Genomic DNA, 54,446 nt, shown 5'->3' with positions numbered 1-54,446 from the left:
AGCCCTTGCCCTTCTCGGCCCAGAACAGTTCGTTCATGACGGGATTGTAGGTCACGCCGGCCACGATCTCGGATGAGCCGTCAGGCGCCTTGCGCTCCAGGCCCACCGTGATGGCGAAGTGGGGCATGGCGTGCATGAAGTTGGTCGTGCCGTCGATCGGATCGACGATCCAGGTGTGGGTCTTGTCGGTGCCCTCCACCATGCCGCGCTCTTCGCCCAGGAAGCTGTAGCCGGGGCGAGCCTTGTTCAGCAGCTCGAACAGGGTCTGCTCGGCCTTGATGTCGGCGGCGGTGACGAAGTCGCCGGGACCTTTGCGCGACACCTGAAGCTGAGAGACCTCGCCGAAGTCGCGCAGCATCGGGCGGCCGGTCTTGCGAACGGCGTCCATCATGACTTGAAGCAGGGCGGAGGCGAGGGCCATGGGGATCTCCTGGTCCGCCTGTCCTTCACAAGGCCAAATGGCCCGGACAGGCGGAGAAGTTCAGATGCTCGCCCCGAAGGGCAGGGATTGGATCAGTCCGCGCGGCGGACGTATTCGCCGGTCGTGGTGTCGACGATGATGCGCTCGCCGGCCGACATGTACGGCGGGATCATGATGCGCACGCCGTTGTTGGCGATGGCGGGCTTGTAGGACGACGACGCCGTCTGGCCCTTTACGGTGGGCTCGGTCTCGGCCACTTCCAGCGTGACCTGTTCCGGCAGCGACAGACCGATCGGACGCTCTTCATGCATCTCGATGACGACCTTCATGCCTTCCTGCAGGTAGGGGATGCGCTCTTCGCCGACCCAGTCCTTTTGCAGTTCGATCTGCTCGTAGGTGCCGTCGTCCATGAACACGAGGCTGTCGCCGTTGTCGAACAGGTAGGAGAAGTCCTTCTGCTCGAGCGTCACGCGCTCGACCTTGTCTTCAGACCGGAAGCGCTCGTTCAGCTTATTGCCGGTCTCGAGGTTCTTGGCCTCGACGTTGGCGAAAGCGCCGCCCTTGCCCGGCTTGACGTGGCTGGCCTTGGTCACGACCCAGAGGCCGCCGTTGTGCTGGAGCACCATGCCCGGCTTGATGGTGTTGCCGTTGATCTTCATCGGAGCGGTTCGCTGCTGGAGAATTGCGGGAGGGCGCGCCGGCGTCGCGGCGCGCAAATCGGGCGCGATCCCTAGAGGAAGCCGGGCGTCAGGGCAATGGCGGCAAACCTGCTCAATGCAGGGTGTCGGCCGCTTCCTTGTCGGCGCGATTGGCCAGTTTGACGCCCGCGCCGGTGGGCGAGGCGAGAGAGCCCGCAGTCTCGTCCAGCTTGCGCGCCTCGTGAGCGAAGGCGGCGGCGAGGCCGGCGCTGCTCATGGCCGCCATTACCTGGAGACCGCGAGACGCCGGCCGCACCGCCAGCCAAACAGCGTTGATCGCCTGGGCCGCCATCCACAGCCCCATGGCGTTGCGTCGCTCGGGCCGATTGGGGGCGTTCCAGACCCGGACGGCCGAAAGCGTCGTCGCCGAGAAAACGGCCGGCAGAATGAGGCTCAGCGGGCCGCGCGGCCGCTCGTTTACTGCGGCCTGCTTATCGCGGGCTTGCGACAGCGAACGCTTGTGCGGTGGAATGGTCCGGGTAGCCAGGATGGTGGCGGCCAGCGCGAAGCCGGCCGTCAGGGCGACGCCCATGGCGACGTGGCTCGCTGAGCGGCCCTCGCTGTTCAGAAGCTCCACGGCGCGGTCGCGCACCTCGTCCACGGCGGTGTCGATCGATGTCACGGGCAGATCCTCCTTCTCACGCAAGCGTGGGTGGAATGACCGCCGCGCCGTGGAGTTCCGATCAGTTGCCGGTGGCGCTCTTGTCGGGCTGGATTTCGGTCATGGCAGACTGCAGATAGTTCTGCGCGCCCAGCAGCTCGATCAGCTTCTGCTGGTTTTCCAGGAAGTCGATGTGCTCTTCCGTGTCGGCCAGAATGCGCATCAGCAGGTCGCGGCTGACGTAGTCATGCGCGGCCTCGCACTGGGTCACCGCCTCCTTGGTGGTGGTGCGGCTGTTGTATTCCAGCTGTAGATCGGCCCCGAGGCATTCGATCGGCTCTTCCCCGACCTTGAGCTTGTGCAGGTCTTGCAGATTGGGCAGGCCGTCCAGGAACAGGATGCGCTTGATCAGCATGTCGGCGTGTTTCATCTCGCCGATCGATTCGTCGTAGATGATCTGGCCGAGATGGCGCAGGCCCCAGCTTTCGAACATGCGGGCGTGCAGGAAGTACTGGTTGACCGCAGTCAGCTCGTTGGTCAGCACCGCGTTCAGCGTGCGGATGATCGCCTGATCGCCCTTCATGGCCCGTCTCCTGAGGCGAGGCGCGTCGCCGGATGGCGCCGTCACGACCTCGCGTGGCGCCGGTCATAACACCGATTCAGGCGATGTGTTCAGTTGCGAATGTTTTTCACCGCATTGAAAATGCGAGTGATTTTTGCGCGCAGTCTATTCGGCCGCCATGGCGTATGACTCGGTCGCGTCCTGGATCATCCGACGCATGTCGCAGACGCACTTGGCGCACTGGGCCTGGCACTGGTGACTGGCGAAGATGTCGCGCGGACGGATGGCTCCCGCCTCGATCGAGCGGGCCACATCACGCTGGCGGAGACCGTTGCAGTTGCAGATGTACACGGCGAGACACTCTGAACCCGACTGATAATCATTCTCTATCGCGACGTGTGAGTGAATGCAAGGCGTTCGCAAAAAGGCGACGACCTGCCGCAGGTTCGCGCCGAGTCGGCGGCCGGGCTTGCTGGGCTGATGGAGCGACGTATTGACCGCAAACCGTTCCGGCGTCACTGCGCAGCCATGGTCAAAGCTTCTTCCGCCCCGCCGCGCCCGCCGTGTCGGCTGTATCTGATCACCCCGCCGGTGATCGAAAACCTCAATGCGTTCGCCGGGGCTCTGGAGACTGCGCTCGACGCAGGCGACGTTGCCGCGCTTCAAATCCGGTTGAAATCGGCTGATCCCCAGATGATCCGTGACGCCGTCGCCCGACTGCTGCCCATCGCGCAATCGCGCGGCGTCGCCGTGATCCTCAACGACGATCCGGAGCAGGCGCGCGCCACAGGCTGCGACGGCGTCCATGTAGGGCAGAGCGATACGGACTTGGCCCAGGCACGGCGGATCATGGGACCCGACGCCATGATCGGGGTGACGTGTCACGACAGCCGGCACCTAGCCATGGAAGCTGCCGAAGGGGGGGCGGACTACGTCGCTTTCGGAGCCTTCTATCCGACCCAGACGAAGGCGACCGAATACAGGGCCGATCCGGAACTGCTTACGATCTGGCAGGAAACCATGGAGACGCCCTGCGTCGCCATCGGCGGCGTGACGCCTGCAACCGCTAGCGCCCTGGCCCAGGCCGGCGCGGATTTCGTCGCCGTGTCGGGCGCGGTCTGGAACCACCCCGAAGGTCCCGCCGCAGCCGTCAGAGCGTTCAATTATGCCCTGACCGAAGTCTGACCTGGCTTTCAGGGGATATTAGGAAGCTGGAGACGAGATTGGCGGCGGTTCCAGTCCGCCAAGGCGCTTTTTCATGCCCGTGAGCCGCGCGCTCGATCAGTCGATTTCGTCCTCGCCGTCCGTTCGGGTGCGGACCGAGGATCGTGGCCGCGCCCCCGCGAGAGACGCGGCGGGCATCGGCCACCCCGCCGTCCTGGTCTTCACCGCTGTCGGCGTGGTGATGCTGGTCGTCCTGTCGCTGCAGTTCAGTCGATCGGTCGGCGTCGTCGCCGCACTGTGGGGCGCCAGCGGCCTAGCGGTCGGCGTGTGGCTGAGATCGCAACGCAGCCTGGCCTTCGACACGGCGTTCGGCGCCTTGATGGCCGCAGCCTTCCTGATGGGCAATTTGCTGGCGGGCAATCGGCTGGATCTTTCGGTGATGTTCATGGCCGCCAACATGCTGGATGTCGTGGTGGCCGTGCTTCTGGCCCGCCGGTTCGCGCCCAGCCCCATGCTGCGCAATGTCGAGGAAGCGGGGCGATTCCTGCTCTCAGCAGCCGTGGCGGCGCCCTTGCCGGCAGCCGTCTTCGCCGGCGTCATGCTGAACCAGATGCACGGTAATTCCTTCTGGCCCACGTTCCAGACGTGGTGGTTCGGTCATGCCCTTAGCGTGGCGGTGGTAGGCTGTTTCGTCCTGTCGGTGCGCCGCCGCGCGCTGGTGCGCCTCCGAAGCCCGGCGCGCATCGCCGAGACCGCAGGCCTGTTCCTGCTGCTGATCGCGGCGTGCGCCGCCGTCTTCACGACCTTCAACCTGCCCCTTGGGTTCGCCATCCTGCCGATCATCCTGCTCATCGCCGTCCGAGCGCGCATGATTGGCGTGACGACGGCCCTGGTCGTGGTCACTCTCTTCGCCATAGGCGGCAGCATGGCGGGGCAGGGGCCCTATGCCCGGTTTGATGGGCCGGAACGGGCGCTGATGGGCCAGTTGCTGGTCCTGTTTGGCTACATGCCTGTCGTTCTCGTGGCGGCCTTGCTGGAGGAACGCGATCGGCTTGCCGCGCGGGCCGAAGCGGGCATGATCAGGGCCGAACGGGCGTCCGCCGCCAAGTCGCGCCTGCTGGCCAATGTTGCGCACGAGATCAAAAGCCCCATAGGCGGCGTCATCGGCATCGGCGATCTTTGGCGAACGGGCCAACTCGGGCCCGCCAACTCAACGCAGGTCGAGATGGCGGAGATGCTGGTGAAGACCGCGCGTCAGGTCGAGACTCTAGCGCACGATCTGCTGGACGTGGCGCGCGCCGAATCCGGCGAGGTCAAGGTCGAGCTTCGGCCAGTGAATGTCGGCGGACTTCTGCAGGACGCTCGCCGCGCGGCCCAACTGCGTCCCGAGGCGCAAAGCGTGCGGATAGAGGTCGAGATCGAGGACATGGACGCGGTCGTCCTCGCCGATTCCCAGCGTCTGAGCCAGGTCATAGGCAATTTGACGTCCAACGCGCTGAAATACGGGGCGTCGGGGGGCGTGGTGCGTCTCGTGGCGCGGGCGGATGGAGATTGCGTGAGGCTGGAGGTGGTCGATCGCGGGCCCGGCCTGTCGGTCGAAAAACAGGCGCAGCTGTTCGAACCTTTCAACCGACTGGGGCTCGAGCGTTCGGCGATAGAAGGCCATGGCGTCGGTCTCGCCTTGGCCAAGCGGTTGACGGAGCTCCAACACGGGGAAATCGGCGTGGACTCGACCCCGAGTCAGGGCGCGAGCTTCTGGATCAGGCTGCCCCGCCCCTGAATTTCATCACGTGACGAAATACTGCGACGCGGGCTCTGGACAAGCCGCCGCCATGAGCGCATAGCCCCAACATCCTTAGGGTCTTTCCGGGGGCATCCGTGGACTTCGACGCGCTGCTGCTATCGCGGCTTCAGTTCGCCTTCACCGTCTCGTTTCACATCATCTTTCCGGCCTTTACCATCGGCCTGGCGGCCTATCTCGCGGTGCTGGAAGGCTTGTGGCTGGCCACAAAGCGCGAGGCGTTCAAGACGCTGTATCTGTTTTGGGTGAAGATCTTCGCCCTCAGTTTCGGGATGGGCGTCGTGTCCGGCGTGGTGCTGAGCTATCAGTTCGGCACCAACTGGTCGGAGTTCATCCGCCTGACTGGCGGGGTCATCGGGCCGCTGCTGGCCTATGAGGTTCTGACGGCTTTTTTCCTGGAGGCCTCCTTCCTGGGCGTCATGCTGTTCGGCTGGAAGAAGGTGGGGCCGCGGCTTCATTTCCTGGCGACGGTGCTGGTCGCGATCGGCACCACCATCTCCGCCTTCTGGATCCTGTCGGCCAACAGCTGGATGCAGACACCTCAGGGCTATGAAATCATGGCCGACGGGCGGTTCCAGGCGACCGACTGGATGCAGGTCATCTTCAATCCCAGCTTCCCGTCGCGGCTGACCCATATGCTGCTGGCGGCGTTTCTGACCACGGCCCTGGTGGTCGGCGCCGTGTCGGCCTTCCACGTGCTGCGTGACCGCGCCCGCAAGGTCCGGCTGGAGGGCTGGGGCGAGAGCCGCATCGCGCTGGCCATGGCGGTCGGCATGATCGCGGTGACGGCCCCGCTGCAACTGGCGGCCGGCCACTGGTCGGGCGAGGTGGCGCACAAGCTGCAGCCGTCCAAGACCGCGGCCATCGAGGGCTACTGGACCAGCCAGGCTGACCAGCCGCTGCACCTGTTCGGCATCCCCGACCGCGAGGCTCAGAAGAACCATTTCGAGGTCTCCATTCCCGGCATCGGCAATCTGGTCCAGAACGTGCCCAAGGATGAGGTCATCCTGGGCCTGGACGCCTGGCCGCGCGAGGATCAGCCGCCGGTCGCCATTCCCTTTTTCGCCTTCCGCATCATGGTGGGACTGGGCCTGCTGATGATCGGCCTGGGCGCCTGGGGCGTGGTGCTCATGGTCAGGAAGCGGCTGTTTCAGACCGGATGGTTCCTGCGGTTCTGCGTTCTGATGGGGCCGAGCGGCTTCATCGCGGTTTTGGCGGGATGGATGGTGACGGAGGTCGGGCGTCAGCCCTGGGTGGTCTACGGCGTGCTGCGAACGCGCGACGCCGTTTCGCCGGTCATCGCCAGCCAGGTGGCGACCAGCCTTCTGGCCTATGTGATCGTCTATTCCATCGTCTTCACGGCCGGCGCCCTGTTCATTCTGCGGCTGATGGTCGAGGGGCCAGTAGCGGATTCGCATGAGCCGCAGCCCAGGCCGGATCGTGCGCCCGGCACCCCGATGGGCCAGGCGCCCGACAAGGGCGACATTCAGGACGGAGGGCGCTGAGATGGACCTGGACCTTCCCTTGATCTGGGCGGGCCTGATCGCGGTCGCGGTTCTGCTCTACGTTCTGCTGGACGGGTTCGACCTGGGGATCGGAATCCTGTTCCCTTTCGCCAGCTCGCCCGGCGAGCGCGACGTGATGATGAACACGGTCGCCCCCGTCTGGGACGGCAACGAAACCTGGTTGGTGCTGGGCGGGGGCGGGCTGCTGGCGGCATTCCCCTTGGCCTATTCGGTGCTGATGCCGGCCTTCTATCTGCCCGTGCTGCTCATGCTGGCCGGTCTGATCGTGCGGGGAGTGGCCTTCGAATTCCGATTTAGGGCGAGGGATCGCGGGCGCCGCTTCTGGACGCAGATGTTCGCGGGCGGCTCGATACTGACCACATGGGCGCAGGGCCTGATTCTGGGGGGCTTCATCCAGGGCGTGGTCGTGCGGGACGAAAGATTCGCGGGCGGGCAGTTCGACTGGTTCACGCCCTATACGCTGCTGGTCTCGCTGGGGCTCTTGGCCGGCTATGCATTGCTGGGCGCAACCTGGCTGATGATGAAGACCAAGGACAATCTGCACGGCGACGCCAAGCACTGGAGCCTGATCAGCGGTGCGGCCACGGCGGTTTTGCTGGCGGCCGTCAGCCTGGCGACCCTAGTGATCCATCCGCGCGTGGCGGCGCGTTGGGGAGTAGATCTGGGCGGTGATGTCGTCATCGACTGGGCCGTTCTGGCGCCGCTTCTGGTCGTCCCGCTGCTGGGTCTCGCCGGACTGGCGATTATTTTCCTGACCGCGCGCCGAGGATCGCACCGCTGGCCGTTCGTGGGGGCCTTGCTGGTTTTCCTGTCAGGCTATGTCGGCCTGGCGGTCGGCTTTGCGCCCTACGTGGTTCCCTATGCCCTGAGCTTCCGCCAGGCCGCGGCGCCCGACAACGCCCTAGGTCTGATGCTGGTGGGCACAGTGGTCATCCTGCCTATGATCCTGGCCTACACCGCCTGGGTCTACTGGGTGTTCCGGGGCAAGATCGATGAGGATGCCGGCTATCATCATTAGACCCGTACCCCCGCCCGAGCCCGATGAACCGCCGCCGCCCCTCTGGCGCCGGCTGATGTGGTTCGTCCTGCTGGCCGTGATGGCGGCCGGCGCCACCGGCGTTGTCGCCTATACGCTCAGGGCCTTGCCGTTCCGCTGAGGACGGAGGATGGTCGCGGCCATGATCGCATCTGTCCTCGTATCGCTTTCCATCCTGACACAGGCCGCTGCTCCGCAGAGCCGGCCGCCGGCCGAGCGGCCCGGCTCCGACCTGACCCGGTCGCTGAACAGCGGTCCGTCCTCAAGCGTGCTAGGAACGGCGCCGGCGGCATCCGCACCTGGGCGCTCAGCCGCCGCGCCAAGCCCCGCCATCGAATCCGAAGAGACGCCGGAACAGGACGTGGAGGAGGCGGTCGAGGCCGAGGTCGAAAACGAAGATCGTCCGGCGCCGCCTGCGGCTCAAGCCCTGGACGCTACGGCCATCGCCGCCTTGCCGTTCCGCATCGACGTGCCGCGCGGTTTCAGCCTGACGGCGCAGCGGCCGGCGCCGGGCGTCGGCATCTATTCGATCAAGCGCGGTGATCGCACCTTCGTCATGGTCTACGCCGGTCCGGCGTCGCAATTCCCGATCTATAGCGGCGAGGCGCGGACGGCCGCCGGCCGAACGTCCATCGTCGCCGCCAACGGCGAGGCCAGAACGGCCATGGAACATCTGTTCCAGCGCCAGACCGCCCCTGCGGAAATCCACGTCTGGCTGTCCAGCCTGGACGGCGCAGACCTGGCCCTGGCCGAGCGCATCGGCAATTCGGTGGAGCCGAAGTAGCGTCTAGTCCAGGCGTTGGATTTTCGACGCCATGTCAGGCCGAGGCCGCTCAAGCGCGGGCTCGGCCATGGATCCCAGGTGGATGAAGCCGGCGATCCGCTCGCCCGGCTGAATTCCGAATAGCGCGACGGCTTCGGGGCGGTAACTATACCAGTCGGTGATCCAGCTTGCGGCGTATCCAAGGGCACCGGCCGCATGTTCCAGGTTCATGCAGACCGCGCCGGCCGAGAGCTCTTGCTCCCAGACCGGGATCTTGTCGCTGGGGACGGGCGAGGACACCACCATGATGGTGACCGGCGGCGCGGTCAGCTTGACGAGAACCTTGGCGGCCTTGTCGGGGCCCGGTTGGCGGGCAGCAAGCGGCCTGAGGGCTTCGGCCGCCTCGGCGCGAAAGCGCGGCCCCAGCACCACGAAGCGCCAGGGAAACAGCTTGCCATGATCGGGCGTGCGCGCCGCCAGCGTTAGGATACGGTCCAGCTCCACTACCGACGGACCCGGTGCGATCAGGGCCTGGGCGGGGGCGGAGCGGCGCGAGGCCAGCCGAGCCTCCCATTCGGGCGAGGCGACGGGCGGGGGCAGGGCGGCGGACAGTTCAGCGTCTGACATGCTCGCTAGCTAGGCGTTCGCAGGCGCAGGCGCCATATCCCCGGAATGAGACGCACAGACGCCGAACCTTCGCCTTTCGACGACGACAGACCGGCTCCCGCCTGGCAGGGCGACGACCTGCCCACGCCCTGGACGGCGGACGGAGAAGGCGAGGTCGTGTTCGAGAACCCTTGGCTGAGGGTGACGCGCGACGCCGCGACGGCGCCGACGGGCGCGGCGGCGGACTATGTCGTGGCGCGGTTCCGCAATCTGGCGGTCGGCGTCCTGCCTCTGCACGACGACGGCACGGTGATCCTCGTGGGCCAGCAGCGCTTTCCGCTGAAGAATTACGTCTGGGAGATGCCCGAGGGCGGCGCGCCGTTCGACGAAGATCCGTTCGAGGGCGTGAAGCGCGAGCTGGCCGAAGAGGCGGGCCTTCAGGCCGAGCACTGGCGTGAGGCCGTGCGGCTGGAGCTGTCGAACTCGGTGTCTGACGAGCGCGCCATCGGCTGGGTGGCCTGGGGTCTGACGGCGGCGGTCGGACAGGCTGACGACACTGAAGAACTCCGCGTCGCGCGGGTGCCTTTCGCCAACCTGATCCACGAAATCGAGCGCGGCGCGGTTCGCGACGCCTTCACCGTGGCGACGGCCTATCGCGCCCTGCGTATGGCCCAGACGGGCGGCCTTCCGCCGAAACTGGCGCGGAACCTGCTGGCTGGGCTATCATTGGAGCCGTCATGAGCCAGTCGACCCCGCGCCTTGAAGTCGTCGCACCCGCCTCGGAGGTATGGTCGCTGCTGCGCGCCTCGGCGGAGGCCGCCGCGCTGGAGGAGCCGCGCCTGGCCAGCCAGGTCAACGCCGTGATCCTGGCCCACCACGACTTGGCTGGGGCGTTGAGCTTTCAGATCGCCCGCAAGCTCGGCGACGCCGAACTGGGGGCCATGACGCTGCGTGAAGTCTGCCTGGAGGCCTATCGCGCTGATCCGGCCATGGTGTCAGCGGCCGAGGCTGATTTGCAGGCAGTGGCCGAGCGTGACCCGGCGATCCGGTCGCTGCTGCAGCCCTTCCTCTACTTCAAGGGGTTTCAGGCGCTTCAAGCCTGGCGGGTCTCGCACTGGCTGTGGATGCAGGGGCGCGAAACCCTCGCCTTCCATTTCCAGAGCCGGATATCGGAGCTGTTTCAGCTGGACATCCACCCGGCAGCGCAGATGGGTTCTGGGGTCTTCCTCGACCACGGCACAGGCATAGTGATCGGCGAGACGGCCGTGGTCGGCGACGAGGTGTCTATGCTGCACGGCGTGACGTTGGGCGGGACCGGAGCGGAGCGCGGCGACCGCCATCCGAAAATCGGGCGCGGGGTCCTGCTGGGTGCGGGCGCCAACGTGCTGGGCAACATCGTGGTGGGCGACTACGCCAAGGTGGCTTCGGGCTCGGTAGTGCTGAAGCCGGTCCCGGCCGGCTGCACCGTGGCAGGCGTTCCGGCGCGCCTGGTCAACTGCCCGACCGAAGCCACGCCGGCGCGGACGATGGATCATACGCTGGCGGACGTGGTCTACGACTTCGTCATCTGAGCCGCGACGGGGTTTCAATGCCGGGGCGGCTTCTCTAGGGTCCGCCGCCAACACGAACACCGAGGCTGAGCCGTGAAAGACACCGATCTCAAGAACGTCGAAACCCACCTGAAGCGCACGTTCAATCACGGCGGCATCAAGGTGAAGGCTCGCAAGGTGGCCGACTCGGCCGAGGTCTATGTCGATGACGAGTTCATCGGCGTGATCTACGAGGACGAGGACGAGGCCGGCTCCTTCATGTTTGAAATGGCCATCCTGGCCGAGGATCTGCCGCAAGGCTGATCGGCAGGCGCGGGCGGGGGATGACGGCGTGAGCGACGAAGCGAAACCGCGCTGGTCCCTGATCGGTCCCGGCATTGTCGTCGCGGCGACCGGCGTGGGGGCCGGCGATCTGGTCGCCACCCTGATCGCCGGCTCCCGCTTCGGCTATGCGCTGCTGTGGGCGGCCGTCATCGGCACGATACTCAAGATCGCCCTGGCCGAGGCTGTTGGCCGGTGGACGCTGGCCAGCGAGCGCACCATCTTCGACGGCTGGTCGTCGCTGGGTCGAGGCGTTCGGGTGGGGCGTCGCGGCGGCGCGCTGAACTGGGCGGGCCTTTATTTCGGCATTTACGTCGTGATCTGGGGCTTCGTTTACGGGGCTGCGGGGATGACCGCCGCCGCCCTGCCGCTGGCGGCTCTGTTCCCGATCTTGGACCTTAAGGCCTGGGCCATGTTGTCGGGCGTGGCGGGGCTGCTGTTCGTCTGGTTCGGCCATTACGGCCTGTTCGAAAAGGTCATGACCGCCTGCGTGGGGGTGATGTTCGTCACCGTCATGAGCCTGGCGGTGCTGGTCACGCCTGATCTGCCGGCGCTGGCGACAGGCCTGATGCCGACCCTGCCGCCCGGCGCGGCCTTCTACACCTTGGGTCTGATCGGCGGCGTAGGCGGCACCATCACCATGGCGGCCTATGGCTACTGGCTGAACGCCAAGGGCTGGAAGGGGCCGCGCTGGATGGGCACCATGCGGCTGGACAACCGCGTGGCCTATATCGTCACCGGCGTGTTCGTCGTGGCCTTGCTGATCGTGGGGGCTGAGCTGCTGTTCGCGGCCAATATAGCCCTGTCGGGCGGCGACCGGGGCCTGCTCGACCTGGGCGCCGTGCTGGAAGAGCGCTTCGGGCGGTCGATCGCCATCCTGTTCCTTGTCGGGTTCTGGGCCACGACCTTCTCGAGCCTGCTGGGGGTCTGGCAGGGCGTCAGCCTGATGTTCGCGGACTTTCTGGCCCATACGCGCGGCCGCAGTGACGACGAGACCGCAAGGGGGGACCGCAGCCTGGCGTTCCGCACCTATGCTCTATGGCTGACCTTCCCGCCGATGCTCCTGCTGTTCATGGACCGGCCGTTCGGCCTGATCGTGGCCTATGGCGTACTGGGCAGCCTGTTCATGCCGTTCCTGGCCGGGACGCTGGTCTGGCTGCTGAACAGTTCGCGCGTGCCGGCGGAATGGCGCAGCGGCTGGCTGTCCAACGGGCTGCTCGCGGCGGCCACCCTGCTGTTTGCGGCGCTGGCCGGGCGCGAGCTGATCAATCTGATCTGACGTCGGGGAAGCGGCGATGCTTGCCGCTGGGCGGGCTTTGGCCTACCCCTCGCGGCCGGAATCAACGGTGACGGACCCCGACATGAGCATCGCCTTCCTGTTCCCCGGCCAGGGCAGCCAGAGCGTCGGCATGGGCTCGGCCCTGGCGGACGCCTTCGCCAGCAGCCGCGAGGTGTTCGCCGAGGTGGATGACGCCCTGGGTCAGAAGCTGTCGCAGCTGATGCGCGAGGGACCGGAAGACCAGTTGACCCTGACCGAGAACGCCCAGCCGGCCCTGATGGCCGTGTCCGTGGCGGCGGCGCGGGCGCTGAAAGCCGAGTTCGGGGTCGATATCGGCAGCGCGGCCTATGTCGCAGGCCATTCTCTGGGCGAGTACTCGGCCTTGGCGGCTGCGGGCTCGATCAGCCTGGCGGACACGGCGCGGCTGCTGAAGACGCGCGGACAGGCGATGCAGAAGGCGGTCCCGGTCGGCAAGGGGGCCATGGCTTCGCTGATCGGTCCCAAGACCGACCTGGCCCTGGCCGAAGAGGCCGCGCGCGCGGGCTCGGAAGTCGGCGTCTGCGTCGTCGCTAACGACAACAACAACGGCAATGTGGTCATCTCGGGCGACAAGGCCGCTGTCGACCGCGCGATCGAAAAGGCCAAGGAACTGGGCGCGCGCGCCATTCCTCTGAACGTCTCAGCGCCTTTCCACTGTCCGCTGATGCAGCCGGCCGCCGACCGCATGGCCGACGCCTTGGGCGGGGCGCGCATCGTCGCTCCCGCCCCGGCGGTTGTCGCCAATGTCACCGCTCGGCCTGAAACGGATCCCGAGGTCATCCGCCGTCTGCTGGTCGAACAGGTCACAGGCCGCGTGCGCTGGCGCGAAAGCATGGAATGGATGGCCGGTGAGGGGGGCGTGACGCGTTTCGTCGAGATCGGCGCCGGCAAGGTGCTGACCGGCATGGCCAAGAGGATCGCGCCGGACGCCGAGGGCCTGGCGTTGAACACGCCGGAGGACCTGGAAGCCTTCGCTAAATCGCTGTGAGGGCGCGCAAGCAGAGGCGGGTTACGCCGGGACGGATGGCGTTCTTGGCCGCCTGCGTGCCGCCGGTGGTCTTCGCAGTGATGGGCATGGCCGCCTTCATGCAGCGCGGCGCGGCGGATGCTGGCACGGACTGGACGGGCATAGGGCTGGCTGCGGCCATGATCGTGCTGGTGGTGCTCAGCCTGCGGGCTTTCTCCAGAGGAAGCCGCATCTCGGCCGGCGTATTGCTGTTCGCCGCCTATGCGCCGCTGGTGCTGGCGCTGTTTCTCATGATCGTCGTTCGTTTCTCGTAGGAGCCCATACATGTTCGATCTTTCCGGCAAGACCGCCCTCGTGACCGGCGCCACGGGCGGCATCGGCGGGGCTGTGGCGCGGGCGCTGCACGCCCAGGGGGCGACCGTCGTGCTGTCCGGCACCCGCGAGGCCGTGCTGGCCGATCTCGCTGGCCAATTGGGCGAGCGCGCCTTCGCCGCCGCCGCCAACCTGTCGGACGCCGAGAGCGTCGACGGCTTGGTCGCGCGCGCGGAAGAGGCGGCGGGTGCGCCGCTGGACATTCTCGTGGCCAATGCGGGCATCACCAAAGACGGTCTGCTGATGCGCATGAAGGACGAGGACTTCGAGCAGGTCCTGAAGGTCAACCTGGAGAGCTATTTCCGGCTCAGCCGCGCGGCGGTGAAGGGCATGATGAAGCGCCGGGCCGGCCGCATCATCGGTGTGACCTCCGTGGTCGGCGTCACCGGCAATCCCGGCCAGACCAACTATGCGGCGTCAAAGGCCGGCATGATCGGCTTCTCCAAGTCGCTGGCACAGGAGGTCGGCAGCCGCGGCATCACGGTCAACTGCATCGCGCCGGGCTTCATCGCCTCACCCATGACGGATGTGCTTAACGACGCCCAGCGCGAGACGATCCTGGGCCGCATTCCGGCCGGTCGGCTGGGCGAGGGCGACGAGATCGCGGCCGCCGCCGTCTATCTGGCGTCCAGCGAAGCGGCCTACGTCACCGGCCAGACCCTGCACGTCAATGGCGGCATGGCGATGATCTGAGCCGGCGATCACCAATCGCTACAGGCTATTTCCATGCGCCGGGCCTGTGCTAAAGGGCGCGAACGCAACCGGCCGGGCGCCCTGACGTTTCAGGACTTGCCTAACCGGGGCCGTCGTGAGACGGCAGGCGAGACAACACAACGCCGCGACGCGGCGATACAGAAGGCAAGACACTGATGTCCGACACGCTCGAACGCGTCCGCAAGATCGTCATCGACCACCTGGACGCCGATCCGGACAAGGTCACGGAAAAGGCCAGCTTCATCGACGACCTGGGCGCTGACTCGCTCGACAACGTCGAGCTGGTGATGGCCTTCGAAGAAGAGTTCAATATCGAGATCCCCGACGACGCCGCCGAGCACATCCAGACGGTCGGCGACGCGGTAAAGTTCATCGACGAGAAGTCGGCGGGCTGATCGCCTTACCCCGCAAGGGTTTCGATGGCCGTCGGATGCGCCTAGCGGGCGCGTCCGGCGGCCATTATCGTTTGCGGCCTATGATTCTGGTGGAGCCAAGGAGCGGGACATGCGCCGCGTCGTCGTAACGGGCCTCGGCCTTCTGACCCCTTTGGGCTGGGGCGTTGATCACAACTGGAAGGCCATACTGGACGGCCGGTCCGGCATCGGGCCGATCACCAACTTCGACACCGAGGGCTATGGCTGCACCATCGCGGGCGAAATCCCGTCCGTCGATGGCCGGGGCGGCGGCGCGCCGGACCAACCGGGCGTGTTCGATCCCGACAAGGTCATGTCGCCAAAGGACCGCAAGCGGGTCGATGACTTCATCGTCTACGCCGTCGCCGCCGCAGACGAGGCGCTGGCCGACGCGGGCTGGAAGCCCGAGAGCGACGAGGACAAGGAGCGCACGGGCGTCATGGTCGGCGCCGGCATCGGCGGGCTGGGGCCCATTGCCGACACGGCCACCATCCTGAAGGAACAGGGCCCGCGCCGCGTCAGCCCCTTCTTCATCCCCTCGGCGCTGATCAATCTGGCGTCGGGCCAGATTTCGATCCGTCACGGCCTCAAGGGGCCGAACCACTCCGTCGTCACGGCCTGCGCGACGGGTGCCCACGCCATAGGCGACGCGGCGCGGTTGATCGCCTATGGCGACGCCGACGTCATGGTGGCGGGCGGTGCGGAAAGCTCGATCGTGCCGATCGGCATCGCCGGCTTCCTGGCCTGCAAGGCCCTGTGCACCGCCTTCAACGAAACGCCCGAAAAGGCCAGTCGGCCCTATGACAAGGATCACGCCGGCTTCGTGATGGGCGAGGGCGCCGGCATCATGGTTCTGGAAGAGTACGAGCACGCCAAGGCGCGGGGGGCCAGGATTTACGCCGAACTGACGGGCTATGGCCTGTCGGGCGACGCCTATCACATCACCGCACCCTCCGAGGACGGGGAAGGCGGCTATCGGGCCATGCAGATGGCGCTGAAGCGCGCCGGGCTCGAGCCCTCGGACATCGACTACGTCAACGCCCACGGCACCTCGACCATGGCCGACTGGATCGAGGCCAAGGCGATCGAGCGGCTGATGGGCGATCATGCGCCGAACGTGGCGCTGAGCTCGACCAAGTCCATGATCGGCCACCTGCTGGGGGCCGCTGGTGCCGTCGAGGCCGTGTTCTGCGTGCTGGCGCTGCGAGACCAGATCGCGCCGCCGACCATCAACCTGGATAATCCCGAACAGGAAACGGCGCTGAACATGGTCAAGGACAAGGGGCAGCCGATGAAGATCGATGCGGCCATGTCCAACAGCTTCGGTTTCGGCGGTACCAACGCCTGCGTCATCTTCCAGAAGGCGAACTGAGCTTGGCCGGCCGCCCCCGCAAGCCCGTCGTCCGAGCCCCCGTCCCGCCGCGGCGGGGTCGTGGACGCAAGGAGGCGCCGGTGGCCTGGCTGACCGCAGCAGGCACGCTGGGTGTGCTGGCGCTGGTCGCCCTGATCGCGGTGCTGTTCCTGTATTTCGGCCCCGGACCGGCGGCGCGCGACGGCGAACAGACCGTGGTCGCCCTGCCCAGCGGCTCGGGCGTGGCGGCGATCGGGGCGCGGCTGAAACAGTCAGGCGTGATCCGCTCGGCCGATATGTTCCGCGTGGCCGTCAGCCTGACCGGAGCGGACCGCCGCCTGCGGGCCGGTGAGTATGAAGTGCCGTCCCGCGCCTCGCTGGCCACGGTCGTCAACCTGCTGGTCGAGGGCAAGGTGGTGCGCCACTACGTGACCCTGCCCGAAGGCTGGTCCTCGGCCCAGGCCGTCGACATCCTGATGCGCAACGAGGTCCTGACCGGCGAAGTCCAAACGCCGCCCGAGGGGAGCCTGTGGCCCGAGACCTATGAAGTCATGCGCGGCGACACGCGCGCCTCGGTGATCGCCCGGATGAAGCGCGCGCGCGACGACCGGCTGGCCGCCCTGTGGGCCGAGCGCTCGGGCGACACCATCGTGCGCACGCCTGAGGAAGCCGTCATCCTGGCCTCCGTGGTCGAGAAGGAAACGGCAGTCGCCGCCGAACGGCCCCGCGTGGCCGGCGTCTTCACCAACCGACTGCGCCAGGGCATGCGCCTGGAGAGCGATCCGACCATCGTCTACGGCATTACGCAGGGCCGGCCGCTGGGCCGCGGCATCCGCCTGTCGGAGCTGCAGGCGACGACGCCCTGGAACACCTATCGCATCGACGGCCTGCCGCGCACGGCCATCGCCAATCCGGGCGAGGAGGCGCTGAAGGCGGTGCTGAACCCGCTGCGTACCGACGATCTGTTCTTCGTGGCGGACGGCACCGGCGGCCACGCCTTCGCCCGCACCTATGCCGAACATCTGGCCAATGTGGCCCGCTGGCGCGCCATCGAGCGGCAGAAGGCGGGTCTGCCCGCCGATGCGCCGCCGCCTGCGGTCGAGGGCGCCGTGCCCGGCGTGCCGAACGCTTCGGGCGCCGACGCCGAGGCCGGCTCTCCGCCGCCAGGACAGGCCGTGATTACCGTCAACCCGGCGGCTGCACGATGAGCGCCATCTCGGGCATGACGGGTTTCGGCCGCGCCGACGGCGCGCTGGGCGACTGGAGCTGGACGGTCGAGGCGCGCTCGGTGAACGGGCGCGGCCTGGAGGTGCGATTTCGCGGTCCGCCCGGTTTCGACACCCTCGAGCGCACGGCCAAGACCGCAGGTCAGGCCAAGCTGAATCGCGGCCAGGTCACCGTCAACATCCAGGCCAAGCGCGCGGCCTCCGGCGCGGAAGCTCGGGTCAACCGCGAGGTGCTGGACCGCTATCTGGCGCTGGCCGAGGATCTGGCCGAGCGCGGGGCGACGCCGCCGTCCGCAGACGGCCTGCTGTCGCTGCGCGGCGTGCTGGAGGTCAGCGAAGACGAGGCCGATGACGCCGAGGCGCGCGGCACCGTCGAAGCCGCCATGGCCGTCACCCTGGAGCAGGCGCTCGACGCCTTGAAAGCCTCGCGCGATGATGAGGGCGCACGACTGACGCCGGTCGTTACGGGCTTCATCGACGCCATCGAACGCCTGACCGCCCAGGCCGAGAGCGAGGCGGCCGCCCAGGTCGAGGCGATCCGCGAGCGATTCGCTCGCCGCATGGCCGAGATCGCGCCGGATGCGCCGGGTCTGGACGAGCGGGTTTTCCTGGAAGCCGCCGCCTTGGCCGCCAAGGCGGACGTGCGCGAAGAGCTGGATCGACTGACCGCCCATGTCGCCTCGGCCCGCGATCTGTTGCGCCAGCCCCCCGCCGGACGAAAACTCGACTTCCTGATGCAGGAATTCATGAGGGAGGCGAACACCCTCTGCTCGAAATCGGCTACGACCGCGCTCACCGGAATCGGCCTGGAGCTGAAGGCCGTGATCGAACAGTTGCGAGAACAGGTTCAGAATGTCGAATGAGCGCACGCCCCGTCGCGGCGTCCTGCTGATCGTCGCCAGCCCTTCGGGCGCGGGCAAGACCAGCCTATGCCGGCGCCTGATGGCCGACCACGGCGGGCTGGAGCTGTCGATCTCGATGACCACGCGCGACATTCGGCCGGGCGAGGTCGCGGGGCGTGACTATCATTTCGTGTCGGACACCGAGTTCCAGACCCTGATCGATCAGGACGCTTTCCTGGAATGGGCCGACGTCCACGGTCATCGCTACGGCAGCCCCCGCGCGCCGATCGACAAGGCGCTGGCCGAAGGGCGCGACGTGCTGTTCGACATCGACTGGCAGGGCGCGCGCGACATCGCCGAGAAATGCCCCGAAGACGCCGTCCGCGTCTTCATCCTGCCGCCGAGCCTGGAGGAGCTGCGTCGCCGTCTGGTGACGCGTTCGCAGGACGCCGAAGAGGTGATCGAGCGCCGCATCCAGAACGCCAAGGGCGAGATCGAGCACTGCGAAATATTCGACTACGTGTTCGTCAACGACGACTTCGATCGGTCCTACGCCGAGCTGGCGCACATCTATCACGCCGAACGCAGCCGCCTGCATCGCAACCTGTGGGTCGCGGACTACAGGGACGCGTTGCTGGCGGAGGCGGTCTAGGGTCAAGGTGACAAGACCTTAAGGTGAAACGTCTGACGCCGGCTGATATCGCTGCGCCAAGATTGAAGGGGTTCCACCGTGTTTTCGTCGCTCGTTTTCGCCGCCGTTCTGACTATTTCGCCGATGCCGACGATTCAGGCTCAGGCTCAACAAGCCTCATCGGATGATCCTGTCACTGAAATCGAGGACGTTGTGGTCACTGGGCAGCGGCTGCGCGCTCTGGTCGACAACTTTGTGGGGGAGGTCGCCGCGCCCGCCGGGGCTGGTCGGGGGCTAGCGCGATGGCGCGCCAGCCTTTGCGTGGGCGTCGTCAATTTTCGAAGCGATGTGGGCCAATATTTGGCTGACAAGGTCTCTGACGAAGCGCGTGCCTTGGGGCTGGATGCCGGAGAGCCGGGTTGCCGACCGTCGGTCATTATCGTGGGAACGGACGATGGCGCAGGCTTGACCCGAGATTGGGTGAATACTCGACCCAACGCTTTTCATACCGGGATCGGGGCCATGACCCGCAGTAGAGCGGCCTTGAGAAAGATCCAAGAGGGAGATGCGCCCGTCAGATGGTGGCATGTCAGCATCCCCATGGACACTCACTCGGGCCAGGCCGCGATCCGCCTGCCGGGTGAAGAGAACGCGCCGCAGATCGCCACATCCAGCGCATCTCGGCTCCGCTCTCAAGTCGTGGATTATCTCGCTCGGGTGGTCATCGTGGTCGATGTGACCAAGCTGGACGACATCACTCTAGAACAACTGGCGGACTATGTGTCCTTGATCGCGCTGGCGCAGGTCGATCCACAAGGAGACGTCAGCGGCTTCAACACCGTCTTGAACGTCTTTGAAGATACCGCCTCAGTGACGGGCCTTACCGAGTGGGACCGAGGCTACCTGGCTGCCTTGTACGGCCTTGATGCGAGCCATGTGCGACCTGGCCACCAGGCTGGCGCCATGGCGGCGTCATTGGAGCGTGAGCGGCGCACTGCTGGCAGACGCGACGGCGCCGCCCTAGAGGATTGAAGCCTCGGCCAGGCGTACGAAGCCTGCTGGATCGACCGTTTCCGCCCGCGCATCCGGGTCTATGCCGGCCCGGTCGCACAGGTCGGCCCCGCCCAATGATTTCAAGCTGGATCTCAGCATCTTTCGACGCTGGCCGAAGGCTGCGGCTGTGACTTGCTCAAGCCGTTTCAAAACGGAGGGCTCAGGCACGTCGCTGCGCGGAACAAGATGCACCACCGCTGAGGCCACCTTGGGCGGCGGGGTGAAGGCGGCAGCCGGCAGATGCATCGCCAGGCGCGCCTCGGCCACGGTCTGGGCGATGACGGCTAGGCGGCCGTAGGCGGACTGACCCGGTTGGGCCACGATGCGCTCGGCGACCTCCTTCTGGAACATCAGGGTCAGGGCGTGCGGACGCCACGGGCCGGTCAGCCACTTTATCAGCAACGGCGTGCCGACATTGTAGGGCAGGTTTGACACGAGATGCGTCGGGCCGGTCACCAAAGCAGCCTCCTGCACGTGCAGGGCGTCGCCTTCCACGATCGTCAGTCGGCCTGATCCGTCGTCAAGTTCCGACAGCAGGGGGATGAAGCGCGGGTCCTTCTCCACCAGGATCACCCGGCCGGCGTCGCTTTCCATAAGCGCGCGCGTCAGGCCGCCCGGACCAGGGCCGACTTCGATGACCGCGCGGCCGTCGAAGGGGCCGGCCAGGCGAACGATCTTGCGCGTGACGTTCAGGTCCAGAAGGAAGTGCTGGCCGAAGCTCTTCTTGGCCATCAGGCCATGAGCATCCAGCGTTTCGCGCAGGGAGGGCAGGGCTGTCATCTTGTGGCGCGCGCCTCGGCCATCTGATCGGCCAGGCGGATGGCGGCGATCAGGCTGTCGGGGCGAGCGACGCCCTGTCCGGCGATGTCGAAGCCGACGCCGTGATCGGGCGAGGTGCGCACGATCGGCAGGCCCAGGGTGGCGTTCACCCCACCCCAGAAGTCCAGCGTCTTGACCGGGATCAGGGCCTGGTCATGATACAGGCAGATGGCGGCGTCATAGCCGGCGCGCGCCTCGTCGTGGAACATTGTGTCGGCAGGCCGCGGATCGGAGATGTCGATCCCCTCGGCGCGAAGGGCCTCTGCAGCGGGACGCAGCACCTCGACCTCCTGCAGGCCGATGGAGCCGCTCTCGCCCGCATGAGGGTTCAATGCGGCCAAGGCGAGGCGGGGCCGTGTGATGCCGAAGTCGCGCTTCAGGGCGTCATGGACGACGCGCGCAACACGCACGACCCTCTCATGCGTGACCAGTTCGGCAACCTGATCCAGAGCCACGTGTATGGTCACCAGACAGGCGCGCAAGTCTTTTGCCGTCAACATCATCACGGGTCCACGAACCCCGGCGAAGGGCGCGTCGGCGGTCAGTTCGGCGATGAATTCAGTATGGCCTGGAAAGCGAAAGCCCGCCGCGTACAGCGGCGCCTTTGCGATGGGTGCTGTGACGACGCCCGAGGCCTCGCCGCTCAGGGCCAGGCCGACGGCCTCCTCGATCCAGTCCGCCACCACGGGCGCATTGGCCGGATCGGGCGCGCCGGGCTTGGCGATCGTCGGCAGTGGGCGGTGAATAACGGGCAGAGCTTCGCCGAAGGCGTTTCCGGCCTCGGGCGCAGACATGATCTGACGAACCGGCGCTCCGCTCGCCTTCAGCACTTCGGCGTCGCCCAGCACGGCGAAGGCGGGGCCAGCGGCGGCTAGCGCACGCCAGGCCTTGACCACGATCTCGGGACCGACGCCGGCCGGTTCGCCCAGCGTCAGGACGAGCGGCGGCCGGGACGCGGCCGCCGCGGTCACTTGATCTCGATCAGCGAGTCGGCGCGCAGATCGCGCATGTAGCGGCGCTCCATCATGACCAGCGCCTGGTTGCGCAGTCGGTTCTCGACCTGTTGGAACGTCGGCGCGTCCGGTCCGCCCGAGCGGCGGCCGCAGACGGCCAGCACATGCAGGCCCAGTGGGGTCCTGACGGGCGTCGAAATGCTCCCGACCTCAGCTGAGCGGGCGACTTGTTGGAACTGCGGGGCCAGGTTCTGAACATCGGCTTCGCCCAGATCGGAACCCAGAAGGCCGGCTTCCGAGCGCGTGCGCGTCAGGATGTTGTCGCAGGTCAGTTGCGGACGCAGCGCATTCAGGCGTTCGGTCGCGGCGGCTACGTCGGCGTCAGATGCCGTTTCTGGCAGTTCGACCATCGCCTGGCGGAGTTGGACCAGATTGGTGTCGGCGCCCGATCGCTTGTCACGCATGTAGACGATGTAGACGCCGCCCTCGACCGGGATCGGATTGGAGAGTTGGCCGGGCTCCAGGGCGTCGAAAGCCTGCTGAAGGGCGGGTTGAACTGTGCCTTGGACGATCCAGCCGGCGTCGCCCGGCACCTGGGCCGCGGCTGAGGGGGCTGAGGAGAACTGCCTGGCCACGGCCTGGAAGGGCGCGCCCTGCAGTATCTGCTGAATCAGCTGCTGAGCGCCGTTCAGCGCCGCCTGCTGGCCGCCCGCGCGCGCGGCGTCGATGAAGATTTCACCGATCAGATACTGCGGCTTGGCCGCCGCCTCGGCGATCTGACGCTGGGCGGCCTCGACCTGGGAGCGGCTGACCCGGGCGCGCGAACCGAAGCGGCCGCCGACCAGTTCACGCCATCCGATCGACGTGCGTAGTTGCTCGCGGAACGGGGCGATCGCGATTCCGCTCTGCTGAAGCAAGGCGAGATAGTTCTGCGGGGTGGCGCCCGCCTCCCGCGCCATGCCGGCGATCTCGCCTTCGACGTCTTCGTCGCTGATGACGAGCGTCGGATAGCGCGTGATCTCGGCCGCCTGAAGCCGCTCTTCGATGAGATCGGTCAGGGCCTGCTGCTGGATCGCCTGGATATTCTCGTCAGTCGGCTGGACCTGCGTCATGGCGATGATCACCATCATGCGCTGGCGCAGGTCATAGCCGGTGATGATGCGGTCATTGACGGTGGCGACAATGCCGTCAGCCAGTTGAAATTGGGATCGACGCGCTGCGATGGGCGCGTCTTCGGCGGCCGGGTTCACCGTCCCGGCGGCCGGAGCGGGTTGAGCCGCAGGAGGCGCTGTCTGGGCCAAGGCCGGGTTGGCGGCCAGAATCGCGGCGATGGCGACGCCTGCCGTGTAACGCTTCAGACCCATGGTTCGTCCTGATTCCTCAAAGCCTTGGCGCCTCGCCGTCTGGAAGGGGCGGTCGCGAAAGCGCTCTCTGGGAGAGCAAACTGTCTGTCCTTAGCGTGTACCGCCGAAAGTGGCGAGGTTTAGGCGCAGATAGATGCCGTCCGAGGGACCGGTGGGGCGCACACGCGTATTGTCACGGCGATAACCCACCTCGATGCGGAAGCAGTCGTCGTCGAACACCAGGCCGACTTCCTGTCGGGTGATGATGTCCTGTTCCAGATCCGCGATGCCCGCGACGCTGACACCCCAGTGGCCATAGACGAACTGCTGGGCGGCCAGTTGCACGAACTCGTAGTTGCGATTCAGCGGCCCATCGACCGGGTTGGAGCGATCGACGATGTAGCTGAGCGACGCCAGATTGCGACGACCCCAGCGGCCGTCGACGGACGCCTCGGCGCGACGGATGTCGCCATTTCCGTCGATGGTGGCGTGGCCCCAGCCTCTGATGCGGTCCGATGGCGAGAACTCACCCTGAACGACCCAGTCGGAAGTGCGCGACGCCAAACCCGATGGATCGTAGATGCGCGAGGGGTCGTCAGGGATCGCCGCCTGAAACTCGGGAGCACGGTCAGCGCGATAGCTGCGTCCCACGAACAGGCTGACCGAGCGTCCCTCATCCCAGCGAAGCGAGGCTCGGGCGCCGGCGGTGAAGCGCAGGCCGCCCTCCAGCAGGTCGTAGCCGGGGAAGCGATCCATCCGAAACAGCGAATACTGGTCCAGTTCGAGCGTCTGGCTGTCCTCGTTCGGAATTCGGGGATCCAGGTCGGCGCGCGTCGAGGCGGAGAGCTGCGCCATCGGCTCGACGATCAGGTCGCCGTCGCCAACGGGCCGGTAGAGCGGATAGGACACATCGACGCCGACGCTGGCGCGACCGCGAGTCAACGTGGCGTCATCCTCACCCATGAAGGGCGGCAGGTCATCGATCGCATAGCCGTCCAGCCGCGCATCCACGAAGGGCTCCCAGCGCAGTCCGATCGGCGAGGTCAGAACGCGCCGCCAGTCGAGTTGACCCGTTATCCGGCGGCTCTCGACGCCGCCTAATCCAGCAGGATCGGCGGGGATGAGTTCGGGGCGCAGGATCGGCGCACCGACATATGCGTCACGGCTCAGCGACACGGCTGATCCCCTGAGCCGCAGCCGACCGCCCAGAACGGGGCTTTCCGGCTCCCACCGCGCTTCGATGAGCGGGGCCACAACGGGCAGGGTGCTGTCGTCCTCGAAAATGTTCAGCGCCGGCGTCACTGGGTCGAACTGCGAAACCCGCAGGCTCTGCAGCGTGAAGGCTGCGACCGAGAGATACGACCGGCGAGTCTGGCGTTCGGCGTACAACTGAGTGATCAGCCGGCGGCTGTCGCCGTAGTAGAGGCCGTTGTCCTGATAGGGATCGCGGACGTCATAGCGGTCGAACAGCGTCTTGTCTGACGTCCGCTCGGCCGTGAAGCCCCAACGCCAAGGCCCCTCGGGATCGAAACGGCCCGATGACAGGACGTAGCTTCGGTTCTCGCGCGGCCCGAATTTGACGCTGCTCTCAGCGGCGCCGTCGCCGTCCAGGTCGAAATCGCCGAAGTTGCGTTCGTAGGTGTAACCGCCGCGCGCGACCACCGTGCCGTCGGCGAATCGTCGGCGCCATTGCAGGTTCAGCAGAGGGGCGACGCGCGTATTGATCTGCGGGCTGATCAGCACGTCCTGCGATGGCGAGATGACGCGAAGATAAGGTGTCTCCACCGATAATCCGCGGCCGTCATCATAGTTGATGATCGGGATCAGGAAGCCCGACGCGCGCTCCACCGTGGGATCCGGATGGGCGAACACCGGCAGATAAAGCACCGGCACGCCGCCCAGCTTGAAGACGGCGTTGCGATACAGAATGGCGCGCAACGCCTCATCCTGGACAACCTTCTCCGCCTGGATCGAGATGCTGGGCGTCTTGGGCCCGTTGACGTCGCAGATGGGGCAGGGGGTGAAGATCGCGTAGTTCAGCTCCTGCACATTTTCAGAACGACGCACGGCGGTCGCGGCCATCAGGCTGGATCCGTCTTCCAGCCGGGTGGCGAAATCGACCGCGACGCCGGCGCGCAGGTCGGCGTCGAGCTCCAACCGCGAAGCGTAGATGATCGCCTGCTCCGGCGTGATCAGCTCGACCTGCCCCAGGGCCGAAGCGACGCCCTGGCCGAGGTCATAGGTCACCTCTTCGGCGCGCAGAGTATGGTCGCGGTAGCGCGAGAAAACCCGCTGACCGTCATCGCCCCGGGCGGTGACGATGTCGCCCTGGCGCGTGGCCTCACCGGCGTCGATATAGACAGCGCCCGGCGGCACGCCATCGGCGCCCGGCTGGGTCACCGGCACGGGCTGGGTCTGCTGGGCCTCGGCCCCGGTTGCGCACAAGGCGAGCGCAGCCGCGCCCGCCATCAGGCCGGCCTTGAGACGGAGCGAACGAGAGCGGTCAGCCGGCATGAGTCATCCGTAGAGTGCGGCCGGGCCGCTTAGCCGTCTTCGGTATAGAACAGCAAGGTGAAGGCGGCGAGCGCCGTCAGCAACGGCGGCAGCCAGGCCGCGACGACGGGCGGCACCACCTCGGCCGACCCCATGGCCGAGGAGAACTGGTTCAGGAAGAAGAAGGCGAAGCCTAGCACCACGGCCGACACGCTCATGCGCGCCAGATCGCCCAGCCGCATCAGCCTCAAAGAGAATGCGGCCGCCAGTATCGACATGGCTGCAAATACCAGCGGCGTGGCCAGAAGCTGCTGGAGCCTGAGCCGATAGGCGGTGGAGGCGAAGCCGGCGTTCTCGATCCGCTGTATCTGGTTCGGCAGTGACCAGAAGGGTGTGGACTGCGGTCGGGCGAAGCGTTCGAATACCTCGTCGTCGTCCAGGTTCGAGAGCAGGTCCAGAGTGGCGTACTGGACCGCGCGCTGTCCGATCAGGGCGCCCTCGGCCTCGGTCAGGCGCCAGCGCCCCGCGGAAAGCGAGGCCGTGGCCGCGTCGATCCGCTCGCTGAACTCGCGCCGGCCATCGGGATTGGTGTTGTAGATGAAGAAGGTGACGTCTTGGAGCCTCGCGTTGGCGGGATCCTGGCGCTCGGCCCTGATGATCATCTGGCGCTGGTCGTCGCCTTCTCGCAGCCAGACAGCGTCCTGCGACGCCTCGGCTGTCGGAGCGCCGCCCGACAGTCTTGCCCGCTCGCGCTGCCAGACGCCGTCGCCCGCCGCCGCCATCGGCCCCAGCACGGTCACCGTCAGCACACCGAACAGGAAGGCGAGCCCAGCCGCCGGCAGGGTGAACCTCCAGGCCGAGACGCCGGCCGCGCGCATGGCGATCAGCTCGCTGCGTCGGTTCAGCGAAACGAATGCTCCCAGGGTGCCGAAGAGGAAGACGAACGGCAGAAGCTGAAGGATGACGCTGGGCGACTTGATCAGCATCAGGCCGAAGATGCGATAGAGCGGCAGATCGACGTTGGATCCCACGCCGCGTGAGATCTCCACGAAGTCGATCAGCATGATCAGCGAGGCGATCACGCCCAGCGCCACCGCCAGCGATTTGATCTGCTGGGTCAGAACGTAGCGTTCGATGCGCCCGAGGCGCATGACGGCAAGCGCGCTCATGTCGGCCTCACGCGCAGTGCGCCGACCCGCGAGCGACGGCGGCGAGGCTTCAGGGCGCGAAACAGCAGCCGCAGCGCAAAGGCCGTCGCCAGGGCCGGAACCAGATACTGCAAAACATTGACCCAGCCGTTCCAGGCGCTGGCCGCGACCAGGCCGTAGCCGACAATGCGCAGCGCGAGAAAGGCGCCGGCGGCCTTGGCGATACGCAGCGTATAGCCGGTGCGCGAGAACGCCCCGCCGAGTATGGCCGCCAGCGCCATGGCCATGGCGGCCAAGGCGTACAGCGGCGACGACAGGCGTGAGTGGGCCTCGGCCAGCAGCTCGCCTCTCGAACCCGCCTGCTCCAGAACCGCCGGGGAAGGGCTAAGCAGTTGTGTCAGATACAGGTCCGACGGCTTGTACCGGATGCGTTGGTCCTCGGGCACATACGGGCCGAGTTCAAACGGGAATCGATCGAAAGACAGGTAGTTCAACACCCCGCGTGAGGAATACTCCTGCATTGACGCGTCGATCATGGTGAGCACGGGCTCGCCCCCGATCCGGCCGAAGCGGGCCTCGGACGCGCTCCAAGTGCGTACCGCACCATCATCGTTGAGGTAGATGAAGAGGTTCTTCATCAGCCCGTTCTGCTCGATGTCCTGAACATAGACCGTCAGGCCGTTCGGGCCTTGGACGAACTGGCCTTCCTCGACCAGCAGAGCGGCCAGGTCGGTGCGGATGGCGAAGGCTTCCGCTCTTGCCTGGCGCTGGGCCCAAGGCTGGACGAACAGGTTCATCGCCAGCGAGGCCAATGCAAACATGACGGAGATGCGCATGGCCGGCGAGATGACCGACCACCGCGTCATGCCGCTGGCGAAGGCGGCGGTCAGCTCCTGTTCGCGCTGAAGCCGGGTGAGTGCGATCAGCGCGCCGACAAACAGGCCGATCGGCAGGATCACGGCGATCAGCTGAGGCGTCGCCAGAAGCGTCAGCTTGATCATCACCCAGACGCTCTGACCGCGTTCGACGATGATCTCGAGCTGGTCCAGGCTCTGGCTCAGAATCCCGATTCCGGCCAGCGCGGCGCAGGCCGCGAGCGCGGGCATCAGGATCTGGCGAAAAAGATAGCCTTGAATCAGGGTCATGGGCGGTCGGAAATCGCCCGGTTGCAGGCGGCGGTTCAGAAGCGCATCTAGTAGCACATCGAGGCGGCGGCGAGACAAGCCGGCGTCGCCGTTCAGTTTGACCCCAAGACCGGGCGCTAACCCGGCCGGAGTATCGAGTTTCCCATGAAGATCGAATTCATCGCCCAGTCCGGCGCGGCCGACGTTCTCGCCGTTCTGGTTCATTCCGAGCGTCAGCTGACCGGCGCGGGTTCTTCGCTGGACCAGGCCTCGGGCGGCGCCCTGACCAAGGCGATGGGCGCCGGCCGCTTCAAGGGCGCGTCGGGCTCGACTCTGATCGTCGCTGCGCCGCAAGGCGTGGAGGCCAGCTCGATCCTGCTGGTCGGCGCGGGCGACGCGGGCAAGCTGGATGACGCCGCGGTCGAAGCCGCCGCCGGCCACGCCTATCACGCGGTCAAGCTGTCGGGGGCCGAAACCCTGGCGATCGACGCGGCGCATCTGACGCCGGAACAGGGCGCGCGCGCCGGCTTCGCCGCGCGTCTGGCCGCCTATCGCTTCGACAAATACCTGACCAAGCAGAAGCCCGAGAAAATTCCGTCGGTGACGACGGTCCAGGTCGTGACCTCCGACATCCGCGCGGCCCAAGCCGCATTCGAGCCGCTGTCGGCCGTGGCCGACGCCGTGCTGTTCTCGCGCGATCTGGTCGCCGAGCCGGCCAACATCCTGTACCCGGCCGAGTTCGCCAAACGCGTCAAGACGCTGGAGGCCATGGGCGCCAAGGTCGAGATCCTGGGCGAAGCCGAGATGGAAAAGCTGGGCATGCACACCCTGCTGGCCGTCGGCATGGGCTCTGAGCGCGAAAGCCAGCTGGCCGTGATCCAGTGGAACGGCGGCAATGAGGGCGACGCCCCCATCGCCTTCGTCGGCAAGGGCGTCTGCTTCGACACCGGCGGCATCAGCCTGAAGCCGGCCGACGGCATGGAGGAGATGAAGTGGGACATGGGTGGCGCCGCCGCCGTGGCCGGCCTCATGCACGCCCTGGTCGGCCGCAAGGCCAAGGTGAACGCCGTCGGCGTCCTGGGCCTGGTCGAAAACATGCCCGACGGCCGCGCCCAGCGCCCCGGCGACGTGGTCAAATCCATGTCGGGCCAGACCATCGAGGTGCTGAACACCGACGCCGAGGGCCGCCTCGTGCTGGCTGATGCGCTTTGGTACACGCAGGACCGCTTCAAGCCGAAGTTCATGATCGATCTGGCCACCCTGACGGGCGCCATGATCATCTCGCTGGGCATGGAGTATGCGGGTGTCTTCTCCAATGACGACGCCGTGGCTGCGGGCATTCTGGACGCCGGTCCCAAGGTCGGCGAGAAGGTCTGGCGCATGCCGATCCCGGCCGAGTACGACCGCCACATCGACAGCCCGATCGCCGATGTGAAGAACATGGGCAACGGCCGCGCCGGCGGCTCGATCACCGCCGCCCTGTTCCTGCAGCGCTTCACCAACGGCGTGCCGTGGGCCCACATCGACATCGCGCCCACCGCCTGGGTCAAGGACTCCAAGAACCCGATCGTGCCGGACGGCGCCGTCGGCTGGGGCGTCCGCCTGCTCGACCGCATGGTGGCAGACAAGTACGAAGGCTGATCGATCCATGGCCCCGGCTGATGGCGTGACCACTGAAATCTGGTTCTACCATCTAGAGCGGTCGTCGCTGGACGAGGTGCTGCCGGGGTTGCTGGACAAGACGATCGAACGCGGCTGGCGGGCGCTGATCAAGGCGTCCGACCGGCGGCGGCTGGACGATATCGACGAACGGCTGTGGGCCTGGCGACAGGACTCTTTCCTCGCGCACGGTCTGTCGGACGAGCCACATCCGGCCCGGCAACCCATCCTGCTCAGCGAATCGGGCGAGAACCTGAACGGCGCTCAAGCGCTGTTCATCGTCGACGGGTCAGAGCTTGGGCCGACGCAAGGGTATTCGCGATGCTTCATATTGTTCGACGGACGGGACGAGGCGGCTACAGCCGTAGCTCGCACGCGCTGGAAGGCGCTCAAGGACGCGGGCGAAAACCTGGCCTACTGGAAGCAGGACGCGGACGGGCGCTGGCAAAAGGCGGCCTGATCGGAGCCGGCTTGTGCGCGGTTCTGCTGGCCGGGTGCTCCACCCCGCCGCCCTCGGCTCCGGTGGCCGCGCCCGTCGCGGTCGAGCAGGCGCGCCAGAGCCAGCCGGTAGGCACGCGCATGCCCCAGATGGACGCCGATCTGTGCAAGGCGGGCGAGCTTCAGTGGCTGGTCGGGAAACCTAGGACCGACATCCCCGTTCCGGTGGACGTGGTCAATCGGCGGGTGGTCTGCACCGCTTGTCCGGTGACCGAGGAATTTTCGCCCTATCGGGTGAACATCTTCTTCGACCGGGAGACCGGCGTGGTCGAGCAGGTTCGCTGCGGCTGACGCCTCACATAGGAGAGAGACGCCATGAAAACCCCCCTGATCGCCGGCCTGGGCCTGTTCGCGATGGCGGCCTGCGCGCCGATGCCGACCGAGCCTGAAATCATCGACGCCGGTGGCGATGCGCAGCAGTGCAAGGCGAGCCAGTATCAAAGCTGGATCGGCCGCAACCGGTCCGAGCTGCCGGCCAAGCCCGCCAACGAGACCTGGCGCGTGACCTGCACCACCTGCCCGGTGACCATGGACTACAACCCCAGCCGCCTGAACATCCTGTTCGAAGAGCGCACGGGCGTGATCCGGGAAGTGAAGTGCGGCTGATTGGGGTCGCGGGCCTGATCGGGGGGCTGGCCGTGGCGGCCTGCGCACCGACGCCCATGCCTGAACCCGCGGAGACGCCTGGTCCCCAGCAATGCGACGCCGCGACGGCTGGGCGCGGGCTGATCGGCAGCCATGTGGGCGCGGTCACCTTCGTTCAGGATGCAGATGTCCGCGTTGTGTGCACGACCTGTCCGACGACACGTGACTATCGACCCGACCGGCTGAATGTCAGATTCGATCAGGCCACGGGCGTTATTCGATCCGTCGACTGCGGCTAAGCGCCATTCAGGACACCTCGGCCAAAGCTTCTTCTGCGGCCACCCAGGCGGTTTCGGCGGCGTCGAGGTCGGATTGGGTCTTGGCGCGGGCGCGGGTCAGGCCTTCCAGCGCCTTGGGATTGTTGACCGAGGCGTTGGCCATGTCGTCATCAATGCGGGCGATCTCGGCCGTCAGCTGGCTCATCCGTTCTTCCGCCTTCTTGACCGCGTGGCGCAGCGTGGAGGGCGAGGGCCCCGAGCGCTTCTCGGCCTTCTTGCCCTTGGCGGGTGCGGGCGCGGAAGCCGCCGTCTCTTCCTTGATCTGACTGGGCTTCACGGCCGCAGCCTTGGCGCGGTCGAGCACGAACTTGGCGTAGTCGTCCATGTCGCCCTCATAGGGCTTCACCGTGCCATCGGCGGCCAGCCACAGACGGTCGGCCACCATCTCCATCAGCGACCGGTCATGGGTGATCAGGATGACGGCGCCGGAATAGTCGTTCAGCGCGTCCAGCAGGGCCCGGCGGCTGTCGATGTCCAGGTGGTTGGTCGGTTCGTCCAGGATCAGGATGTGCGGCGCATCCATGGCCACCTGGTTCAGCAGCAGGCGCGCGCGCTCGCCGCCGGACAGGGAGGCGACGGTGGTCTCCTGCTTCTCATAGCCCAGGCCCCACTGCGCCAGCTTGGACCGGCGGCTGCTTTCCGACGCGTCCGGCATGGCGCGGCGGATGATCTCCAGCGGCGTGTCCGTGGGGTCCATCGCTTCGATCTGGTGCTGGTGGAACCAGCCGACCTTCATCTTGCGGTCGCGATGCAGCTCGCCGTCGGACACGTCCAGCGCGCCGGCGATCATCTTGGCGAAGGTCGACTTGCCCGCGCCGTTGACGCCCAGCAGGCCGATCCGGTCGTCCAGGTCCATGCGCAGGTTCAGATTGCGCAGGATCGGCTTGCCGGTCTCATAGCCGACGTTGGCTCTCTCAAGCCGGATCAGCGGCGGCGCCAGCGGGCGGGGCGGCGAGGGCAGGATGAAGGGGGCGACCCGTTCCTCGATGGTGGTCGATACCGGCTCCATCTTGGCCAGACGCTTCATGCGCGACTGCGCCTGCGCGGCCTTGGATGCCTTGGCCTTGAAGCGATCCACGAAGGCCTGAAGGTGGGCGCGCTCGGCGTCCTGCTTGGCCTTGGCCGACAGCTGCAGCCGGGCTTTTTCGGCGCGGGCCTTTTCAAAGGCGTCGTAGTTGCCGGTGTAGAGCGTCAGGTTGTGGTTCGCGAGGTGCAGGATGTGGGTGCAGACCTCATTCAGCATCTCGCGGTCGTGGGAGATGATCAGGGCAGTGTGCGGGTATTTCTTCAGCCGCGCTTCCAGCCACAGGGCGCCTTCCAGGTCGAGATAGTTGGTCGGCTCGTCCAGCAGCAGCATGTCCGGCTCGGCGAATAGGGCGGCGGCGAGCGCCACGCGCATGCGCCAGCCGCCGGAATATTCCGACATCGGCCGCTGCTGGTTCTCCTGGCTGAAGCCCAGGCCGACCAGGATTTCGGCCGCGCGGGCGGGGGCGGCGTCGGCGTCGATCTCGATCAGCCGGGTCCAGATCTCACCCATCTCCTCGGGCTCGGCGGTTTCCAGCCGGTTCAGCAGGGTGTGGCGCTCGACGTCGGCTTCCAGGATGGTCTCCAGCACGCTGACAGGCGTGGCCGGGTGTTCCTGATCGACCGAAGCGATGCGCGCGGTCTTGGGCAGGCTGATCTCGTCGCCGCCGGCCGCCAGTTCGCCCAGGATCAGCTTGAACAGGGTCGACTTGCCGATGCCGTTGCGGCCGACCAGGCCGACCTTGGCCCCCGGCGGCAGGCTGACGGAGGCGTCCTCCAGGAACTTGCGGCCCCAGGCGTTGAAGGTCAGGTCGGTGATCTGCAGCATGGCTTGAACTCGGGTGCCTCTCAGGCAGCGAACTGCCGCGCAGTGAGCGATAGAGGCGAAAATGTGAGGCGGTTGGAAACCGGGGAGGCCGCGTCTATAAGCCCCCACCTTCGAAGATTCACCCTTCAATCCCCGAAATACAGAAGTCTCCCATGACCGAACGCACCTTCTCGATCATCAAGCCCGACGCCACGCGCCGCAACCTGACCGGCAAGATCAACGCCGTGATCGAAGACGCCGGCCTGCGCATTGTCGCTCAACGCCGCGTCAAACTGACCACCGACCAGGCCAAGAAGTTCTACGAAGTCCACGCTGAGCGCCCGTTCTACGGCGAGCTGGTCGAGCAGATGACCGCCGAGCCGGTTGTCGTGCAGGTGCTGGAAGGCGAGAATGCCGTGGCCGCCTACCGTGAAGTCATGGGCGCCACCAACCCGGAACAGGCCGCCGAAGGCACGATCCGCAAGCTGTTCGCCCTTTCGATCGGCGAAAACTCGGTCCACGGCTCGGACAGCCAGGACAACGCCAAGATCGAGATCGCGCAGTTCTTCACCGACGACCAGATCGTCGGCTAAGCTATCCAGATAGCGTTGCTATAACGACCCGTGTCCGGAACCGGATGCGGGTCGTTTCGTTTTCATCGCAAGTCCCATCACCATTCGGAGATTTCGTTATGAAGATGATCGTCAAACTGGCCCCGATCGTTGCTGTCACGGGCCTTCTGGGCGCCTGCGGCACCACGATGGAACAGCGCGCCGCCACCGGCGCTCTCGGCGGCGCTGTCGCCGGCCAAGTGCTGGGCGGCGACACCGGTTCGACTGTTGCCGGCGCCGCGATCGGCGGCGTGGCCGGCGCCGCGACGACGCCGCGTCCGCGCTAAGCGTTTAGAGAAAACACGGATTGGCCCCGGAGAGCGATCTCCGGGGCTTTTTCTATGCCTGCAACCGACCGCAGAAGGCGTTCAGAGCGGCGGGATAAAGCTGGTGCTCGGCCACCTTGACCCGCTCTTGGAGCGCTGAGGCGTTGTCGCCGAGCAGGATCGGGACTCGGGCCTGGGCCAGGACCGGCCCTTCGTCGACGCCTTCGGTCACAAGGTGAACGGTGGCGCCCGCCTCCTTGTCGCCCGCCGCGATGGCGCGGGCATGGGTGTCGAGGCCCGGATACAGCGGCAGAAGGCTGGGGTGGATATTGACCATTCGCCCGGCCCAGCGACCGACCAGCCAGGGCGTCAGCAGCCGCATATAGCCCGCTAGGGCCACCACCTGGATATCGCGCCCGGCCAGCACGGCGTCTATGGCGCGCTCATGCGCCTCGCGATCCCGGCCGTGGTCAGCGTGGTTTAGGGCGACGGTCTCAACACCCTTGCCGGCGGCGATATCAAGCCCCGAGGCGTCCGAACGGTTGGACACCACGAGCACGACCTCGAACGCGGCGTCGTCGCGCCGCCCGGCGTCGATCAGCGCGGCCATGTTGGAGCCCGCGCCGGAAATCAGGACGGCGACGCGGGTCCGGGTCACTGAGCTTGAAGCTGACCGACGACGAAGGCGGCCTCGCCGGCGTTCAGCAGGGCCTCCAGAACCGGCTCGGCGTTCTCGGGCGCGACGATCAGGATGAAGCCGACGCCGCAGTTGAAGGTGCGGCGCATCTCGTGATCCGACACGCCGCCGGTCTGCTGCAGCCATTCGAAGACATGCGGCAGCGGCCAGGCGTTCCAGTCAAACGTCGCCTCAAGGCCTTCGGCGATGCAGCGCGGCGGGTTCTCGATCAGGCCGCCGCCGGTGATGTGGGCCGCCCCCTTGATCAGTCCGGCCTTCATCAGCGGCAGGACCGGCTTCACATAGATGCGGGTCGGCTCCATCAGCGCCTGAGCCAGTGAGCGATCCTTGGCGAAGGGCGCGTCGTCCGCCCAGGCCAGGCTCGAGGCCTCCACGATCTTGCGCACCAGCGAATAGCCGTTGGAGTGCGGACCCGACGAGGCCAGGCCGATGATGATGTCGCCGGCCGCCTGGCGATCCAGATACGGCAGGGCGTGGCCGCGCTCGACGGCGCCCAGCGAGAAGCCGGCCAGGTCGTAATCGCCGTCGCCGTACATGCCCGGCATCTCGGCGGTCTCGCCGCCCACCAGAGCGCAGCCGGCCTGGACGCAGCCCTCGGCGATCCCGGCCACGACGCGGCGCGCGTCGTCCACGCTGAGCTTGCCTGTGGCGTAGTAGTCTAGGAACAGCAGGGGCTCGGCGCCTTGAGCCAGCAGGTCGTTGACGCACATGGCCACGAGGTCGACGCCCACGCCGTCATGGCGGCCCGTCTCGATGGCGATCTTCAGCTTGGTGCCGACGCCGTCGGTGGTGGCGACGATCAGCGGATCCTTGAACCCGGCCGCCTTGAGGTCGAACAGGGCGCCGAAACCGCCCAGCGCCGCGTCCGCGCCGGGGCGGCGGGTGGACTTGGCCAAGGGCTTGATGGCGTCGATCAGCCGGTCCCCGGCGTCGATGTCCACGCCTGCGTCGGCGTAGGTCAGGCCGTTCTTAAGCCGGTCGGAAGTGTCGCTCATGGGTCACGCGGGCCTGAATCAGGTGGCGGAAATATGTCGCGGCTCTTGCCACAACGGCGTCGGCGCGGGCTATAGCATCGGAATGACGCCAATCACCACCAACGACGCGCTGGCCGACTTCTGCGCGCGTCTTTCCAACGCTCCCTTCATCGCGGTCGACACCGAGTTCATGCGGGAGACGACCTATTGGCCCAAGCTGTGCCTGATCCAGGCGGCGTCGGCCGAGCACTCGGGCATCATCGACCCTCTGGCCGAGGACCTCGACCTTGAGCCCTTCCTGGCCCTGCTGCGTGATCCGAAGATCATCAAGGTCTTCCACGCCGCGCGCCAGGATGTCGAAATCTTCGTCAAGCTGGGGGCCATGCCCTCGCCGATGTTCGACACCCAGGTGGCCGCCATGGCCGCGGGCTTTGGCGACCAGGTCAGCTATGAGGCCCTGGTGCGCCAGATGCTGCGCCAGGAGGTCGACAAGGGCAGCCGCTTCACCGACTGGGCGCGACGCCCGCTTTCGGACGCGCAGCTGACCTATGCGCTGGGTGATGTGACGCACCTGGCGGCGTTGTATCCCAAGCTGCGCGATCGTCTGGCCAAGGACGGCCGACTGGACTGGGTCATGGCCGAGATGCAGGGGCTGGTCGATCCGGCCCTCTATGACACCACCCCTGAAAACGCCTGGAAGCGGCTGAAGCCCAAGCGGTTCTCGGCCAGGTATCTGGCGGCGTTCAAGGCGACCGCCGTCTGGCGCGAGCGCGCCGCGCAGGAGCGGGACCAACCGCGCGGCCGGATCCTGAAGGACGACGCCATCGACGAGATCGCGACCCAGGCGCCGACCGACGTAGAGGCCTTCAACCGCCTGCGTTCGGCGCCCAAGGGCTTTGGCGGCTCGCGCCTAGGGCAGGAGCTGATCGCCGAGCTGAAGCGTGTCATGGCCGACCCGGAGGCCCATGCGCCCAAGCTGGATCGCCCGGCACACAACCAGCCCGCGCCGCCGTCGGTGGTCGAGCTGCTGAAGGTTCTGCTCAAGGCGAAGAGCGACAACGCCGGCGTGGCGACCAAGCTGATCGCCAATGTCGCCGACCTGGAAAAGATCGCCCTGGACGACAACGCCAAGGTCGACGCCCTGACCGGCTGGCGCCGCCAGCTGTTCGGGGAGGACGCGCTGAAGCTGAAGCGCGGCGAGATCGCCCTTGTGCTGAACGGCGCCCGGGTCGAGGTGGTGGAAATCGAGGGCTAGCTCTCGATCGTCAGCTTAAGTCCCATGACCTCGGCCAGGGCTTTGGCGCGGCGTCGGGTCTGATCGCCCAGCAGGACCTCGGGGCGATCGGACGCGCCGAGCTTGATTTCGGTCGGCGTCAGGGTCAGACGCGTCTTCTGCAGCAGGCCGGGCGCGCGCCCTGACAGGTCGCAAGCCAGCCGAATGGCTAGGCCCAGGGCGCGAGCGCTCAGGCGTTGGGGCTCGTCCAGCAACCGATCGATGGTGCGCGGCTCGGGCGTGGCGGGGGCACCACCATATCGGGCGTTGATGATCGAGGCCAGGAAGGCGCGCTCGGCGTGGCTCTGGCCCGGAACCGGCGCCCGCAGCACCTGATCGAAGGTCAGCTCCACCCGGTGGTCGGGGTGCAGTCGCGCGCCGATGTCGGCGAGGGCGCAGGCGGCGCGGATCAGCACCGCGTCGCGCTCGCGGCCAAAGGCCGGCGGCAGAGCCTGCACCAGCGGAGCCGCCCAGGCCTCCAGCGCCTCGGGCAGGTCCGGAGACACGCCTTGGCGCGCGCCCAAGGCGGCGCTGCCGGCCATCAGAGGGTCGACGTCGCGCACGGCGGGCTCGAGCGCGTCGAAGACCAGTCCCTCGCGAACGCCCCAGGCCGACATCTCGATTCGCTCGAGTCCGAGGCGGCGGATCAGCCGCTCCAGCACCAGGCAGGCGTAGGGCAGGGTTTCGGCGCGACGGCGCGAGACGCCCGGCAGCTTCTCCAGCCCCGCTCGCGACTGGCGAACGATCAGGGCCGAGGTTTCGAGGGCCTCCTCGGCGCTGAGGGCGTACTGGTGAACGACGCGCAAGGGGTAGTCGCGCAGGTTCATGTTCACCTGCGCCAGGGTGCGCCAGGCGCCGCCGACCGCATACAAGGTCGAGGATTGAAAACCCGCCGCCACGGGCTTGAGCTTGGCGTCGATGGTCTTGCGCAGCCGGTCGGCGTCGAAGCCTTCGCCCTGCGCCAGGGCGAAGGGGCCGAGCGGCAGGGTGACGCCCTGCTTCATCCCCTGACTGTCGAGCCGGATCAGCTCCAGGCTGGATCCGCCCATGTCGGCCGCGACGCCTGAGGCGTGGGGCGCGCCGGCCAGGACGCCGAGCGCGGCATAGCGGGCTTCCTCCTCGCCGGTCAGGACGCGGATCGACAGACCTGTGTCGGCCAGCACGCGCGCGCAGAAATCCGGCCCGTCGGAGGCCTCGCGCACGGCGGCGGTGGCGACCACCAGGGTGCGGTCGGGGCGCACGCCCTCCAAGACGGCGGCGAAGCGGCGCAGCGCGGTCAGCGCCGTCTGCGCGCCCTCGGCCGACAGGCGGCCGGTGGCCGGCAGGTCGCGGCCCAGGCCGGCCAGGACCTTTTCGTTGAACACGGTCCACAGCGCCCGGCCCTCGAGCCGGTACAGCACCAGGCGCACCGAGTTGGAGCCGATGTCGATGGCGGCGATGTCTCGCGCCGCATTGGGACCGGTCACCGGCGCTTCCGCGTCTTGGGTCGGGGATAGCTGAGCGTTTCGGGCAGCGTCTTCACCTTGCGGCCGCGGCCGGACAGGCTGGGATTGGTCATGAAATACTTGTGGGCCGAGAAGGGCCGGTCGGGATCGCCCGGCATGACCCGGCGATAGCGCCCGTCGCCGTCCAGCGTCCAGCTTTGCGCATCGTCCTTGAAGTTGGCGACCATGATCTGATCCAGAACCTGGTCGTGCACGGTGGCGTTGCGAACCGGGGTCATCAGCTCGACCCGACGGTCCAGATTGCGCGGCATCCAGTCGGCCGAGGCGATGTACAGGCGCGCCTTGTCGTGCGGCAGGTCGTGGCCGTTGGCGAAGGCGATGATGCGGCTGTGCTCCAGGAACCGACCGACGATCGACTTGACCCGTATGTTCTCCGACAGGCCCGGCACGCCCGGCCGCAGGCAGCAAATGCCGCGCACCACCAGCTCGATGCGCACGCCCCACTGGCTGGCGCGATACAGGGCGTCGATGATCTCGGGATCGACCAGCGAGTTCATCTTGGCCCAGATGGCGGCGGGCTTGCCCTTGGCGGCGGCCGACATCTCCTTGCCGATCGATTCGATCAGCGTTGCTTTCATGTTCAGAGGAGAGACGACCAGCGCCTCAAGCTCGTCGGGCGTGGCGTAGCCGGTGATGTAGTTGAACACCCGCGTCGCATCACGCGCCAGCACCGGGTCGCAGGTGAACAGGCTGAGGTCGGTATAGATGCGCGCCGTCACCGGGTGATAGTTGCCGGTCCCGAAGTGACAGTAAGTGCGCAGGGCCTCGGCCTCGCGCCGCACCACGACGCTGAGCTTGGCGTGGGTCTTGTACTCCACGAAGCCGAAGACGACGTGGACGCCGGCCCGCTCCATCTGACGCGCCCAGCGCAGATTGGCCTCTTCGTCGAACCGGGCCTTGAGCTCGATCAGGGCGGTGACGTTCTTGCCGTTCTCGGCCGCCTCGATCAGGGCGGCGACGATCGGGCTGTCCTTGGAGGTGCGGTACAGGGTCTGCTTGATGGCGATGACGTTGGGATCGCGCGCGGCCTGGCGCAGGAACTGGACCACCACGTCGAAGCTCTCGAACGGGTGGTGGATCAGCATGTCCTTTTCACGCACGGCCGCAAAGATGTCGCCGCCGTTGTCGCGCACCCGCTCTGGATAGCGGGGCTCGTAGCCCTTGAACTTCAAGTCGGGGTGGCCGGCGGGGATGAGCTCCGAGAGCTGGGCGAGGCCCAGCATGCCGTCAACCAGCACCACGTCCTGAGGCGCGGCGTCCAGTTCGCCGACGATGAAGGCGCGCAGATCCTCGGGCATGGAGGCCTCGATCTTGATGCGCACGACCGAGCCCAGGCGGCGCTGCTTCAGCGCCTCCTCGAACTCCATGACCAGGTCCTCGGCCTCTTCCTCGATTTCGATGTCGGAATCGCGGATCAGACGGAACACGCCCTTCTCCAGGATGTCGCAGCCCGGAAACAGGTGGTCGATGAACAGCAGCAGCAGCGATTCCAGACTTATGAAACGCCGGCGGCCGGGGGCCGAGCGGCCGTCGGTGGCCAGGGCCCAGAAACGCCGCACCTGGGTCGGGACCGGGACCAGGGCGTAGAGCACCCGGTTGTCGCGGCGACGACGCAGCTTCAGGCCCAGCGAAAAGCCGAGATTGGGCAGGAAGGGGAAGGGGTGCGCCGGATCGATCGCCATGGGCGTCAGAACGGCGAACAGCTGGTTCAGGAACTCGGGCTCCAGCCGCTCGCGCTCGGTCTTGGTGATGCGGTCGCCGTCGACCAGCTCGATGCCGGCGTGGGCCATCTCCTTGCGCAGCTGACGCCACTGAGCCTGCTGCTCGGCCATCAGGCCGCCGGCGGCGATGTTGACCTGCTCCAGCTGCTCCAGGGGCGTCAGGCCGTCGGGCGACACCACGCGGACGCGCTCGCGCACCTGGCCCTTCAGCCCGGCGACGCGGGTCATGAAGAACTCATCCAGATTGTTGGCCGAGATGGACAGGAAACGCACCCGCTCCAGCAGCGGATGATTGGGGTTGGCCGCCTCTTCCAGAACGCGGCCGTTGAAGGCCAGCCAGGACAGCTCGCGATTGATGAACCGCGACGGCGAGGCCATCAGATCTTCCGACAGCTCCAGCTGAGGAGCGCGGGAGGAGGGGACTTCCTCGCCGCGGGTGGCGTCGGCGATAGGCGCGATCTCGGTCATGCGCAGACAGTGACCCGCGGACATGACAGGCGCAATCGCCCGCGTGGTCTCACCCCCGCCGTCAGCTCTGATCCGGCTCGATCACGGCGCGGGCCAGGGCGCGGGTGACCGGGCGGTGAAGGGCGTCCAGACGCTCGACCACCGTTTCGGCGGCGGCGGCGGAACGGTCGATACGGCGCACCAGATAGTCGACCACGCCCGCGCCGGGCTGGATGCTGCGCTCGGCGAAGCGGGCGATCAGCATGGCTGACAGCACCGCGTCATCCGGAGCCTCGACGCCGACCGTCGGCGTGGCGTCCAGGCGCGAGCGCAGATCGGGCAGGTCCACCGTCCACTGGGCCGGCGCCGCGCGGGACACCAGAAGCAGTGACCCGCCGCCTGACTGGGTCAGGTTGAACAGGTGAAACAGGGTCTCGTCGTCGGCGTCCTGAGCGCGATCCAGCAGGATGGCGCGCCCCTCCAGCTCCAGCGGATCGGCCACCGCGGCCTCGGCGCCGTGCAGCGGAAAGGCGCCCAGCCGCTCGGCCCAGCGCTCGGCCAGACGGCTCTTGCCGCAGCCCGCCGGTCCATGCAGGGCCAGAATGTCGCCGGGCGCGCGCGGCCAGTCGGCCAGGCGCGCCGCCGCCGCACGATTGCTGTCGGAAATGACCAGATCGTCCGCCCAGGCCGGGACGTCCCGGGTGAGCGGCAGGCGCAGCTGGGGCGGGACGGGGGCCGAGGTCATGAGGCGTCAATAGCAGCCCGCACGGCCGTGCTCACGCCGGTTCCATCCACCGTGGTGGACAAGCGCGCGGGCCTGTGGGTGGTTGACTTTCGAGGGGGATGATGCGCCCTAGCGCGCTTCCGATTTCCCGCTGTTTCGCAGCCGACACCAGACGATTTTCGCCATGCACGCCTATCGCTCCCATACCTGCGGCGCCCTGCGCGCCTCCGACGCCGGCTCGAGCGTTCGCCTGTCCGGCTGGGTGCACCGCAAGCGCGACCACGGCGGCCTGTTGTTCATCGACCTGCGCGACCACTACGGCCTGACGCAGCTGGTGTTGCACCCCGAGACGCCGGGCTTTGCGGCGGTTGAGCGTCTGCGCGCCGAAAGCGTCATCAAGGTCGATGGCGAGGTGATCAGCCGCTCGGCCGAGACCACCAACGCGAACCTGCCCACCGGCGAGATCGAAGTACGGGTGCAGGCGGTCGAGGTTCTGTCGGAAGCCGCCGAACTGCCCCTGCCGGTCTTCGGCGAGCCCGAGTACCCCGAGGAAATCCGGCTGAAGAACCGCTTCCTGGATCTGCGCCGCGAGACGCTGCACAAGAACATCGTGTTGCGCTCGAAGGTCATCTCCTCGATCCGCAACCGCATGGTCCAGCAGGGCTTCCTGGAATACCAGACGCCGATCCTGACCGCGTCTTCGCCCGAGGGCGCGCGCGACTTCCTGGTGCCGAGCCGGATGCACCCGGGCCAGTTCTATGCGCTGCCGCAGGCGCCCCAGCAGTTCAAGCAGCTGCTGATGGTCTCGGGCTTCGACCGCTATTTCCAGATCGCGCCCTGCTTCCGCGATGAAGACCTTCGCGCCGACCGGTCGCTGGAGTTCTATCAACTCGACGTCGAGATGAGCTTCGTGACGCAAGAGGATGTTTTTGCGGCGATCGAGCCTGTCATGCACGGCGTGTTTGAAGAGTTCGCCGAGGGCAAGCCGGTGTCGCCCATCGACGGCTCGCACACCTTCACCAACGACGTCGGCGAGACGCTGGATCACGCCGGGTTCGAGCGCCTGACCTATGCGCAGTCGATGGCCTGGTACGGCACCGACAAGCCGGACACGCGCAACCCGATCAAGATGCAGATCGTGTCCGATCACTTCCGCGACGGCGGTTTCGGCCTGTTCGCCAAGATACTGGGCGCGGACGAGAAGAACGCGGTCTGGGCCATTCCGGCGCCGACCGGCGGCTCCAGAGCCTTCTGCGACCGCATGAACTCCTGGGCGCAGGGCGAGGGCCAGCCGGGCCTGGGCTACATCTTCTGGTCGGACGATCAGGGCGCCTGGGGCGGGCCGATCGCCAAGAACCTGGGCCAGGAGCCGACCGAGGCGCTGATGGCCTCGCTGGGTCTGGGCAAGGGCGACGCCGCCTTCTTCACGGCCGGGGATCCCGCCGTCTTCGCCAAGTTCGCCGGCCTGGCGCGCACCCGCGTGGGCACTGAGCTGAAGCTGATCGACGAGGACCAGTTCAAGTTCTGCTGGATCGTCGACTTCCCGATGTTCGAATGGTCCGAGGATGAGAAGAAGGTCGACTTCTCGCACAACCCGTTCTCGATGCCGCAGGGCGGGCTGGAGGCGCTGGAGACCCAGGATCCCCTGACCATTCGCGCCTATCAGTACGACATCGTCTGCAACGGCTATGAGCTGTGCTCGGGCGCGATCCGGAACCACAAGGCCGAGATCATGCTCAAGGCCTTCGAGATCGCCGGCTACGACGCCTCGGTGGTCGAAGACCAGTTCGGCGGCATGCTGAACGCCTTCCGCTACGGCGCGCCGCCGCACGGCGGCCTGGCGCCGGGCATCGACCGCATCGTCATGCTGCTGGCGGGCCAGACGGCGATCCGCGAGGTCATCGCCTTCCCGCTGAACCAGCAGGGCCAGGACCTGCTGATGAATGCGCCGGCCGATGTGCGCGAGGCGCAGCTGAAGGAACTGTCGATCCGCAAGGCCCTGCCGCTCAAGACCTGAGCGGCGGTCGCCGGCCTCAGTCGGCGGCGAGGGTGATGATGTTGCGAACGCGCGGCGGGACCGGCGGCGCGGGCGGCCGCGGCGGCGCCGGGGGCGTGCGGACGATGCGCAGAGTGCTGATCGTGCAGCTGCGGGCCGTAAGGTTTCCCGGCAGTCTAGTGGCGCCGTCGCCGCAGGCGCGGCCGATCTGTTCCTGCGTCAGTCCCCGCGCGCGCGACAGGTCCGTGCCCCGCACGTCGGTGCGGTTCATTTCTGCGCCGGTGAAGTCCGCTCGGGTGAAGGTGCCGCCGGTCAGGCGCGCGCTGTTCAGTTCCGAACCCCGGAAGCTGACGCTGGTGAAGTCGCCGTTCGACAGATTGGCGGCGTTGATCTCGGATTGAGACAGGTCGGCGCGGGCGGCGCGGACATTGGCGAGGGTGGCGCCCATCAGCTCGGAACCGCGCAGATTGGCGTTGTTCAGATCCGCGCCGTTGAAGTTGGCGCCCATCAGCTCGGATCCCGACAGGTTCGCATTGCCCATGCGGGCGCGGATGAAGCGCGAGCCCTGGGCCTCGACGCCCGACAGATTGGCGTTGGTGAAGTCAGCTTCCGAGAAGTTGGCGCCCGTCATCGACACGCCGCGCAGGTCGGCGCGGGTGAAGTCGCTGCTCGAAAAGTTGGAGCCCATCAGTTCCGCGCCGCGCAGGTTGGCGCCGACCAGGGTCGCGTTCAGGAAGGAGGCTCCGGTGAAGGTCGCGCCCGACAGATTGCGCCCCGACAGCTCGCACGCGTTGCAGGAGCCACCCAGCGACACCATCCGCGCCACCGACTGATCCTGGACCGTCACGTGCATTTCGCCGGCCAGGGCGGGCGTCGCGCTGGCCGTCAGCGACAGGCCCGCCGCGATCACCAGGGCGAAAGCCGAGGCGGGGGAGAGGCGACGGATGGGGGACGGTTGGGTCTTCATCACGAGACTGGTGTGCGACCAAAGCCCCGGAAAGCCTACTTAAATCGCGGTAAGGTCGGCGGCGCTCAACAGGCGGGAATACGCATTCCGCGCGGCAGGACGGTCGCCTCGTCGCCGCAGGCCTGGCTCAGCTGGCCCTGGGTCAGACCGCGCGCGGAGCCCAGCTGGGCGCCTGACAGATTGGCGCCCGACAACCGAGCGCCTGCCATATTGGCTCCGTTCAGATAGGCGCCGACAAGGCTGGCGTTGGTCAGGTCCGCGCCCGACAGGGATGCGCCGGTCAGCACCGCGCCATAGGCCTCGATGTCGCGCATGTCGGTGTTGGACAGGCGCGCGTTGCTGAGCACCGCCAGGGAGATGTCGGCCTGACGGAGGCGAGCGCCGGTTAGATTGATCCCCCGCGCCTCAAGGCCCGAAAAGTCGCCCTGGAACAGGTTGCAGCCGGCGCAGGCTGCGCCGCCGCGCACGCGGGCGATCTGGCCGGCGTTCTGAGCCAGGGCGGGGGCGGCGGCCGAAACGACGGCGGCGGCGAGGGTCAGGGCGGCGGCGAGGGTCTTCATGGCGAGCTCCGTTTCACCCCGGGACTAGCAAGAAGCGGGCCGGTCGGCGCCTAGAGCCCTTGAAGCCGGGGCGCCGCGCCGCAGGCGTCGCACTCCCACCCGCCGCCGCGCTGCTGCAGGGCGAAGTCGCCGCATTGCGGACAGGCCACGGCGTCCACGACGGGGGCCGGCGTCTCCGCGGCCTCTTCGCGCCGTCCGAAGGGCAGGACGACCAGATTGTCGGGCGCGGCGCCGCGGGCGAAACCCTTGGAGATGAAGCGGGCGGCCGGCACCAGTTCCTCGGCCTTGCCCTGGCCCAGACCGTCCGCGTCCAGAGGGTCCGCGTCGGCGTTGGCCAGCTCGGACCGGCCCAGATAGGACACGCCAAGCTCGCGGAAGATGTAGTCCAGGATCGAGGTGGCCGAGCCGATCGAATCGTTGCCGGTGACGCGCCCCGCCGGCTCGAACCGGGTGAAGACAAACGCATCGACAAACTCATCCAGCGGCACGCCGTATTGCAGGCCGATGGAGATGGCGATGGCGAAGTTGTTCATCAGGCTGCGGAAGGCGGCGCCCTCCTTGTGCATGTCGATGAAGATTTCGCCGAGTTCGCCTTCCTCGTATTCCCCGGTGTGCAGATAGACCTTGTGGCCGCCGACGGCGGCTTTCTGGATGTAGCCCTTGCGGCGGTCGGGCAGTTTGCGCCGGGCGCGTTCGCGCTCAATCACGCGCTCGATCACTTCGGGCTCGGGCGGGGGAGGGGCGGCTTCGGTGCGCGTCGGTGCGGGCTCGACCAGCTCCAGGCGCCAGTCGGACGGAGGCGCGGCGCGCGACAGGGTTACCGCGACCAGACCCTGTTCGAGGGCGGTAGTGAGCGCTGCGGCGGCCGTTTGGATGTCTTCGTCCCAGGCCAGAATGATCTCGGTCGGTTGGGCTGCGCCGAGGCCGCGCACCAAGGCTGCGTCCAGCGTCCTCGCCCAGACGGCGGGAGACGCCAGCACCTCGGCGAGCGCTTCGGGGGCGTCTGTCCAAGCGGACAGGTCGGCGTGACCGAACACGTAGTCGCGGGCCTGCTCCAGCGCATCGGCCGTCAGGTTCAGGCGCGGCAGGATCGGGCCCTGGTCGGGATCGAGGCCCAGCACGTCCCGAATGAACCCCTGATCCAGCACGGGCGGGACGAAGGCGTCCTCGAGCCGGTCGACGGCCGCCAGCTCCAGATCGGTGAAGCCGCGCGCGCGCAGCCCATCGTGATCGACGCCGGGAGCGCCCGCCAGGGTGCGCCGCCCGAACAGGTGCCGCTCGGCCGCCTCCAGGTCGGCACCGGCATGGCTCAGGGCGCGGGCCACGGACGGCCGAACGCGCCAGGCGATCTCGTCGTCGGCGGTCTCAAACGCGTCGCGCAAATCGAAGGCCGCGAGACCTAGCCGCAGGGCGGTCTCGGCATCCTGGTCGGGAACAGCGGCCACGCCGGCGGTCGTCAGCGCCTCGCCCAGAGCCTGGGCCGCCTCTGCGGGCTTGGCCTGGGTCAGCGCCCAATCGGCCAGGCCGTAAAGCGCCAGGGTCGATCCGCCTGCGTGGCGCGCCAGGTCGACAAGCCGCGCCGCCGTATCCTGGGCCGATAGCCCGGCCAAAACCGACAGGGCGACGGCGATCTGGGCTTGAGCAGGATTGGTGAAAGCCTGGGCGATCGCCGCGTCCGTCGTCAGCACTGCGCCGCTCTCGAGCAGAAGCGCGGGCAGGTCGGCTGTGGCCGCCTCATCCAAGTCGGCCGACAGGACGACGAGAGGCGCGCGAGGCGTCGCGGAGGAAATCAGGGCGGGCCGCTCGCCCAGGGCTGCGCGGCGGATGTCCAGGTCGGAGGCGCCGCAGCGGCGGGCGGCGAGGGCGGCACGCATCAGGGCGGGGTTGCGGGCCGGGTCGGCGCAGTCGCCAGGCGCGCCTTCGCAACGGTCGACCGCGTCCGTCACCGCCTCTAGCGCGCGCTGCAGGGCGGCGAGCGCACCCTGGGCGCGCTTGTCGGCAGCGATCTCGGCCGCGTGCATTCGCAAACGCGCGGCGTCGTCCTGGCGAGACAAGTCCAGCAGGACGGGCTTTGGCTGGGCGTGTGCCGCCGGTGCGATTAGGCCGGCACGCACGGCCGAGACCAGGGCGTCGGCCTGGACGCCCTCAGCCAAGGTATCAGCCCAGGCAGCCGGAGCGCCGCCCAGCAGGCGGTCGGTCTGATCGGTCGGCAGGGCGTGCATTTCGGCCCAGTCCAGCCAGGCGTCGATGCGCGCCTGGGTCCAGTCGGCCGGCACGCGAAGGCGGACGACGCCGTTGGGGCGTTCGATCTCGCGCGATTCCAGCGGCGAGCGTGAGCGCGGCGTCTCGGCGCTGGCGGTCGGCGGCATGAGCGGCTCCCCTGCAACTCGTGGGCGAAGATCGCGATCAAGCCTAGAAGCGAGATTGGCTATCCGCCATAGATTTAGACGCTATGGCCGGGGTTACCCCCAAGATGTTGATCCGAACCGCTACAAGCTTTTGAGGATCGGGCGTCGCCTTGATGGTGGACGCGCGACGCCGAGGTTTCTATGATCGCGCGCGTCGCCGGACCCTGCCGCGCGGCGGATTTCGCGTGGATTGAACGACGTGCTCAGCAAGATCTTCACCTGGTGGAACGGCGCCACGATCGGCACCCTGTTCACGATCGCCAAGCGCGGGTCGCTGGTCGGCTCCGACGAGTTCGGCAACCGCTATTACGAGTCGCGCGACACCGTCAGCTATGACGGCCGCAAGCGCCGCTGGGTGATCTACGAGGGCTACGCCGACGCATCGAAGGTGTCGCCCGACTGGCACGGCTGGCTGCATTACACCTTCGACCTGCCGCCGACCGAAGAGCCGCTGCCGCGTCGCGCGTGGGAGAAGGACTATCTGCCCAATCTGACCGGCACGCCGATGGCCTGGCGTCCCAGCGGTTCGCTGGCCGCCGAGGGCCGCCGCCCCGCCGCGACGGGCGACTACCAGGCCTGGACGCCGGGCGAATGAGACGGGCGGCCGCCCTGATCGCGGCGACGGGCCTGCTGGCGGCAGGCGCAGCGGGAGCCAACGCCCTGCTGGACCAGCCCCAGGACGCCCGCCCGGTTCAGGATCCGGTCGGCGACCTGCTGCGCGACACCAACCGCACGCCCTTGCAGAGCCCAAATCAGGCGCCGCCGCCGCCCGCCAGTGCTCCAGTCGAGGCGGCGCCCGAGGCAGCTCCGGCTCCGGCTGCACCTATCGTCATCGCCGCGCCACCTGCTGAGATCGCGGCCGTGCCCGAGGTCGAGGCCCCGTCCGAAGAAGAGGCGGCGCCAACCGTCGCGCGTCCCGCCGAGGAACCGGCGACGCCGGGCCCGCGTCAGCGTCGCCGCGTGGCCATCGTCCAGGCGATCGACAAGGTCACGGCCGAGACGATGAAGTTCGAGGTCGAGGTCGGCGGACGCCCCGTGCGCTTCAAGAATGCTCTGATCTTCAGCGCCCGCGCCTGCGAGGTTTCCGCGCCCGACGAAGCTCTGGAAGACGCGGTGGCCTATCTGGACGTTTCGGTTCAGCCGCGCGCGCAGGGCTCGGAGGCGCGTCAGATATTCCGGGGCTGGATGTTTGCCTCGGCACCCGCCGTCAGCGGGCTTCAGCATCCGCTTTATGATGCTTGGGTCGTAGGCTGCAAGGCGTAGGCGACCGCTTGGGCCCCTGTAATCGGGGCGCTCAGCACGGCGATGTCAGGCTTGACCGCGAGGGACGGCTTCAGTCGGCGCAGATAGGCGGCCTGGGGCGTTTCGATCGCGCCGAACTGGCTCAAATGCTCCGTCAGGAACTGCGCGTCCAGCAAAACGAAGCCGCCCCGGCGAAGACGCGCGACCAGATGCACCAAGGCCACCTTTGAGGCGTCGCGCGCCCGACTGAACATGCTTTCGCCGAAGAAGGCGCCGCCCAGGGTCACGCCATACAGGCCGCCGACGAGCGTCTCGTCCCTCCAGCATTCCAGGCTGTGCGCATGGCCGCGCGCGTGTAGCTGAAGATAGAGGCCGCGGATCGGGCCATTGATCCAAGTATCTTCCCGATCCTTGCCCGGTGCGGCGCAGGCGTCCAGCACAGCGTCGAAAGCGGTGTTCAGCCGGACATTGAACGGTTCTGCGCGAACCGTGCGGCGTAGGCGCGAGGGAATGTGGAAGGCGTCCAGCGGAATGACGCCGCGCTGATCCGGCTCGACCAGAAAAACCCGATCGTCGTCTCGGGCCTCGGCCATCGGAAAGACGCCGCGGGCATAACAGCGCAGGAGCTCGTCCGGGCCGAAGCCTTCGGGCGGTCCTCCTGCGCTGAAATCCGGCTGGGTCAGGCCTCGCCCTTTTGCCGTTTCGCCCACTTTTCAAGCCAGTGGATGTCGTAGTCGCCAGACAGGATGTCGGGTTCGGCCAGCAGCTTTTGGAACAGCGGAATGGTGGTGTCGACGCCGCCGACGACCATTTCGCCCAGCGAACGACGCAGGCGCGCGATGCACTCCTCGCGGTCGCGGCCGTGGACGATCAGCTTGCCGATCAGGCTGTCGTAATAGGGCGGGATCGAATAGCCGGCGTAGATGGCGCTATCCAGCCGCACGCCCAGGCCGCCCGGGGCGTGGAAGTCGGTGATGGTGCCGGGCGAGGGGGTGAAGGTCTCGGCGTTCTCGGCGTTGATTCGGCATTCGATGGCGTGGCCTTCGAAATGCACGTCTTCCTGGGTGAAGCTGAGCGGCAGGCCGGCAGCGATGCGAATCTGTTCGCGCACCAGGTCGACGCCGGTGATCATTTCCGTAACCGGATGCTCGACTTGCAGGCGGGTGTTCATCTCGATGAAGAAGAACTCGCCGTCCTCCCACAGAAACTCGATCGTGCCGACGCCCAGATAGCCAATGGCGGCGATGGCCTTGTTGACCGTCTCGCCGATCTGCTTGCGGCCTGCGGCGGACAAGGCGGGCGAGGGGGCCTCTTCCAGCACCTTCTGGTGGCGGCGCTGCAGCGAGCAGTCGCGCTCGCCCAGGTGCACGACATTGCCGTGGCTGTCGGCGATGACCTGGATCTCGATGTGGCGCGGCTTCTGGAGATAGCGCTCCATATAGACGGCGCCGTTGCCGAAGGCGGCCTTGGCCTCGGTTTGCGCGGTTTGGACGGCCTCGACCAGATCGTCGGGCGTCAGGGCGACCTTCATGCCTCGACCGCCGCCGCCGGCGGCCGCCTTGACGATAAGAGGGAAGCCAATGGACTTGGACGCCTCGATGGCGGCCTCAACGGTCTCTACCTCGCCGTCAGAGCCCGGAACGACCGGGATGCCGGCGTCCTTGACGGTCTGCTTGGCGGTGATCTTGTCGCCCATGACCCGGATGTGGTCCGGCTTGGGACCGATGAAGGTCATGCCGTGCGCTTCGATGATCTCGGCGAAGCGGGCGTTTTCGGACAGGAAGCCGTAGCCGGGGTGGATCGCCTGGGCGCCGGTGATCTCGGCTGCCGCGATGATCGAGGGGATGTTCAGATAGGACTTGGCCGCCGGTGCGGGGCCGATGCAGACGCTTTCGTCGGCCAGGCGCACCCACATGGCGCCGCGGTCGGCTTCCGAGTGCACGGCGACGGTGGAGATGCCCATCTCCTTGCAGGCGCGGTGGATGCGAAGCGCGATCTCGCCGCGGTTGGCGATCAGGACCTTGGTGAACATGACTGGCCTTAAGCCTCGAGCAGGACGAGGGGTTCGCCGAACTCGACGGGTTGGGCGTCACCGACGAGGATTTCGGAGACCACGCCGTCACGCGGCGCCTGGATCGGGTTCATGGTCTTCATGGCCTCGACGATCAGCAGGGTCTGGCCCTTCTTGACCTTGTCGCCCGGCTTCACGAAGGCCGGAGCCTCGGGCGAGGCCTGGAGGTAGGCGGTGCCGACCATGGGCGACTTCACCTCTTCACCGGCGCGGGCGACGATGGTGGCGGGATCGCTGGGCATGGACGTTGGCGCGGGAGCCGACGCAGGCGCGACCGGCGCGGCGGCGGGTTGCGGCGCATAGTGGATCGGGGCGGCGGCCACGGTGACCTCGCGCTTGACCTTGATCTTCAGGTCGCCGCGCTCGACTTCGATCTTGGTCAGATCGGTATCGTTGAGAATGTCGGCCAGGCTGCGCACCAGGGCGGCGTCGATTTCGCCGGCGGCGTCGTTCTTGAGGGTCTTCTTGTCGTCGGCCATGGTTCAAGCCTCCTGATCGGTTTGCGAACGGGCCGACGCCGGGGCGCGTTCCCGCGCAAGCTCCAGCGCCGCCTTGACGGCCAGTTCATAGCTGAGCGGGCCGAAGCCCGAAATGACGCCGACGGCGACCGGCGAGACGAAGGACCGATGCCGGAAACGCTCGCGCGCGGCCGGATTGGACAGATGGCATTCGATCACCGGGATCGACAGCAGGCGAAGCGCGTCCAGCAGGGCCACCGAGGTGTGGCCGTAACCGGCCGGATTGATCACCAGCGCCCCGGCGCGGTCGCCCGCTTCCTGGACCCAGTCGATCAGCTCACCCTCATGATTGGTCTGGCGAAACACGACCTCGGCGCCCTGAGCCGCCGCCTCGCACCGCGCGCGCACGTCTTCGAGCGTGTCCGAGCCATAAATGGCCGGCTCGCGCGTGCCCAACCGGTTGAGGTTTGGGCCGTTCAGGACGTAGAGGACGGTGTGATCGGCCATTCGCTCTGACAGGGTGGGGGCCCGGCGGGCCATCATGAATCGGGCGCGCCTTGTAGCGGACGAAAGGCGCGGGTTAAAGCGCGCATGGAACAGGTTGACCTAACGGCATGCAGATCGAAGTCAACGGCGAGCCCCGCGACACATCCGCGGCGACGATCAGCGACCTGATCGCCGAGCTGGCTCTGGACGCGCGCAAGGTGGCGGTGGAGCGCAATCTCGAAATCGTCCCGCGCTCTCTGCACGCCCAGACGCGACTGGCCGAGGGCGACAGGATCGAACTGGTTCAGTTCGTCGGCGGGGGTTGAGCCTCCTCAGTTCACCGAGGCGGCGCGCCAGTCCTGGAAGCTGACGCTGAGCGGAGGCTCCTGATCCGGTCGCGCTAGATCGACCACCAAGGGCGCGATTTCCGACGGATGGGGCAGGGTGGTCGGATCCTCGCCCGGATAGGCCTGTGCGCGCAGCTGGGTGCGCATTCGGCCGGGGTTCACGATAGCCACGCGAATCGGCATCGACTCCGTCTCATCGGCCCAACACCGCATCAGGTTCTCGGCGCCCGCCTTGGTGGCGGCGTAGGCGCCCCAGAAGGCGCGCGGCTCGGCGGCGACGCTGGTGGTGAAATGGACCACACGCGCCGCATCGGAGGCCTTCAGCAGGGGCTCCAGCGATCGGATCAGGCGATAGACTGCCGTGAAGTTTATCTTTTCGACCTTGGCGAAGATTCGCGGATCCGCATGGCTGACCGGCGTGAGCCCCTCGGCCCCCATGGTGGCGGCGGCCTGAACCCAGACGTCCAGTCGGCCGAACCGTTCGAACAGGGCGCCACCTAGTCGATCGATCGCGCCGCCGTCGACCAGATCAAACGGGATCAAGGTCGCATGCTTGCCTGTCGCTGCGAAGATGGCGTCATCCAGCTCTTCCAGTCCGCCCTGAGTGCGAGCGGTGGCGACGACGTGCGCGCCGGCCTTGGCCAACGCAAGGGCGGATTCATATCCAATTCCGCGAGAGGCGCCGACGACCAGCGCGATGCGATCCGAGAGGGGGAGGGGCGTTTCCGTCATGCCGCGCCTCATAAATGCAAAATCGCCTGGACGCGAATGGGCAAGGGTCGGGTCTGCCCATCCGCCGCCGAAATGAAGCGCCTCATGCGCTCATGCCGCGAGCGACCGCGTCGCGAGCATAGCGCCACAAATGAGAAACCGCCGGAGGATTTCTCCACCGGCGGCTCCCGTCACATCGTCGATCGACAGGGGGGCTGATAATTAATCGACGACGCGATAGCGGCCGTACTGGTCCGGGCAGGTCCGCACATAGCGGGTGTCTGTCCGACCGTCGGGAAGGCGGATGCGGCTCTCGGCCAGGCGGCAGCCGTCTGAGTTCTGATAGTTCTGGACCGGATAGCCTTGGCTGTAGCCTTGATCATATCCGTAGTCGTACCGGCGCTCCTCGTAGCGCACCGGAGGCGGGCTGTAGGCGCGATCGTTGTAGCGGTCGTAGCCGTAATTCTCGCCGTAGTAGTCGTAGCCGGACGCGCGGTTGTCGTAGCTGCGCGTGTCGCAATAGCTGGAGGAGTTGTTGCGGCCGACGCTTCCGCCGACGACCGCACCCAGGACGCCGCCCAGGACGCTGCCTTCGGTGCGACGACCGCGGGCGGCCACTTGCGACCCGGCGACCGCGCCGAGCACGCCGCCGAGCACAGCGCCGGCGCCGGTGCGGCCGTCGCGTTCACGGACGCAGGGATCACCATAGCCATAGTTCGAAGACCCGTAGGACGAGCCATAGCCGTAGGGCTGGCCATAGCCATAAGACTGAGCCGAGGCGGGGGCGGCGGCGGCCAGGGCGGCGAATGCAGCGGCGGCGACGGCGGCTTTGCGGGGCAGGTTGTCGATGAAAGACATCTGTTCAAATTCCTTTCCAGACCTGGCCGCAGAACGGTTCCGGCCCCCATCTGTTGCATCCAGGAATAGGCTTCCGAAGCTGAACGGGTTTTGAGCGGGCCGTTCATCTTCGTTCATGTTTCGCATCGCGTGGCTTTGGCCCTAAAGAGCCGCCATGACCGCCACCTTCACGATCGACCGCATGGGCCACCAGGGCGACGGGATCGCCGACACCGCCGAGGGGCCGGTGTTCGCGACCGGCGCTTTGCCGGGCGAGACCGTGCGCGGCCTGCTGGGCGATGATCGTCGGCTGACCGACATTCAGATCATCGAGCCCAGCTCGGATCGGCGGCCGGTGCATTCCGACGCCTATGCCGAATGCGGGGTGGCGCCGCTGCAGCACTGGGCCGAAGAGCCCTATCTGGCTTGGAAGCGCAGCCTGGTGGTCGAGACTTTGCGGCGAGAGGGGCTGGAGGCCGAGGTCGAGGCGACCGTGGCCACGCCGCCCGCGACACGGCGTCGGCTGGCCCTGCACGCCCGGCGCGGTCCCAAGGGGCGAGTGCTGCTCGGTTTCAAGGCGCGCAAGTCCTGGCGGCTGGTGGAGATCACGGACTGCCCCGTGTCCGATCCGCGCCTGACCGCGCTGCTGCCGGCTCTGGCGCGAGTGGCAGACCCTTTCCTGAGCCACCCAAAGTCGGCCCCGACCCTGCATGTCACCCTGACCGATACGGGCGTGGACGTGGACATCACCGGCGTGGAGAAGAAGTCTGGCGGCCCCAGCGGCGACGCGGCGGCGCGGGCCATCGCCGAGGCCGCGGCCGCCGATCTGGCGCGCCTCAGCCTGGACGGCGAGGTGCTGATGATGGCGCGCCAGCCGCGCGTCACCTTCGGCCGCGCCAGCGTGCCCTTGCCGCCCGGCGGTTTCCTGCAAGCCTCCCCCCAGGCGGAGGCGGCGATGGTCGAGCGGACCATGGCGGCGACCAAGGGCGCCAAGCTCGTGGCGGACCTGTTCTGCGGGGCGGGGACCTTTACCTTCCCCCTGGCCGAGCAGGCCAAGGTCATCGCCGCCGATTCGTCCGGTGCGGCCATCGCCGCCTTGAAGGCCGGCATCGGCACGGGCTCGGGCTTGCGAACCATCGAGGCCCAGGCGCGCGACCTGTTCCGCCGCCCCCTGTCGCCCTTCGACCTCAAGGGGTGCGAGGCGGTGATCTTCGACCCGCCGCGCGCCGGGGCGCTGGAGCAGACGCGTCAGATCGCGGACGCCAAGGCCGGGGTGGTGGTCGGCGTCTCGTGCAATCCGACCAGTTTCGCGCGCGACGCTCGCATTCTGGTCGACGCCGGGTTCCGGCTTGAGACCGTCACGCCTATCGATCAGTTCGTCTGGTCGACCCATGTCGAACTGGTCGGGGTGTTCCGCC

The 54,446-nt window shown here is 67.4% G+C and carries 58 protein-coding genes (2 of these 58 only partly in view); 31 read left to right on the top strand and 27 right to left on the bottom strand.

The features are described 5' to 3' along the window. From ACK4I0_RS02075 to ACK4I0_RS02055, 5 genes are all read right to left on the bottom strand, one after another. Positions 1 to 421, bottom strand: the 5' portion of a protein-coding gene (locus ACK4I0_RS02075; protein ID WP_409607508.1) for an inositol monophosphatase family protein. 386 nt of this gene lie to the left of the window's left edge; 421 of the gene's 807 nt are visible here — the first part of the coding sequence; its start codon is at positions 419 to 421; its stop codon lies off the left edge, out of view. 92 nt (positions 422 to 513) lie between these two features. Further along, the gene (gene efp, locus ACK4I0_RS02070; RefSeq protein WP_135064102.1) at positions 514 to 1,080 is read right to left on the bottom strand and encodes an elongation factor P; all 567 of its coding nucleotides are present in this window, start codon (positions 1,078 to 1,080) and stop codon (positions 514 to 516) included. Between the two features lie 112 nt (positions 1,081 to 1,192). Next, positions 1,193 to 1,741 carry a TspO protein gene (locus tag ACK4I0_RS02065; protein ID WP_409607506.1) on the bottom strand — a complete coding sequence of 183 codons (549 nt, stop codon included), beginning with the start codon at positions 1,739 to 1,741 and terminating at the stop codon, positions 1,193 to 1,195. 61 nt (positions 1,742 to 1,802) lie between these two features. Beyond that, positions 1,803 to 2,303: a bacterioferritin gene (bfr, locus tag ACK4I0_RS02060; protein WP_409607504.1), complete on the bottom strand. Its 501-nt coding sequence runs from the start codon at positions 2,301 to 2,303 to the stop codon at positions 1,803 to 1,805. Between the two features lie 144 nt (positions 2,304 to 2,447). Further along, the gene (locus ACK4I0_RS02055; protein WP_409607502.1) at positions 2,448 to 2,633 is read right to left on the bottom strand and encodes a bacterioferritin-associated ferredoxin; all 186 of its coding nucleotides are present in this window, start codon (positions 2,631 to 2,633) and stop codon (positions 2,448 to 2,450) included. Between the two features lie 177 nt (positions 2,634 to 2,810). On the opposite strand from ACK4I0_RS02055, the gene thiE reads away from it, so the two are divergent. The 6 genes from thiE (at position 2,811) to ACK4I0_RS02025 (ending at position 8,593) form a co-directional block, all read left to right on the top strand. After that, positions 2,811 to 3,467, top strand: coding sequence for a thiamine phosphate synthase (gene thiE, locus ACK4I0_RS02050; RefSeq protein ID WP_409607500.1), 657 nt, complete (start codon positions 2,811 to 2,813; stop codon positions 3,465 to 3,467). A 73-nt stretch (positions 3,468 to 3,540) separates the two neighbouring features. After that, positions 3,541 to 5,226 (top strand): ATP-binding protein, encoded by a 1,686-nt coding sequence (locus tag ACK4I0_RS02045; protein ID WP_409607498.1) that lies wholly within the window; start codon positions 3,541 to 3,543, stop codon positions 5,224 to 5,226. A 98-nt stretch (positions 5,227 to 5,324) separates the two neighbouring features. After that, on the top strand, positions 5,325 to 6,752 hold the full coding sequence (locus ACK4I0_RS02040; RefSeq protein WP_409607496.1) for a cytochrome ubiquinol oxidase subunit I: 1,428 nt from the start codon (positions 5,325 to 5,327) through the stop codon (positions 6,750 to 6,752). Position 6,753: 1 nt separating this feature from the next. After that, a complete protein-coding gene (gene cydB / locus ACK4I0_RS02035; protein WP_409607494.1) occupies positions 6,754 to 7,791 on the top strand; it encodes a cytochrome d ubiquinol oxidase subunit II in 1,038 nt (345 codons plus the stop codon). Further along, on the top strand, positions 7,772 to 7,930 hold the full coding sequence (locus tag ACK4I0_RS02030) for a hypothetical protein (protein ID WP_409607492.1): 159 nt from the start codon (positions 7,772 to 7,774) through the stop codon (positions 7,928 to 7,930). The genes cydB and ACK4I0_RS02030 overlap by 20 nt, the downstream gene beginning before the upstream one ends. Before the next feature lie 21 nt (positions 7,931 to 7,951). Further along, a complete protein-coding gene (locus ACK4I0_RS02025; RefSeq protein WP_409607490.1) occupies positions 7,952 to 8,593 on the top strand; it encodes a hypothetical protein in 642 nt (213 codons plus the stop codon). A 3-nt stretch (positions 8,594 to 8,596) separates the two neighbouring features. Here the strand turns inward: ACK4I0_RS02025 and ACK4I0_RS02020 are convergent, their stop codons facing one another. Continuing rightward, positions 8,597 to 9,199 carry a nitroreductase gene (locus tag ACK4I0_RS02020; protein WP_409607488.1) on the bottom strand — a complete coding sequence of 201 codons (603 nt, stop codon included), beginning with the start codon at positions 9,197 to 9,199 and terminating at the stop codon, positions 8,597 to 8,599. Positions 9,200 to 9,244: 45 nt separating this feature from the next. Here ACK4I0_RS02020 and ACK4I0_RS02015 point away from each other — a divergent pair, with 45 nt between their 5' ends. The 13 genes from ACK4I0_RS02015 to ACK4I0_RS01955 all read left to right on the top strand — a co-directional run bounded on the left by ACK4I0_RS02015 (position 9,245) and on the right by ACK4I0_RS01955 (position 19,915). Continuing rightward, on the top strand, positions 9,245 to 9,919 hold the full coding sequence (locus ACK4I0_RS02015) for an NUDIX domain-containing protein (protein WP_409607486.1): 675 nt from the start codon (positions 9,245 to 9,247) through the stop codon (positions 9,917 to 9,919). Next, positions 9,916 to 10,749, top strand: a complete 834-nt coding sequence (gene cysE / locus ACK4I0_RS02010; RefSeq protein WP_409607484.1) for a serine O-acetyltransferase — start codon at positions 9,916 to 9,918, stop codon at positions 10,747 to 10,749. Before ACK4I0_RS02015 ends, cysE begins: the two co-directional genes overlap by 4 nt. A 72-nt stretch (positions 10,750 to 10,821) precedes the next feature. Beyond that, positions 10,822 to 11,031: a DUF3126 family protein gene (locus ACK4I0_RS02005; protein WP_409607483.1), complete on the top strand. Its 210-nt coding sequence runs from the start codon at positions 10,822 to 10,824 to the stop codon at positions 11,029 to 11,031. A 28-nt stretch (positions 11,032 to 11,059) separates the two neighbouring features. Next, entirely contained in the window at positions 11,060 to 12,328 is a 1,269-nt protein-coding gene (locus ACK4I0_RS02000) for an Nramp family divalent metal transporter (protein ID WP_409607481.1), read from the top strand. Positions 12,329 to 12,410: 82 nt separating this feature from the next. Beyond that, positions 12,411 to 13,355, top strand: a complete 945-nt coding sequence (gene fabD, locus ACK4I0_RS01995) for an ACP S-malonyltransferase (RefSeq protein ID WP_409607479.1) — start codon at positions 12,411 to 12,413, stop codon at positions 13,353 to 13,355. Positions 13,356 to 13,390: 35 nt separating this feature from the next. Further along, complete coding sequence (locus tag ACK4I0_RS01990; RefSeq protein WP_409607478.1) at positions 13,391 to 13,648, top strand: hypothetical protein; 258 nt, start codon at positions 13,391 to 13,393, stop codon at positions 13,646 to 13,648. 10 nt (positions 13,649 to 13,658) lie between these two features. Continuing rightward, positions 13,659 to 14,399, top strand: a complete 741-nt coding sequence (gene fabG / locus ACK4I0_RS01985; RefSeq protein ID WP_409607476.1) for a 3-oxoacyl-[acyl-carrier-protein] reductase — start codon at positions 13,659 to 13,661, stop codon at positions 14,397 to 14,399. A 176-nt stretch (positions 14,400 to 14,575) separates the two neighbouring features. After that, entirely contained in the window at positions 14,576 to 14,815 is a 240-nt protein-coding gene (locus tag ACK4I0_RS01980) for an acyl carrier protein (protein ID WP_135064053.1), read from the top strand. Between the two features lie 109 nt (positions 14,816 to 14,924). Further along, positions 14,925 to 16,205 (top strand): beta-ketoacyl-ACP synthase II, encoded by a 1,281-nt coding sequence (gene fabF / locus ACK4I0_RS01975; RefSeq protein ID WP_409607474.1) that lies wholly within the window; start codon positions 14,925 to 14,927, stop codon positions 16,203 to 16,205. Continuing rightward, positions 16,202 to 17,392, top strand: coding sequence for an endolytic transglycosylase MltG (gene mltG, locus ACK4I0_RS01970; RefSeq protein WP_409607716.1), 1,191 nt, complete (start codon positions 16,202 to 16,204; stop codon positions 17,390 to 17,392). Before fabF ends, mltG begins: the two co-directional genes overlap by 4 nt. After that, positions 17,389 to 18,273, top strand: a complete 885-nt coding sequence (locus ACK4I0_RS01965; RefSeq protein ID WP_409607472.1) for a YicC/YloC family endoribonuclease — start codon at positions 17,389 to 17,391, stop codon at positions 18,271 to 18,273. The genes mltG and ACK4I0_RS01965 overlap by 4 nt, the downstream gene beginning before the upstream one ends. Further along, positions 18,263 to 18,904: a guanylate kinase gene (gmk, locus tag ACK4I0_RS01960; protein WP_409607470.1), complete on the top strand. Its 642-nt coding sequence runs from the start codon at positions 18,263 to 18,265 to the stop codon at positions 18,902 to 18,904. The genes ACK4I0_RS01965 and gmk overlap by 11 nt, the downstream gene beginning before the upstream one ends. A 78-nt stretch (positions 18,905 to 18,982) precedes the next feature. Beyond that, positions 18,983 to 19,915 (top strand): hypothetical protein, encoded by a 933-nt coding sequence (locus ACK4I0_RS01955; protein ID WP_409607468.1) that lies wholly within the window; start codon positions 18,983 to 18,985, stop codon positions 19,913 to 19,915. On the opposite strand, the gene rsmA is transcribed toward ACK4I0_RS01955, so the two are convergent. The 6 genes from rsmA to ACK4I0_RS01925 form a co-directional block, all read right to left on the bottom strand. After that, positions 19,904 to 20,716, bottom strand: a complete 813-nt coding sequence (gene rsmA / locus ACK4I0_RS01950; protein ID WP_409607466.1) for a 16S rRNA (adenine(1518)-N(6)/adenine(1519)-N(6))-dimethyltransferase RsmA — start codon at positions 20,714 to 20,716, stop codon at positions 19,904 to 19,906. The two genes, ACK4I0_RS01955 and rsmA, sit on opposite strands and share 12 nt — an antisense overlap. Beyond that, positions 20,713 to 21,726 carry a 4-hydroxythreonine-4-phosphate dehydrogenase PdxA gene (gene pdxA / locus ACK4I0_RS01945; RefSeq protein ID WP_409607464.1) on the bottom strand — a complete coding sequence of 338 codons (1,014 nt, stop codon included), beginning with the start codon at positions 21,724 to 21,726 and terminating at the stop codon, positions 20,713 to 20,715. The genes rsmA and pdxA overlap by 4 nt, the downstream gene beginning before the upstream one ends. After that, a complete protein-coding gene (locus ACK4I0_RS01940; RefSeq protein WP_409607462.1) occupies positions 21,723 to 23,072 on the bottom strand; it encodes a peptidylprolyl isomerase in 1,350 nt (449 codons plus the stop codon). The genes pdxA and ACK4I0_RS01940 overlap by 4 nt, the downstream gene beginning before the upstream one ends. 90 nt (positions 23,073 to 23,162) lie before the next feature. Beyond that, entirely contained in the window at positions 23,163 to 25,565 is a 2,403-nt protein-coding gene (locus tag ACK4I0_RS01935; protein ID WP_409607461.1) for an LPS-assembly protein LptD, read from the bottom strand. A 29-nt stretch (positions 25,566 to 25,594) separates the two neighbouring features. Beyond that, positions 25,595 to 26,713: an LPS export ABC transporter permease LptG gene (gene lptG / locus ACK4I0_RS01930; protein WP_409607459.1), complete on the bottom strand. Its 1,119-nt coding sequence runs from the start codon at positions 26,711 to 26,713 to the stop codon at positions 25,595 to 25,597. Continuing rightward, positions 26,710 to 27,837 (bottom strand): LptF/LptG family permease, encoded by a 1,128-nt coding sequence (locus ACK4I0_RS01925; protein ID WP_409607457.1) that lies wholly within the window; start codon positions 27,835 to 27,837, stop codon positions 26,710 to 26,712. The genes lptG and ACK4I0_RS01925 overlap by 4 nt, the downstream gene beginning before the upstream one ends. Positions 27,838 to 27,981: 144 nt before the next feature. Here ACK4I0_RS01925 and ACK4I0_RS01920 point away from each other — a divergent pair, with 144 nt between their 5' ends. Genes ACK4I0_RS01920 through ACK4I0_RS01905 form a run of 4 tightly spaced genes read left to right on the top strand, consistent with a single transcriptional unit; the run spans position 27,982 to position 30,579 of the window. After that, a complete protein-coding gene (locus ACK4I0_RS01920) occupies positions 27,982 to 29,457 on the top strand; it encodes a leucyl aminopeptidase (protein WP_409607455.1) in 1,476 nt (491 codons plus the stop codon). 7 nt (positions 29,458 to 29,464) lie between these two features. Continuing rightward, entirely contained in the window at positions 29,465 to 29,935 is a 471-nt protein-coding gene (locus tag ACK4I0_RS01915; RefSeq protein WP_409607453.1) for a DNA polymerase III subunit chi, read from the top strand. 11 nt (positions 29,936 to 29,946) lie between these two features. Further along, positions 29,947 to 30,264 (top strand): hypothetical protein, encoded by a 318-nt coding sequence (locus tag ACK4I0_RS01910; protein WP_409607451.1) that lies wholly within the window; start codon positions 29,947 to 29,949, stop codon positions 30,262 to 30,264. Between the two features lie 24 nt (positions 30,265 to 30,288). After that, a complete protein-coding gene (locus ACK4I0_RS01905; RefSeq protein ID WP_409607449.1) occupies positions 30,289 to 30,579 on the top strand; it encodes an I78 family peptidase inhibitor in 291 nt (96 codons plus the stop codon). A gap of 285 nt (positions 30,580 to 30,864) precedes the next feature. Here ACK4I0_RS01905 and ACK4I0_RS01900 read toward each other — a convergent pair whose 3' ends face one another. Further along, the gene (locus ACK4I0_RS01900) at positions 30,865 to 32,748 is read right to left on the bottom strand and encodes an ABC-F family ATP-binding cassette domain-containing protein (protein WP_409607447.1); all 1,884 of its coding nucleotides are present in this window, start codon (positions 32,746 to 32,748) and stop codon (positions 30,865 to 30,867) included. A gap of 152 nt (positions 32,749 to 32,900) precedes the next feature. Here ACK4I0_RS01900 and ndk point away from each other — a divergent pair, with 152 nt between their 5' ends. Further along, the gene (gene ndk / locus ACK4I0_RS01895) at positions 32,901 to 33,320 is read left to right on the top strand and encodes a nucleoside-diphosphate kinase (protein WP_409607445.1); all 420 of its coding nucleotides are present in this window, start codon (positions 32,901 to 32,903) and stop codon (positions 33,318 to 33,320) included. Between the two features lie 98 nt (positions 33,321 to 33,418). Beyond that, positions 33,419 to 33,625, top strand: coding sequence for a hypothetical protein (locus ACK4I0_RS01890; RefSeq protein ID WP_409607443.1), 207 nt, complete (start codon positions 33,419 to 33,421; stop codon positions 33,623 to 33,625). Positions 33,626 to 33,677: 52 nt separating this feature from the next. Here ACK4I0_RS01890 and purN read toward each other — a convergent pair whose 3' ends face one another. Together purN and purM are read right to left on the bottom strand one after the other, a co-directional pair. Further along, positions 33,678 to 34,262 carry a phosphoribosylglycinamide formyltransferase gene (gene purN, locus ACK4I0_RS01885; protein WP_409607441.1) on the bottom strand — a complete coding sequence of 195 codons (585 nt, stop codon included), beginning with the start codon at positions 34,260 to 34,262 and terminating at the stop codon, positions 33,678 to 33,680. After that, a complete protein-coding gene (gene purM / locus ACK4I0_RS01880) occupies positions 34,259 to 35,296 on the bottom strand; it encodes a phosphoribosylformylglycinamidine cyclo-ligase (protein WP_409607439.1) in 1,038 nt (345 codons plus the stop codon). Before purM ends, purN begins: the two co-directional genes overlap by 4 nt. 82 nt (positions 35,297 to 35,378) lie before the next feature. On the opposite strand from purM, the gene rnd reads away from it, so the two are divergent. Beyond that, positions 35,379 to 36,530, top strand: a complete 1,152-nt coding sequence (gene rnd / locus ACK4I0_RS01875) for a ribonuclease D (protein ID WP_409607437.1) — start codon at positions 35,379 to 35,381, stop codon at positions 36,528 to 36,530. On the opposite strand, the gene ACK4I0_RS01870 is transcribed toward rnd, so the two are convergent. From ACK4I0_RS01870 to ACK4I0_RS01860, 3 genes are all read right to left on the bottom strand, one after another. Continuing rightward, on the bottom strand, positions 36,527 to 38,014 hold the full coding sequence (locus ACK4I0_RS01870; protein ID WP_409607435.1) for a Ppx/GppA family phosphatase: 1,488 nt from the start codon (positions 38,012 to 38,014) through the stop codon (positions 36,527 to 36,529). The two genes, rnd and ACK4I0_RS01870, sit on opposite strands and share 4 nt — an antisense overlap. Then, positions 38,011 to 40,242, bottom strand: a complete 2,232-nt coding sequence (locus ACK4I0_RS01865) for an RNA degradosome polyphosphate kinase (protein ID WP_409607714.1) — start codon at positions 40,240 to 40,242, stop codon at positions 38,011 to 38,013. The genes ACK4I0_RS01870 and ACK4I0_RS01865 overlap by 4 nt, the downstream gene beginning before the upstream one ends. Positions 40,243 to 40,303: 61 nt before the next feature. Beyond that, on the bottom strand, positions 40,304 to 40,966 hold the full coding sequence (locus ACK4I0_RS01860; RefSeq protein WP_409607433.1) for a chromosomal replication initiator DnaA: 663 nt from the start codon (positions 40,964 to 40,966) through the stop codon (positions 40,304 to 40,306). A gap of 154 nt (positions 40,967 to 41,120) precedes the next feature. Between ACK4I0_RS01860 and aspS the strand changes: the two genes are divergently transcribed. Then, positions 41,121 to 42,962, top strand: a complete 1,842-nt coding sequence (aspS, locus tag ACK4I0_RS01855) for an aspartate--tRNA ligase (RefSeq protein WP_409607712.1) — start codon at positions 41,121 to 41,123, stop codon at positions 42,960 to 42,962. Between the two features lie 16 nt (positions 42,963 to 42,978). On the opposite strand, the gene ACK4I0_RS01850 is transcribed toward aspS, so the two are convergent. The 3 genes from ACK4I0_RS01850 to ACK4I0_RS01840 form a co-directional block, all read right to left on the bottom strand. Continuing rightward, the gene (locus tag ACK4I0_RS01850) at positions 42,979 to 43,908 is read right to left on the bottom strand and encodes a pentapeptide repeat-containing protein (RefSeq protein WP_409607431.1); all 930 of its coding nucleotides are present in this window, start codon (positions 43,906 to 43,908) and stop codon (positions 42,979 to 42,981) included. Between the two features lie 65 nt (positions 43,909 to 43,973). Next, positions 43,974 to 44,468 (bottom strand): pentapeptide repeat-containing protein, encoded by a 495-nt coding sequence (locus ACK4I0_RS01845; RefSeq protein WP_409607429.1) that lies wholly within the window; start codon positions 44,466 to 44,468, stop codon positions 43,974 to 43,976. 50 nt (positions 44,469 to 44,518) lie between these two features. Then, on the bottom strand, positions 44,519 to 46,837 hold the full coding sequence (locus ACK4I0_RS01840; protein ID WP_409607427.1) for a TSCPD domain-containing protein: 2,319 nt from the start codon (positions 46,835 to 46,837) through the stop codon (positions 44,519 to 44,521). Between the two features lie 238 nt (positions 46,838 to 47,075). On the opposite strand from ACK4I0_RS01840, the gene ACK4I0_RS01835 reads away from it, so the two are divergent. Together ACK4I0_RS01835 and ACK4I0_RS01830 are read left to right on the top strand one after the other, a co-directional pair. Further along, entirely contained in the window at positions 47,076 to 47,471 is a 396-nt protein-coding gene (locus ACK4I0_RS01835) for an NADH:ubiquinone oxidoreductase subunit NDUFA12 (protein ID WP_409607425.1), read from the top strand. Next, a complete protein-coding gene (locus ACK4I0_RS01830; RefSeq protein WP_409607423.1) occupies positions 47,468 to 48,139 on the top strand; it encodes a DUF2155 domain-containing protein in 672 nt (223 codons plus the stop codon). The genes ACK4I0_RS01835 and ACK4I0_RS01830 overlap by 4 nt, the downstream gene beginning before the upstream one ends. Here the strand turns inward: ACK4I0_RS01830 and aat are convergent. From aat to aroQ, 4 genes are read right to left on the bottom strand one after another with little or no spacing between them, the layout of a single operon-like run. After that, entirely contained in the window at positions 48,106 to 48,801 is a 696-nt protein-coding gene (gene aat, locus ACK4I0_RS01825; protein WP_409607710.1) for a leucyl/phenylalanyl-tRNA--protein transferase, read from the bottom strand. The two genes, ACK4I0_RS01830 and aat, sit on opposite strands and share 34 nt — an antisense overlap. Continuing rightward, positions 48,798 to 50,150 carry an acetyl-CoA carboxylase biotin carboxylase subunit gene (gene accC / locus ACK4I0_RS01820; protein ID WP_409607421.1) on the bottom strand — a complete coding sequence of 451 codons (1,353 nt, stop codon included), beginning with the start codon at positions 50,148 to 50,150 and terminating at the stop codon, positions 48,798 to 48,800. Before accC ends, aat begins: the two co-directional genes overlap by 4 nt. An 8-nt stretch (positions 50,151 to 50,158) precedes the next feature. Continuing rightward, complete coding sequence (gene accB / locus ACK4I0_RS01815; protein WP_409607419.1) at positions 50,159 to 50,668, bottom strand: acetyl-CoA carboxylase biotin carboxyl carrier protein; 510 nt, start codon at positions 50,666 to 50,668, stop codon at positions 50,159 to 50,161. A gap of 3 nt (positions 50,669 to 50,671) precedes the next feature. Further along, positions 50,672 to 51,154, bottom strand: a complete 483-nt coding sequence (aroQ, locus tag ACK4I0_RS01810; protein WP_409607417.1) for a type II 3-dehydroquinate dehydratase — start codon at positions 51,152 to 51,154, stop codon at positions 50,672 to 50,674. Between the two features lie 107 nt (positions 51,155 to 51,261). On the opposite strand from aroQ, the gene thiS reads away from it, so the two are divergent. Then, positions 51,262 to 51,459 carry a sulfur carrier protein ThiS gene (thiS, locus tag ACK4I0_RS01805; RefSeq protein WP_409607415.1) on the top strand — a complete coding sequence of 66 codons (198 nt, stop codon included), beginning with the start codon at positions 51,262 to 51,264 and terminating at the stop codon, positions 51,457 to 51,459. A 6-nt stretch (positions 51,460 to 51,465) separates the two neighbouring features. Here the strand turns inward: thiS and ACK4I0_RS01800 are convergent, their stop codons facing one another. Both ACK4I0_RS01800 and ACK4I0_RS01795 read right to left on the bottom strand, forming a co-directional pair. Further along, positions 51,466 to 52,212: an SDR family NAD(P)-dependent oxidoreductase gene (locus ACK4I0_RS01800; protein WP_409607413.1), complete on the bottom strand. Its 747-nt coding sequence runs from the start codon at positions 52,210 to 52,212 to the stop codon at positions 51,466 to 51,468. A gap of 201 nt (positions 52,213 to 52,413) precedes the next feature. Next, entirely contained in the window at positions 52,414 to 53,049 is a 636-nt protein-coding gene (locus tag ACK4I0_RS01795) for a glycine zipper 2TM domain-containing protein (protein ID WP_409607411.1), read from the bottom strand. 154 nt (positions 53,050 to 53,203) lie between these two features. Here ACK4I0_RS01795 and ACK4I0_RS01790 point away from each other — a divergent pair, with 154 nt between their 5' ends. After that, positions 53,204 to 54,446 carry the 5' portion of a class I SAM-dependent RNA methyltransferase gene (locus ACK4I0_RS01790; protein WP_409607409.1) on the top strand. The gene runs 5 nt beyond the window's last position, so 1,243 of the gene's 1,248 nt are visible here — the first part of the coding sequence; the start codon lies at positions 53,204 to 53,206; its stop codon lies beyond the right edge, outside the window.

Source organism: Brevundimonas sp. (assembly GCF_046295775.1).
Classification (GTDB): Bacteria; Pseudomonadota; Alphaproteobacteria; order Caulobacterales; family Caulobacteraceae; genus Brevundimonas.
Note: the sequence above shows the minus strand (reverse complement) of the source record. Positions and strands in the feature narration are given on the sequence as shown.

What these genes read in the sequence shown, in the direction of transcription:
- ACK4I0_RS01795 (WP_409607411.1), bottom strand. Translation starts at nt 53,049, where the DNA reads ATGTCTTTCATCGACAACCTGCCCCGCAAAGCCGCCGTCGCCGCCGCT.
- ACK4I0_RS01905 (WP_409607449.1), top strand. Translation starts at nt 30,289, where the DNA reads ATGAAAACCCCCCTGATCGCCGGCCTGGGCCTGTTCGCGATGGCGGCC.
- ACK4I0_RS01935 (WP_409607461.1), bottom strand. Translation starts at nt 25,565, where the DNA reads ATGCCGGCTGACCGCTCTCGTTCGCTCCGTCTCAAGGCCGGCCTGATG.
- ACK4I0_RS01940 (WP_409607462.1), bottom strand. Translation starts at nt 23,072, where the DNA reads ATGGGTCTGAAGCGTTACACGGCAGGCGTCGCCATCGCCGCGATTCTG.
- lptG (WP_409607459.1), bottom strand. Translation starts at nt 26,713, where the DNA reads ATGAGCGCGCTTGCCGTCATGCGCCTCGGGCGCATCGAACGCTACGTT.
- ACK4I0_RS01915 (WP_409607453.1), top strand. Translation starts at nt 29,465, where the DNA reads ATGGCCCCGGCTGATGGCGTGACCACTGAAATCTGGTTCTACCATCTA.
- ACK4I0_RS01800 (WP_409607413.1), bottom strand. Translation starts at nt 52,212, where the DNA reads ATGACGGAAACGCCCCTCCCCCTCTCGGATCGCATCGCGCTGGTCGTC.
- rsmA (WP_409607466.1), bottom strand. Translation starts at nt 20,716, where the DNA reads ATGACAGCCCTGCCCTCCCTGCGCGAAACGCTGGATGCTCATGGCCTG.
- ACK4I0_RS01890 (WP_409607443.1), top strand. Translation starts at nt 33,419, where the DNA reads ATGAAGATGATCGTCAAACTGGCCCCGATCGTTGCTGTCACGGGCCTT.
- ndk (WP_409607445.1), top strand. Translation starts at nt 32,901, where the DNA reads ATGACCGAACGCACCTTCTCGATCATCAAGCCCGACGCCACGCGCCGC.
- aroQ (WP_409607417.1), bottom strand. Translation starts at nt 51,154, where the DNA reads ATGGCCGATCACACCGTCCTCTACGTCCTGAACGGCCCAAACCTCAAC.
- fabD (WP_409607479.1), top strand. Translation starts at nt 12,411, where the DNA reads ATGAGCATCGCCTTCCTGTTCCCCGGCCAGGGCAGCCAGAGCGTCGGC.
- gmk (WP_409607470.1), top strand. Translation starts at nt 18,263, where the DNA reads ATGTCGAATGAGCGCACGCCCCGTCGCGGCGTCCTGCTGATCGTCGCC.
- ACK4I0_RS01865 (WP_409607714.1), bottom strand. Translation starts at nt 40,242, where the DNA reads ATGACCGAGATCGCGCCTATCGCCGACGCCACCCGCGGCGAGGAAGTC.
- fabF (WP_409607474.1), top strand. Translation starts at nt 14,925, where the DNA reads ATGCGCCGCGTCGTCGTAACGGGCCTCGGCCTTCTGACCCCTTTGGGC.
- ACK4I0_RS02015 (WP_409607486.1), top strand. Translation starts at nt 9,245, where the DNA reads ATGAGACGCACAGACGCCGAACCTTCGCCTTTCGACGACGACAGACCG.
- ACK4I0_RS01900 (WP_409607447.1), bottom strand. Translation starts at nt 32,748, where the DNA reads ATGCTGCAGATCACCGACCTGACCTTCAACGCCTGGGGCCGCAAGTTC.
- ACK4I0_RS01860 (WP_409607433.1), bottom strand. Translation starts at nt 40,966, where the DNA reads ATGACCTCGGCCCCCGTCCCGCCCCAGCTGCGCCTGCCGCTCACCCGG.
- accC (WP_409607421.1), bottom strand. Translation starts at nt 50,150, where the DNA reads ATGTTCACCAAGGTCCTGATCGCCAACCGCGGCGAGATCGCGCTTCGC.
- ACK4I0_RS01990 (WP_409607478.1), top strand. Translation starts at nt 13,391, where the DNA reads ATGGCGTTCTTGGCCGCCTGCGTGCCGCCGGTGGTCTTCGCAGTGATG.
- bfr (WP_409607504.1), bottom strand. Translation starts at nt 2,303, where the DNA reads ATGAAGGGCGATCAGGCGATCATCCGCACGCTGAACGCGGTGCTGACC.
- ACK4I0_RS02025 (WP_409607490.1), top strand. Translation starts at nt 7,952, where the DNA reads ATGATCGCATCTGTCCTCGTATCGCTTTCCATCCTGACACAGGCCGCT.
- ACK4I0_RS01840 (WP_409607427.1), bottom strand. Translation starts at nt 46,837, where the DNA reads ATGCCGCCGACCGCCAGCGCCGAGACGCCGCGCTCACGCTCGCCGCTG.
- thiS (WP_409607415.1), top strand. Translation starts at nt 51,262, where the DNA reads ATGCAGATCGAAGTCAACGGCGAGCCCCGCGACACATCCGCGGCGACG.
- fabG (WP_409607476.1), top strand. Translation starts at nt 13,659, where the DNA reads ATGTTCGATCTTTCCGGCAAGACCGCCCTCGTGACCGGCGCCACGGGC.
- ACK4I0_RS01965 (WP_409607472.1), top strand. Translation starts at nt 17,389, where the DNA reads ATGAGCGCCATCTCGGGCATGACGGGTTTCGGCCGCGCCGACGGCGCG.
- cydB (WP_409607494.1), top strand. Translation starts at nt 6,754, where the DNA reads ATGGACCTGGACCTTCCCTTGATCTGGGCGGGCCTGATCGCGGTCGCG.
- efp (WP_135064102.1), bottom strand. Translation starts at nt 1,080, where the DNA reads ATGAAGATCAACGGCAACACCATCAAGCCGGGCATGGTGCTCCAGCAC.
- ACK4I0_RS01920 (WP_409607455.1), top strand. Translation starts at nt 27,982, where the DNA reads ATGAAGATCGAATTCATCGCCCAGTCCGGCGCGGCCGACGTTCTCGCC.
- cysE (WP_409607484.1), top strand. Translation starts at nt 9,916, where the DNA reads ATGAGCCAGTCGACCCCGCGCCTTGAAGTCGTCGCACCCGCCTCGGAG.
- ACK4I0_RS02030 (WP_409607492.1), top strand. Translation starts at nt 7,772, where the DNA reads ATGCCGGCTATCATCATTAGACCCGTACCCCCGCCCGAGCCCGATGAA.
- ACK4I0_RS02020 (WP_409607488.1), bottom strand. Translation starts at nt 9,199, where the DNA reads ATGTCAGACGCTGAACTGTCCGCCGCCCTGCCCCCGCCCGTCGCCTCG.
- ACK4I0_RS01980 (WP_135064053.1), top strand. Translation starts at nt 14,576, where the DNA reads ATGTCCGACACGCTCGAACGCGTCCGCAAGATCGTCATCGACCACCTG.
- rnd (WP_409607437.1), top strand. Translation starts at nt 35,379, where the DNA reads ATGACGCCAATCACCACCAACGACGCGCTGGCCGACTTCTGCGCGCGT.
- ACK4I0_RS02045 (WP_409607498.1), top strand. Translation starts at nt 3,541, where the DNA reads ATGCCCGTGAGCCGCGCGCTCGATCAGTCGATTTCGTCCTCGCCGTCC.
- ACK4I0_RS01845 (WP_409607429.1), bottom strand. Translation starts at nt 44,468, where the DNA reads ATGAAGACCCTCGCCGCCGCCCTGACCCTCGCCGCCGCCGTCGTTTCG.
- ACK4I0_RS01925 (WP_409607457.1), bottom strand. Translation starts at nt 27,837, where the DNA reads ATGACCCTGATTCAAGGCTATCTTTTTCGCCAGATCCTGATGCCCGCG.
- purM (WP_409607439.1), bottom strand. Translation starts at nt 35,296, where the DNA reads ATGAGCGACACTTCCGACCGGCTTAAGAACGGCCTGACCTACGCCGAC.
- accB (WP_409607419.1), bottom strand. Translation starts at nt 50,668, where the DNA reads ATGGCCGACGACAAGAAGACCCTCAAGAACGACGCCGCCGGCGAAATC.
- ACK4I0_RS01830 (WP_409607423.1), top strand. Translation starts at nt 47,468, where the DNA reads ATGAGACGGGCGGCCGCCCTGATCGCGGCGACGGGCCTGCTGGCGGCA.
- ACK4I0_RS01850 (WP_409607431.1), bottom strand. Translation starts at nt 43,908, where the DNA reads ATGAAGACCCAACCGTCCCCCATCCGTCGCCTCTCCCCCGCCTCGGCT.
- thiE (WP_409607500.1), top strand. Translation starts at nt 2,811, where the DNA reads ATGGTCAAAGCTTCTTCCGCCCCGCCGCGCCCGCCGTGTCGGCTGTAT.